This window comes from Alkalihalophilus pseudofirmus, from assembly GCF_029094545.1.
Taxonomy (GTDB): Bacteria; Bacillota; Bacilli; order Bacillales; family Bacillaceae_D; genus Alkalihalophilus; species Alkalihalophilus pseudofirmus.
In genome coordinates, this window is the sequence record NZ_CP117835.1 from 1,152,813 (window position 1) to 1,210,483 (window position 57,671).

A 57,671-nucleotide genomic window follows, 5' to 3' on the forward strand; every position below is an offset into this window, starting at 1 on the left:
CGGTGATGCTAAGTCTATCTGCTGTTTTTGGCGTGATTTCAGCTATTGTAGGAATATATTTCTCCGTTATTTATGATGTAGCCAGTGGTGCATCGATTGTATTAGCTGCTTCTGTTTTGTTTGGATTAGCCTTTTTCTTTGCTCCAAAGCAAGGGATTGTAACGAAGTATATTAAACAGAGAAGGTATAAAGAAGCAAGTCGAGCTTCGTAATAAGTCGAGCTTCATATTAAATCGAACTTCATATTTAAATGAGCTTCATACATGTAGACTCCTAATCATTGATTACACTTCATTAATGATTAGGAGTCTTTATTATGCAATGCTTACCAATTGATCTGAAATCATTTCCTGTGCTTCTAAATATCTTCCTGCAAAAAAGTTGAGAAATCAAGCATGAGTGAAGAAATGGACTCAAACTATATGGGAATAACGTCGCTGTATCAGGAGAAGCGGTTTAAGACAGGCATTTCTCAAATTAACCTCTTTTATCAAAGTTGTCTTAGAAGCTATAATTCTGTAGGATTAAAAGCACTGCAGAGCAAGCAGGACAAATGCAGGATGAAGATTTTAGTAAATTTATTTAATTAAAACATAGAGGAGATACAGGATGAAAAAACAATATTTTTGGTTACTTGCTGTACTAACTCTTGCTATAGGTGTAGGGTACTATTTTTATCAAACGATTCAGCTGCAAGAAGCTGTAGAAAAATCTGAAGAAAAAATTGAAGAGCTTCAAACAGCTGTTGAAGTGAAAGAAATGGAACTATACTATGCCGGAGAAGGTAGTAAGCTAGAGAAGGACACTGGTTATGATTCATGGATGAGGTCTGTGCAGTTAGCAGAAGATCTATATGAAGATAGTGAAGGGCGATTCAAGAAAGAATGGGGAATTTTCTTAGGAGAAATAGCTGAACAGCATGATATAGACCCTCTTATTGTCTATGAAATGTTACGCACCGAAACGGGTGGTAAGTTTGATCCGACTTTAGTTGGTCCAGAAACACGTTATGGACATGCTTACGGTATGGCGCAGTTTATGAAAAATACGGCTCCTTGGATTGCTGAAAAAGCTGGGCTTGAATATTCTGATGAACTTTTATATGATCCCATTTATTCCATTGAGCTGGCTATTGAGTATTTAGGCTTTTTGTACGATCGCTATGAAGACTGGGATCACGCTTTAACAGCTTATCATCGCGGGATGTATGGCCTTGAGAAATACATTGATGAAAACGGACATGCTGCAAGCTGGTATGCAGTAGAAATTCAAGAAAATGCTGAGTCGCTTGAAGGCTTTGCATATTTAAATCAGAGGTAACACTAAAGGCAGTCATCTCATAAAGACGTGGTTGCTACAAAAATAAGAGGAACACTCGCACATGAGTGTTCCTTTTTTTTATTCATCGAAGGTTTCTGCATGTTTAAGAGCTTCTTCATAGAACGTAAGCTGTGATTGAATAAATGCTTCATCTTCTTTCTTTTTAACGTAATGATAGGTTCCTTTTTTCGTTTGCTCGCGGGCTTTTGTATTATCGAGCAAGGTGAGATTCAGGATCTCTTTGATTCGCTTTTTTATCGGCGGTGATAGAATTGGAAAAAGGATCTCAATTCGCTTTTCCATATTTCTAGTCATCCAATCAGCAGAGGAAAGGTATACTTTATTTTCGCCATTATGGTGGAAATAAAAAATTCTGCTATGTTCTAAAAAGCGATCCACGATACTTCTAACTCTAATGTTTTCGCTCACATTTTTAATTCCAGGCCGTAAACAGCATATTCCTCGAACGATTAAATCAATTTTCACTCCGGCATTTGACGCCTCATACAGCTTCAAAATAATCGGTTTATCTGTAAGAGAATTCATCTTCGCAATGATACGACCGTTTCCAAACTTCTTCTGGCAGGTTATTTCTTGATCAATCAAACGGAGAAACGAATCACGAATTTCAAACGGGGCAGTAGATAGATGGTGCCATTCAGGCTTTTCACGATAGCCGCTTAAATAATTAAAAAAATTTGTCGCGTCTATCCCCGTTTTTTCATTCGCTGTTAAAAGACCCATATCTGTATAAAGCTTGGCAGTTGAATCATTATAATTGCCTGTTCCTAAATGAACGAAGCGCTGAATTTCATTTTTCTCGTGCCTTACGACTAGAGTTATTTTACTGTGTGTCTTTAAGGATGTAATTCCATAGATCACATGGACGCCGGCTTTCTCTAACTTTTTAGCCCATTGTATATTGTTCTCTTCATCGAATCGCGCTTTTAATTCAACAAGAACGGTTACCTGCTTACCGTTCTCAGCTGCTCTTTCTAAAGCTTGAATAATAGGTGAATCTCCGCTGACGCGATAAAGCGTTTGTTTAATGGCAAGTACATTTGGATCATCTGCAGCTTGAGCAATAAAGTCAATTACCGGTTGAAATGATTCGTATGGATGATGGAGAAAAATATCCCTCTTTCTGATTGCCTCAAATATATTTTCTTCTCCTATTAAGTCAGCTGGAGGCTGCGGGATCAGTGTTTCATTAGCCAAATGTTCATGTTCGTGAGCTAGTTGTTTATAGAACTTAAATAAAAACGCAAGATCAAGAGGCCCCTTAAATGAGTACACGTCCCCTTTGTGTACTTCAAGAACATCTAGTAATAGATTTAAAATCGTTGGGTGCATCGTTCCATCTTGGATCTCAAGGCGAACCGCTGCTCCCCATTTACGTTTTTTAAGTTCTTTTTCAATTTCACGGAGTAAATCCCGGGCTCCTTCTTCGTGAATAGTCATATCCGCATTACGAGTAATGCGAAATGGTGAAACGGAGACAACCTCATAACCAAGAAATAACTCTCCGATAAAATAGCTGATGACATCTTCAAGCATAATAAAAGTTTCTTTTTTGGTAGAAGAAGGGAGGCTGATCACTCGATTTAAGACAGATGGTACTTGAACGATTGCGAGCTGGTTGGTCTTTGACTCCTCATTTTTTAATAGGACAGCTAAATTTAAGGATTTGTTTAATAGCATCGGAAATGGTCTGTACGCATCAATAGCCATAGGCGTAAGAACAGGATAAATATAATGTTGAAATCGTTTGTTCAGATAATCGAGCTGACTCGCGTCTAATTCACTTACATTTAGAAACTGAAATCCCTCGTGATAAAGCATAGGAACAAGAGTCTCAGTAAACACACTATCTTGAAGCTTCACCAGCCGATGATTCACAGCAGAGATTTCTTTTAATTGCTGCTTTGGTGTGAGCCCTGCTTTATTTTCAGGACGGTTAAATCCAGCTTTCACTTGATCTTTTAGGCCTGCTACACGAACCATAAAAAATTCATCTAAGTTAGAACTAAAGATGGCCAGGAATTTAAGGCGCTCGAGTAATGGATTTCGTTCGTCGATCGCCTCTTCAAGAACACGCTCGTTAAAAGCGAGCCAGCTTAATTCACGGTTATTATAGTAATTAGGATTATTTAAATTAATCTCTTTACGAGGGGTCAACTCTTTTGGCATAAGCGTCACCCTTTCTGTGAATAGGATGTTGGATCGTTCTGCACTGTCCTCTTACAGTTTATCAGCTGAATGTAAATAGTATGTTAAGATTAGCCGTGTCTAAAGCTCAAAGGGTACAAATTCGAGCTTAATATTCTCATTAATTACACGTTCAAGATGTTTCTTATGCTTAAGGGCATATTCCTGCTCAAATGAACAATCATGTTTGTAATAAATGGTCAACTCATAAGACGAGCTGTCTTTTTTCAGCTCACCTAATTCACATATTAAGTGACGGCCTGTTTTGTTTAGACTGTATGCCAGCTTCATTAATGACCCTAAAAACTCATAGCTCTTTAATTGTTTTTTTGTTACAAGTTTTTTGTATGGATGAGTGTACCGTGTGAGTGCTGACTTAGATTTAAAAGAGGAAATACAGGCAGTTGCCAAACGCTCTTTGTGGCTTAACCCGTCAACCGTCATATTCGTCAACAAATAAAAGGTATTCTGGCTGCTAGCTTCCTTATTAATAAACTCCCCAATATATAATACCTTCGCACTGTATTTCAATAATGTAAGTGCTTCTGATTCTTCAAGATCAACTGGGCAAAAGTCTTTAAAAAGATGATATAGTTTGGATGCTAAAGTAGTGATATACGTAACATGAAATAAATTAATGTCATAATCGTGGCTTAATTGATGAAAGCTCTCCTCTACAACAATTGGAAATCGGTCAGTTTCCATCGGACGAAGCATTTCTTCATACAGCAGTCCATCTCGTAAACCGCGCCGGCTCATTACAAAGGTTTCTGCCTCTGTATACTCTAAAAAAGTAGTAATCGCAATGGCTGCAGGGACGATAATGTCTGCGCGGTCTTTTGACAGGCCATCAAGAGATTGACGCTCGCTAAGAGACAGATGTGATAGGAGTGCTTCGGTATCTTGTAATTCTTCGGCACTCATCTCGTATTGATGTAAGCCGCCAAGAGGGTATTCATGCTGATGTTGATGGACAAGTGATACGTTTCTTGCGCTGCCCCCTATCCCAATCACATGCTGACTTTTGCAATCCTTTAGCCAAGGGAGCTCTCTAAACTGTCCAAGAACATATTCTTTAATTGATTCAAGCTCGTCTTTTGAGGCTTCTTCACCTTTAATAAATTCAGATTGAAGAGTGATCGCTCCAAAAGGAAAACTGTGGTAATGCTTCAACTCTCTGTTTTCAAAGTAAGTCACTTCCGTACTGCCTCCGCCGATATCAATGGTGAATCCAGTTTCAATCGCGGTTGAATTGACAACGGCTAAATAACCATAATACGCTTCTTCATATTCAGACAAGATGCGGATATCTATACCGAGCATATCAGATATTAATTCGACAATTGCCTGCTGATTTTCAGCTTGACGTAAGGCTTGTGTACCTACCGTAGCTATTTGAGCAACCTCGTGAAAATTCATCATTTCCTTAAAGCTTAACAAGATTTCAATTAGACGATTTATACCGGTCTCAGTCAGTTCATCAGCCTCATTAAGGTGAGTGCTTAACCTTGCTACTTTCTTTACATTATGTAACTCTTTAAAGCGGCCTTGCGAATCTAATTCTGTTATAACAAGCCGGATGGAGTTAGAACCAATATCGATAATGGCAAAACGTTTCATATTCATGTATCTCATCCTTTCAGATAGTGACATTAAACACCAAATGCCATTGAATAAGTAAAATTCCTTTAATAAAAACAGAGGATAAAATTGGATTATTTCTATTATATCAGATCGAATCCATACGGACGTCTATCTCTAATCAAGTACACCCGCAGGCAAAAGGGTAGACAGATCTTTATTTTGCTTTATAATGAGAAAAGATTGCTTATAAATCGGAACGGTTCTGACTATTTAATGAACCGATTATGGATAAACTGGTAATAGTACTTTTAAAGTGGGAGGGAGAACAATGCCTGCAACGACACTTACAAAATCAGAGACACAAGTTCAGACGATCGTTGAAATTAAGGATGTGTCTTTCCGTTATGGTAACCGAGTGGTCTTAGAAAATATTACACTTCCTATAAAAAAGGGAGCATTTTTAGGGTTGGTTGGTCCAAATGGTTCCGGAAAATCAACCTTAATTAAAACGATATTAGGGCTGAAAAAACCTCAAAGCGGAGAAGTGTATTTATTTGGGGAGCGTGTAGATAAGTTTAAGAAATGGGATAAGATCGGCTTTGTATCTCAGAAAGCAAACAGTTTTAATTCAGGTTTCCCCGCAACCGTATTTGAAGTTGTTTCTATGGGGTTATACGGAAAAGTAGGCTTATTCCGTTTTCTAAATCGTAATCATAAAGAAAAAGTTCGTCAAGCGATTGAAAGTGTAGGGATGACTGAATATTTGAACCAAAATATAGGAGAGTTGTCAGGTGGGCAGCAGCAGCGCGTATTTATTGCACGTGCACTTGTAAGTGATCCAGAACTTCTCATTCTTGATGAGCCTACAGTCGGGGTAGATGCGAAAAGCGTCAAATCTTTTTATGATATGTTGAGTCATTTAAATCGTGAAAAAGGGATCACCCTTTTAATGGTTACTCATGATATTGGTGCAATGACAGATCATGTTACAAATGTAGCTTGCTTAAATAAAAACTTGCATTTTCATGGCGGACCTAAAGAATTTGAAGAAAATCAAGATCTTTCTGCTATCTACGGCCATGATGTTCATTTGTTGACACATAATCATAGTCATGGAGGTCATTAATCAATGCTTGAGGCGTTTTTTCGGTATGAATTTTTACAGAACGCTTTCTTTACTGGAGTGATGATAGGGCTCTTAGCACCCATGCTAGGTGTTTTTTTGGTTGTTAGAAGATTATCACTGATCGCTGATGCCCTGAGCCATATTACTCTTTCCGGTATTGCAGCGAGTTTGTTGCTCGGAAAGCATGTTGTGTTCTTTCAAGGGCTAAACCCTCTTTACATGGGAATGGTTTTCTCAGTTGGGGGAGCTTTGTTAATCGAGCAATTAAGAAGCGTTTATCAATATTATAAAGAAATTGCTATTCCTATTATTTTATCTGGAGGGATTGGGTTAGGGGTAGTGTTTATTTCGCTTGCAGATGGGTTTAATAATGATTTATTTAATTACCTGTTTGGGAGTGTTATTGCTGTTACTCGTTCTGATTTGTGGACGATTTTAGGTGTGACTATTGTTGTTTTAGTTGTGTTAACACTATTTTATAAGGAATTATTTTTCTTGTCCTTTGATGAAGAACAAGCTGTCGTATCTGGTTTGAACCGGAAGCTGGTTCATTTTATTTTTATTGTCATGGTTGCACTTGTGATCGCTGCATCTATGAGAATTGTTGGAATTTTGCTTGTCTCCTCCTTAATGACTCTTCCGGTGGCCGCTGCTATGCGTTTTGCCAAAGGGTTTAAGCAGATGTTCGTTTATTCGATTTTATTTGGGCAAATCTCTGTCATTGGCGGCTTAATTTTAGCTTATCAGCTAGACTTAGCGCCAGGCGGTACGATCGTTATATTAGCTGTCCTGATTTTAATCGGCTCAATAGCAGTTGATAAGATGATGGGAGGACGCCAGATTAATTGGAAGCGAGCGTATGGGAAGAAATAAAGCTGGGTTATAGCTTCTTTCAGAAATGTAGTGGAATGATGTAGTAATAAATTCAAAACTAAACTCTTCAAACATGGGGTATAGCGGATTCGTCGCTTCTGAACTATACTACGCTTTCCGTGTGGAGCTGGTGAGCTTCTTCGGGCTTGGGCCCTGTGGGATCTCACTCCTGCTCTAGTCCACACAGGAGTCTCCGTATAATTCATCCGCTAGGTTATTTGCTTTATGGATATATTTAGTGGAATGATTTAATTTGGAGTCACTTCATTCATAAATATCATTACTTTTACCTCTGTTTCATTTGAAAAGGTTCCTAATAAGCCATTCTCAATGAGAGGAACCACTTATTAATCTACTCGCTCCGTTGATTGGAGTGGAAAGCGAGTACCTGCAGCAGAAATCAACAAATTCTTTAAGTGGAGACTTTTTCAGTGGTGTTGCAGGGCATTCGATAAAGGTAGGAGATGCATCATGCAGGAATTATTAATGAATTTAACATTTATAGAACGCGGAGTACTGGCAGGAGTTTTGATTGCTCTTATTTGTCCGATTGTGGGTGCTTTTTTGATGGTCAGAAGAGTTTCGATCATTTCTGAATCACTATCTCATATCACCCTAACAGGAATCTCTGCTGGAGTTTTATTAGGATCGACAACGATGATTTTTAGTGATTTAAACCCTATGTATGCAGGACTTATCTTCGCTGTTGCCGGCTCTTTGCTTATTGAAAAGCTGCGTGATCTTTATAAACACTTTCAAGAGCTTGCTATTCCTATTATTTTATCTGCTGGTGTAGGGTTAAGTGCTATTTTTATGAGCCTGTCTCAATCAGGGTATAATGAATGGTATGCGTATTTATTTGGAAGTATTGTTAGTGTAAGCCGCGAAGATTTACAATTTATTATTTATACAGCACTCATTGTGATTGGTATCGTTATTTTATTTTATAAAGAGTTTATTTCCATTTCTTTTGATCAAGAATATGCTACGGTCTCAGGGATCTCAGTTCGTTTTATGAATCAAGTATTCGCGATACTCGTCGCGTTTATTATTGCAATGTCAATGAAGGTTGTAGGGATTTTACTTGTAGGTGCGATGATTGTATTGCCTGTGGCTACAAGCATTCATCTCTCTAAAAGCTTTAAACAAGTGATTGGGTTTGGAATCCTATTTGCTCAGATTGCCATGTTATCTGGAGTCTATTTTTCTTATCAATTTAATATTGCCACTGGCGGGATGATTGTTGTAATGGGTATGTTACAGCTTGTGATCGTAATGGGTGTTAAAAAGATCATCAATGAGTGGCAAAGGAGGGCTAAACGTGAATATTGATCAAGCAATGACGGTATTAAAAAATAAAGGATATAAGCATACAGATAAGCGGGCGGATATGCTGAAGCTTTTTGCAGACCAAAAAAGGTACTTATCGGCAAAAGATGTATTAGAAAGTCTTCAAGATGAGTATCCTGGTTTAAGCTTTGATACCATTTACCGTAACCTTTCGTTGTTTAGTGACTTAAATATATTAGAAGCTACGGAACTTGAAGGAGAAAAACGCTTCCGCTTTAGCTGTGCCACAAGTGAACATCATCATCACCTTATTTGTCTTGATTGTGGTAAAACAAAGCACATTCATAGCTGTCCGATGGATTCACTTGATACAATGTATCCTGATTTTGAAGTGACCGGTCATAAATTTGAGATCTATGGAAAATGTGAGGAGTGCAGATCGTAGCATTGGAATTAAATATAATGAAACACAATGAAGCCCTCGCTTTAAGCGGGGTTTTTTTCATGGGAAGAGCCCCATCAACTTACAGGTTTCTTTATTTGGTTTGTGAAACATGCTAGTAGCAGGAGGGATGCTTAATGGCAAATCCAATTGTAAAATGCAATGTAGCAAACTGTGCGTTTTGGGGAGAAGGGAATCGGTGTCAGGCAGAATCAATCCTAGTGGAGATCGACAGCCATGCAGATAGGAATTATCACATGGAAGCTAGTGATGAGCCTTATGCGGATGCACTGCATCGAGATGCAGCAGATAAAAGCGCTGAAACCTGCTGTCATACATTCCGTCCGAAAAAGTAAGACAAAAAGACGAAACGATGCGTTTCGTCTTTTTGTCATGGAGTTCTTATTAGTTTTCTGCAGTCTCAAGCATCCATTGATCAACCCAATCCTTTGCTTCCTGCCAAGTGTGGGCGCGAATCACATTTTTAGGAGCGCTTAATCGGTTATATGGGGTATCCATTAAAATAACAGGAATATTAAATTCTTCTGCAATCATGACCGCATTATCATGCTTGTCTTCAAAGAAAATATCTAATTTATGTTCTCTGACTGCATCTAATTTATCGTGTTTCCCGACAAGTTCAATGTGATCGAAGGGAACTTGATTAGAGACAAACCAATCCTTTGTAATTTCATCAAGGTGTTGTCTTCTTGCAGTGATATAAATCAAATCATGCTGTCTAGACCAATTATGAAGAATATTTTCAGCATAAGGTGCAAGCTTTGCTTCACTATAAATGGTTCCTTCATGTTTAGTCATCCAGTCCCAAAATTCTTTTTCCGAGATCTTAAGAATAGATGTTAAATCGTATTGTGTAAGGTCGTCTAAAGTGAGTGACTGCTTAAAATGTTTATTTAAGTGTGGAACAAACGTATTAGGATCTGTGACTGTTCCATCTATATCCAATCCAAATCTCTTCTTAGTTGTCATTTGGTTCACCTCATAGCTCAGTATTCGTAAAGATTTATTCAAACTTCTTTATTCTATACCTACCTTACACGAAAGAGGGGAGGGAAGTCTAGATCATTTCCTGCACTTGTAAAGATTAACTCCGATAATTTTACGTGCTGGCGTCATACTATTACTGCTCCCACAAAATTTGAAAGTGAGGGATTCGTATGGCAGATGATAAGCATCCAAAAGATGAACCCATTCGCTTGTTGGATGAGGATGATCGTTCTTTAACTTTGGTAAATAACCATGTTGAAGGACGAGATGATGACCGTGACCTTTCACTAGCGTTATCAGAAGAAGAACGAGAGGCAGAAAATCATGCTGAGGTAGAAGAGGAACCTGTTAACTCAGAATATCCACTTCAACCGAGCTTCCAAGAAGAAAGCGCAGCTGAGTATGCAGCGGTAAATGGAATGGCTGGTGCGCGTCCTTTTGACGAAGACCAAACGGTTGAGTCAGCAGAACGCAGAGATACAGCTTACAGCAATGAAGATGATGTCACGGCTGGCCGTGGTGTTGGAACCTTTGCGATTGTTCTTTCCATCTTATCGTTATTCTTCTTACCAGTATTGCTTGGAGCAGCTGGGATTGTTATTGGTTTTGTATCACGTCGTATCGGCTCTACCTCGCTCGGTAACTGGGCTATTGGTATCGGGGCTGTGTCGATTTTAATGACCGTCTTTTTCTCGCCGTTTTTTTAGCGGTAGGAGATGTGGGAGCAGGAGTATAACTAATTATCACTCCATAATGAAAAAGCATAAGCCTGGTGGCTTATGCTTTTTCTAATTGACGTTGTGCTTCAAAATATTCTTCAGCAATTTTATCAATTTCACGCTTTAATTCCTCGACCATAGTTTCTTCCGGTACTTTACGCACGATTTCACCTTTCATAAACAGCAGTCCTTCACCACGTGCCCCTGCAATGCCGATGTCGGCTTCACGGGCTTCCCCAGGACCATTTACAGCACATCCAAGAACGGCCACTTTAATCGGTGCTTTAATCGTTGAAATATAGTCTTCAACCTCATTTGCAATACTGATAAGGTCAATCTCAATTCGTCCGCAAGTAGGACAAGAGATAAGAGTGGCTGCATTTGACGCTAGTCCAAACGACTTTAACAGCTCTCTGGCAACTTTTACTTCTTCTACAGGGTCTGCACTTAATGAAATACGCACAGTGTTACCAATGCCCATGTTTAAGATGGCTCCGAGGCCAGCAGCACTTTTAATTGTACCAGCAAACAATGTACCTGATTCGGTAATACCTAAGTGAAGCGGGTAGTCAAAAGCTTTCGCTGCTTTTTCATATGCTTCAATAGCAAGATTCACATCAGAGGCTTTCATTGAAACGATGATGTCATGGAAATCCAGGTCTTCTAAAATTTTAATATGATGAAGAGCACTTTCAACCATCCCATCAGCCGTTGGGTAACCGTATTTTTCTAGGATGCGCTTTTCAAGCGATCCAGCATTTACACCGATACGAATCGGAATACCTTTTTCTTTAGCAGCCTTAACAACAGCTTCAACTTTCTCGCGGCGGCCGATATTACCCGGGTTAATACGGATTTTATCTGCTCCGCCTTCAATAGCTTTTAAAGCTAATTTGTAATCAAAATGAATATCAACTACTAGTGGAATAGAGATTTGTGCTTTAATGTCAGCGATAGCTTCCGCTGCACGCATGTCTGGACAAGCGACACGAACAACCTGACAGCCCGCTTCTTCTAATCGTTTAATTTCTGCAACAGTTGCTTCAACGTCATGTGTTTTGGTCGTAGTCATACTTTGAACAACTACTTCATTGTTTCCACCAATCGTCAAATTACCGACCTTAACTGGACGAGTTTTTGTACGATGTGTTAATTCGGTCATTGACCAATCGCTCCTTTTATAACAAAAATGGTTTCAGCCATTTTTGCCTAGTCACTCATGAGATACGTATTCATTCTATCAATGAGCGTTTCGATTTGGCAAGAAGAAAGTCATTGATTGCCGTAATAAGGAAACTTATACGTTTCTCCTATTTGAATGTTTTCAGGCTCAATCCCTTGATTCAAGTGTTTGAAATCAAAAATGACTTCTTGAATGGAGGCAGGGAAGGGAACAATTCCTTCATGTAAATGTTCAACAATTGAGAGAACGGTATACCCAGGTTCAACGACCACTTCAACAAATGGTTCTGTAATCACTGGTTCTTCGCTTACTTCATTGGTCATGACAGACTCCGCTTCTTCAATTTCAACCGTTTCCTCAGGTGCTGCTGTAAGGCCATTGGGTAAAGTGCCAATCGTTAGATCATAATAAACACTATAAAGGATGATCAGGATAATAAGTCCGAATCCAATCCGTTTCATGCTTGTCCCTCCCTCAGGATCTCCTGCCATTTAGATGAAATATCACACGACAGACAATCGTTCTTTCTATAAGTGTATGTTGATCTTGGAAAAGTATGACAAGCTATTTAAAAATGAATGGACATAAAAAAAGGCGTGGTGAATACATTGAAACAAACAGAGAATGCTCGTCCGTTGTTAGTGCTTACTATAATTGGACTTCTGCCTATTGTGATGGTTCTTGGCAACTCCATGTTCATACCGGTCCTCCCATTTATGCAAGCTGAACTTGGGGTATCGACCGCGCAAGCTGGATTAATCTTAACGATCTTTTCTGTTCCTTCTGCACTGTTTATTCCTGTTAGCGGCCTATTGAGTGATCGTTATGGCAGACGAAATATAGTGATGGTTTCATTGCTGATTGTCATGTTAGGATGCATCATTTCTGGGGCTGGCTCTGTTTTTCAATCGTTTGAAGCGATTCTTGCCGGAAGATTCATTCAAGGGATTGGAGCAGGAGGAGTGACGCCGATTGCGATGGTGCTTGCAGCGGAATTGTTTCAAGGAGATAAACGGAATCAAGCGCTAGCATCAATTGAAAGTTTTAATGGGGTTGGAAAAGTGATCAGTCCTGTCATAGGAGGAGCGGTATTACTTGGAGTATGGTATTACAGTTTTGTTGTGTATTTAGCGGCAGCCCTTTTAGCATTTATGGGCTTTTATTTAGTTATTCCGAAAAATGAAGCTGTGCGCCAAGAAAAAGGCAAGGGGATGATCAGAGAAGCAATTCAGTTTATTAAAAGTGAAAGAAATGTTCTGATGCCTATTTTTTTAGCAAGCGGTGCCGGAATGTTTTTGTTGTTCGGATTTCTCTTTTTACTTTCTTATGAATGGGAAGGAATGTATTCTTCTAATGGGTTAATCAAAGGTCTTGTATTAGCGGTACCATTACTTCTTTTAACAGTTTGTTCCCTTTTGACAGGTAAGTATGCTTTGAAAAATGCAGATCAAATTAAAAGGTGTATTTTGACAGGTTTATTGCTTTTCATTTTGGTGGCATTGGTTTTTATTTTTACAAGCGGCTTCTTAAGTGATTTACTGCTAACCAGCCTTCTTTCAATCGGACTTGGCTTTCTGTTGCCGGGATGCAGTGCGGCTGTGGCTGCTGTTGTCAATCAGCAGATAAAAGGAATGATCTTTTCCATTTATTCTATGGTCCGTTTTCTTGGCGTTGCTTTTGGACCGTACTTTTTTGGTGTATGGTTAGATGACCGTATGCAAATGAGCTTTAACATCCTACTTTTAGCAGGTGTGACATGTGTGGTTTTAGTATGGAATTGGACGTGTCTGCCAATTGGGAAAACATGTGAAACCCATCAAACTTCATGAGAATGAATAAAAGATAGATCTAAAGTCCCTTTTCTTTTTTCTGTAAAAACTGTTTCCTAATGAGTAGAGCATTCGTTATATAGTTGCTAATAGTTGGTAAATGATGAATGCCGTATGGCCGGTAAGTGGTCAGAATAAAGGAGAGATTAATTTGAAACACTCATGGAAGAAACTGCTGTCGCTTGTTCTCGTGTTTACGTTATTGTATCCAATGCTCTTGCCAGCAGCTGCTTTAGCAGACGCTGCACCTGGAGACGTGATTGTCACATTGGGGGAAAATCTATCACCAGCTGATCGAGAAAAGATTTTAGCTGAAATGAATGAGACTGAAGAGACAGAGATTATTACAGTCAGTAACCAAGAAGAAAGAGAATACTTGGGTGATTATATTAGCTCCTCACAAATTGGTACGCGTGCCTTATCTTCTACAAAGATCACTTTGGCGGAGCAAGGGGCTGGAATCAATGTAGAAACGAATAATATTACATGGGTATCTGAAGGCATGTATGCGAACGCATTAGTAACTGCAGGTGTGGAAGATGCTGAAATTTATGTCACAGCTCCATTCCCTGTTTCAGGGACAGCTGCTTTAACAGGTCTGATTAAAGCGTATGAAATTGCAGCTGAAATTGAGATTCCTGAAGAGCAAAAGCAAGTAGCGAACGAAGAAATGGTCCGTACGGCAGAGCTTGCCGAGTCGATCGGGGTAGAAGAAGCTACTGAACTTATGAACCGAATTAAAGAAGAAATTGCAAATAATCCGGTAGAATCTGAAGAGGATCTTAGAGAACTTATCAGACGGATTGCAGCAGAACTTGGGATTGAACTGACAGAGCAAGAACTTGATGGACTGGTTTCATTATTCATGCGAATGAAGGACTTAAATATTAACTGGGATCAGGTACAAGATCAAATCTCTAAAGTCCGCGATAACTTAGGTGAATTTTTAGCACGTGAAGACACGCAGAACTTTATTAGTCGTTTTCTAGAAGTGATCGCTCAGTTAATTGAAGCACTTAAAGGACTATTTACATCTGAGGCATAAGAGAGGGAGAGGGTTCCCTCTCTTTTTCTTTTACACAGAACGATAAGGTGTAGTACGATGTATGTATGCAGGGACTGTCTTTTCGAAGGGTTTGACTGACTGTTTTTTCGCTTTTTCAATCATCTTTTTTCCTGCTTTTTTCATTTCAATACCTCCTGAATTGATCTGTATTATCATGTAGTTGTATGATTATCTTGACCAAGGGAACGATTTAACTATTCATCGTTATATATAACCAAAAAATTGAAACAATTTTTATTTCTTTTCGTATATACATAAAAAGAGGAGGGACGTTTATATGGAATGGCTAGATTCCGCAACAATCGGCTTTTTTGTAGTCTTTTTAGGCACATTATTCTTATTTGGTGAACTTCTTGTTAGAATGAGAGGGATTTTCGCGATACTCGGTGTGGCCATTATGGCTATGTATTTCTCTTATCACCTAGCGGGTGACGTAGGATTTTGGGTCGTCATTCTTTATGTCGTTGGTTTAGCACTGATTATTGTAGATGGTAAAGTAATTACTGATGGGACAGTCGCCTTATTAGGTGTGCTTCTTATGATTACAGGTCTAGCTTTGCCTGCACCAGATTTAATTTATGGTATTTTAGTATCAATGGGCTTTTTAGTAGGTGGATTTAGTTCTGGTTTATTTTTGAAAGTATTTCCATCTCGTGATCTCTGGGCTCGTCTTACGTTAAAAGACCGTTTGACAGGAGATATGGGATATAACTCTTTAAGAGAAGATTACCGAGAGCTGGTAGGTAAAGAAGGTAGAACCCTTAGTGCGTTCAGGCCTACGGGAACGGTCGAAATTGAAGATAAACATTATAGTGCAACAAGCGGGGGACAATGGCTTGAGGCAAATATGACGGTGAAAGTCACAGATGTTGATGGGACACGAATTGTGGTAAAGAAGATTAACGAAGAAAAACCAAGCGATGAGGCCTGATCAGGCTCATCACTTGGTTTTTTGTTTTGGTTTTGGAATAGCGCTTAGCGCATAGACAATCATACAAAGTACAGCCAAAACTAAGAAGTATCCAGGGATGCCTCCTATAAAAACGTCTGCCCAAGCAAATAAGATCACAGGAAGGGTCATCGCATAAGCTGTAATTAACCACATATGACGATACTGAATGTTTTTTCTGGTACCTCTAAATAATAAAGCAACAAAGGCCAAGATTGTTATCCCGAGAAAAGCAAGTCCTAATACGCCGCTGTACATAAGCAATGATATGATAGCGAGCAATAACGGGAGGAATCCTTTAATATCAGTTAGCCGCTCGTTAAGCTCTGTGTCACTGACCTCTTGGAGCCCTATTAAAGAATAATTAACAGAATGTGTTGAACCATATCTGAATAGGAGCGCTTCATTCTGTTGAAAAATAATTCCTTCGCCAAGCTGTTCAAGGTCTTGGGTAGTTAATTGATTATTTGGGTCAAGGACAAAGACACCTTCAGACAGGGATTCATTTACATAGGGTTCATCCACCTCTGCTTGCAGCTCGCCGTCCCTTAGTGAAAAGGCTGGCATGTCGTTTTCAAGGCTCTCTTCTAGCTGGTTTATGCTGGATACATACGTCATTATTAAAGAGACAATAAAAGGTATACATGCAATAAACACAACCATCAAAACATGCAGCAGTGCTTTTGTGATAGGCTGAAACCGGCTGTATGCTATTACTTTTTTATCAAATAGGCTTTTATAGAAAAATTGGAAAGCGTTCATTTTATTCTCCTCTCATATCAACACATATTCTATCTGAAGCCGTTAAAATCAACAAGTTTCAAATACGTGAACAAGCATTATTTGGCGAATGTTCAAGATGCTTTAAAATTTTTTAAAAAATCATATTTACAAAATGTTTATAAATGCTTAATAATAGATGGGGTGTCATTGTTGAGGTTTGTCGAAAGTCGAAAAATTAAATAGGAATGACTTTCTAAAATGAGGGGATGAGATTAAGTGGATTTACAGACACTTTTGTTCATGTTTTTTGGAGGTCTCGGAATATTCCTTTTTGGGATCAAATTCATGGGGGACGGCCTTCAAAAAGTAGCAGGGGAGAGACTGCGTGACTTATTGGACAAGTTTACGACGAACCCTGTTATGGGGGTTTTTGCCGGGATATTTGTTACTGTATTGCTTCAAACAAGTACCGGTACAACGGTTTTAACGATTGGGCTTGTTAATGCTGGTTTTATGACATTGAAGCAAGCGATCGGTGTAATAATGGGTGCTAATATTGGAACGACGGTAACAGCGTTCATTATCGGTATTAAAATCTCAGCCTACTCACTGCCAATCATTGCTGTAGGGGCGGCCTTGATCTTCTTTATTAAACAGAAGAAAGTGAATAATTACGGCCAAGTTATCTTTGGATTTGGTGCATTATTCTACGGGTTAGACCTTATGGGAGAAGGGTTAAAGCCATTGCGAGAACTGCAAGCATTTGCTGATTTAACGGTTCAAATGGCAGATAATCCGCTGCTTGGTGTGTTGATCGGTACTATTTTTACAGTTGCCGTACAAAGTTCCAGCGCATCAATTGGACTCTTGCAGCAGCTATACGATCAAGGGGCGATGACCTTAGATGCTGTGCTTCCGGTATTGTTTGGAGATAATATCGGGACAACGATTACAGCTATTTTAGCTGCGATTGGCGCATCTGTTGCGGCAAAACGTGCAGCATTAACACATGTAATTTTTAATTTGATCGGTACAGTTATTGTTTTAATTGTATTTCCGCTGTTCTACAACTTAGTAAGTTTCTTAGCGGTAGAACTAGGGTTGAACCGTCCGATGACAATTGCTTTTGCACATGGGATATTCAACGTATCAAACACGCTGATTCAGCTTCCGTTTGTAGCCTTGTTGGCTGTTATTGTGACAAAGCTTGTGCCTGGTGATGAGTACAACATTGAATATAAAGCGAAGCACTTAGATCCTCGCTTTATCGGAAGATCACCTGCTATTGCATTAGGACAAGCCAAGCAAGAGGTTATTCGAATGGCCGATTTCTCTGAGAAAGGACTTATTGAAGTAAGTCAATACTTAGAGAATGGACAGAAACGTCATGCCGAAATGGCGACACAGTTTGAAAGTGCGATCAATAACTTAGACCGTAAAATCACAGAATACCTTATTCAAATTTCATCACGTTCGTTATCTGATCAAGATTCTAAGATGCATTCCATGCTTATGGATACTGTCCGTGATATTGAACGTATTGGTGATCACATAGAAAATATTGTAGAGCTAAAGGATTATCAAAAGACTCATAAAGTAGTCATGTCAGATACAGCGATTAGTGACTTACGTGAGATGTTTGATTTGACGATCTCTACTTTGCAAGAAGCTATCTCCTCCCTAGATAACGGAGATACTGATCAAGCCCGTTCTGTTCTTGAGAAGGAAGATCTTATTGATAAGATGGAGCGCAAACTCCGTAAACAGCATATTGCCCGCGTCAATGAAGGAAGATGTTCAGGCGCAGCAGGCATTGTGTTTGTAGATATTGTTAGTAACTTAGAACGTATTGGTGACCACTCAGTGAATATTGCTGAAGCAGTGATTGGAGAAGTTCGCTAACATTTGGAGCTGTCCTAGCGGGGCAGCTTCTTTTTTTTGTGTGATAGGAATTGGTTAACAGGATTGATTTAAAGCAGCCAATTCATTAATGGAATGTGAGTGGAACTGGAACTTTTTAAAGGTGAGTTATGCTATAATGAACAAGCGTCTAATAAGTGTTGTACCTCTTTGAAATATAAGCGTACAAAAATAAAAAAACATATTGACTTTATCTCCGTTGGTTGGTATTATAATTCTTGTCTTCAACAAAAGACGGATGATACATAACATATTCCACAGTAGCTCAGTGGTAGAGCAATCGGCTGTTAACCGATCGGTCGTAGGTTCGAGTCCTACCTGTGGAGCCATTATGGCGGTGTAGCTCAGCTGGCTAGAGCGTACGGTTCATACCCGTGAGGTCGGGGGTTCGATCCCCTCCGCCGCTATCCTTATTACTTATCATAAACAAATGGCGATTGTGGCGAAGTGGTTAACGCACCGGATTGTGGTTCCGGCATTCGTGGGTTCGATTCCCATCAGTCGCCCCATACGAGGACCCTTAGCTCAGTTGGTTAGAGCAGTCGGCTCATAACCGATCGGTCGTAGGTTCGAGTCCTACAGGGTCCACCATAGTTTTATATTGCGGAGGAATACCCAAGTCCGGCTGAAGGGATCGGTCTTGAAAACCGACAGGCGGGTTAAACCGCGCGGGGGTTCGAATCCCTCTTCCTCCGCCATACATAATGATAATTGATTTACATAGAAAAAGAGCTGCCCCCTCGGGCAGCTCTTTTGTGTTGAATAACTATATTAGGCGAGGGCAAATGGAAGCGATTCAGCTCTGAAACGATACAATTTGGTGTAAGAGTGACGCAATTGGAGTTTGAACCGCCGCAATAAAAGCAGAGTGACGCAATTAAGCGATCAATCGATTCAATTCTGTGATCCACCCGCGCAATCACTTCTCTAATTAGCGCATAAACTGATTGAAAACATACAATTAAATTTCCGGCCGCTGGGTGACATAACCATGCCCGCTTTATTCACGTGCGGCTCTGAATTATGACGATTTCTTAATGTTTAGGTTAAGAATATCCAAGTGATAAGACCAAGTGAAATACAGTACACGGCGAAATAACTTAATTTTGCTTTTTGAACCATGGCAATCAACCACTTAATACTAATTATGGCAAACAAAAAGGAAGAAATAAAGGCTAGCCATAATTCAAGGCCCACACCGTCTGTAAATTGCCCGATAATCTCAGGAAGTTTTAAAAGGGTGATTCCAGATATAATCGGAATGGAGAGTAAAAAGGAGTAGCGAAGAGCTGTCTCTTTGTTCAAACCGCACCACAGGGCCACAACGAGAGTACTTCCCGCACGTGATATGCCTGGTATGACTGCTAATGCCTGCCCGAGCCCGATTAATACCGCATGCCCCCATGTTATTTCCTTTGGTCCCCTCAATCCCTCATTTACACCATGTTCAATTAAGATTAAAAAGATCCCGGTGATAATCAGAGCAGCGCCGATCGTCGCTGTATTGGTGATGGAGTCTCCAAACCAACCTTCCATCAGCTTACCGACAATCATTGTAATAAGAGTAGAGGCGGCCATTAAAGCAGTAAATCTGAAATCGCCTTCGCTTCGTTGGTCTTTCTTAAAAAGATATTGATAAGAACCCTGTAAAAGCTTCAACACATCTTTTCTAAAATACAATAAAACGGCAAGCAAAGATGCTAAATGCAGAAACACTTCAAATGTTAAGGGGCTATCACTCATATTTATCTTAAGCAGTTTTTCAAAAATGAGGAGATGAGCACTGCTTGAGATGGGAAGAAATTCTGAAATTCCTTGTATAAACCCTATGAATAAAGCTTCAATCCACGACATTAGATCCTCCTTTAAAGCTAAGTTATTACATTCTTATGGGACAAGAAATGAATTTATGATCCATCTTGTTTAAAGGGGTTAGGTAGTGGGAAATGTATAAAGGTGTGCGAAATCGAAAGAATAGTGCATTATCGTTGCAACAAAGAGAAGATTTTGGTAATGTAGAAGCGGAAAGACTTAAGAAACATAACTGTTGATTAAGTCATTTGCCTTTTGGGAAAAGACGTCCCAAGTTACACATGTATTCATTATAAGGAGGAGATTTTGAAATGGCTTACGAATTACCACAATTACCTTACGCAGCAAACGCTCTAGAACCTCATATTGATGAGCAAACAATGAATATTCACCACGGGAAGCATCACAACACTTACATCACTAAATTAAATGCAGCACTTGAAGGACATGATGATCTTCAAAGCAAAAGCATTGAAGAGCTTGTAAGTAACCTTGATGCAGTACCTGAGAACATTCGTGGTGCAGTACGTAACAATGGTGGCGGACATGCTAACCACACATTCTTCTGGCAAATCCTTAGCCCGAATGGTGGCGGTGCACCAACTGGCGAATTAGCAGATGCAATTAATTCTGAATTTGGCAGCTTTGAAGCATTCAAAGAAAAATTTGCTGATGCAGGAGCTAACCGTTTCGGTTCTGGTTGGGCATGGCTAATTGTTGATGGCGGAAAGCTTGCTGTTACAAGCACTCCAAACCAAGATACGCCTCTTATGGAAGGTAAAACACCAATCCTAGGATTAGATGTTTGGGAGCATGCTTACTACTTAAACTACCAAAACCGTCGTCCCGACTACATCAACGCATTCTGGAATGTAGTTAACTGGGAAGAGGTTTCAAAACGTTACGCAGAAGCTAAATAATAAGCAAAAGCTAAATGATAATAGGAAAAGCAAAGTCCAAGCGGGCTTTGCTTTTTTTTTATTGGCAAAGCTAAACATCCCTTTCCGCTATTATTTTGTCCAGCTTCAAGGGCTATTCGCTCGAGGTTCCTTCTTACCGTTAAACGAGGTAAAAAAAGCGACCTCTTATTACCGGCCGTCCAGGACTTGTCGCTCATAAACAAGCCCTTTCCGCTTTTATTTATCCAGCTTCAATGGGCAGCGGCTCGAGGTCTTTTCATTCAAAAACTGTTTGGCAATGGCGGCCAAGCCAGTTTCTGCCTGAAAAGCTTGACGCCGCAAAACGCCCCTTTCCGCTTTTATTTTGTATAACGGGTTTTTGTTAAGACACACTACTGAGTAAGGGTGGTGGAGTCGGTGAAGAAGTCTGTTATTCAAAAATTGCTTGGAGATGTAGAGGTAACGAGAGATTTAGTGCTTCTCCTAACGATTGGGGGGTTATATGCCCTAAGTATTGCGCTTTCTAATACGTTTGTTAACGTTTATTTGTGGAAGCAGTCAGGGGAGTTTATTGATTTAGCCTTATATAATTTAACGGCTGTTATCTTTCAGCCATTAACATTTATATTAGCCGGAAGGTGGGCGAAGAAAATTGACCGTGTGATTGTGCTTAGGTTAGGGGTCATTTTCCTAGCTGGATTTTATACGACAGTGCTTTTATTAGGTGATGTTGCGAATCATTATTTAGTGATATTAGGTGCGCTGCTCGGTATAGGGTTTGGATTTTACTGGCTTGCCTTTAATGTACTCACATTTGAGATCACTGAACCGGAAACGCGTGATTTCTTTAATGGATTTTTAGGCTTGCTTACGTCCTTTGCAGGCATGATTGGACCGATTGTTTCAGGATATATTATTACAAGGATGGAGCAGTTTACAGGGTATTCCGTCATATTTGGAATATCACTAACTCTTTTTGTAGTAGCTGTATTAATGAGTTTTCTTTTAAAGAGAAGAGCTGCAGAGGGCAAATTCTTTTTTAGACAAATTCTAGCGGAACGAAAAAATAATGCAAATTGGCGTCATATCCTCCATGCTCACTTTTTTCAAGGGCTTAGAGAAGGGACTTTTATCTTTGTCATTGTTGTTTGGGTATACATTGCAACAGGCAGTGAGTTGGCAATCGGTACGTATGGGCTTGTTGCTTCTGCTGTTCAATTTATAGCCTATTATACTGTTACCAGGTTGATGAAGCCGAGTTTTCGGAAGAAGTCCATTTTAATTGGCGGATCCATTCTCTATGCTGCGATTTACCTGATTGTCTTTGATTTATCCTTTGCGAAATTAATCATGTATGGAATCGTCATTTCTATTGCGTACCCAATGTTATTAGTACCATATATTTCGCTTACTTATGATGTAATCGGTAAAGGGTGGAAGGCTGCCGAAATGAGGATCGAGTATATTGTCGTCAGGGAAGTGTTTTTAAATAGCGGCCGTATTGTATCTGTGCTGACGTTTATAGGTGCCATACTTTTATTCCCTGAAGAGAAAAGTATTCCTGTTGTACTAGCTATTCTTGGAATCGGTCACTTTATCATTTATTTCTTTGTAAGACATGTTCGCTTTTCAAAGCCTGGAGGGGGAGAAAGCTACAGTTTTGCAAGACAGAAAAACGGCGACGGGGGAAGTACAGGAGGCACGAGTGTATAATGTTGCTAATTTGTGAAAGCTTCTATAGTGGCAGTGAATTCCTTTGACAATAAGTAGGGATATGCTATAATAAATTTACAAATTAAACAGCTTTGCCTGCCGTGTTAGTGAGCTTCTTCTTGTTTCGAACCTTGCGTTTTAAAAGGGAGTTCTACATCGAGCTAATGCCAGCAAGCCAGTTTATGCTGGACGCTGAAATTAGTTCTGCGAACACCCACCTACTTGAGTAGGTTCATGAAACAACTGAAGCAACGGCATTCGCGGGTATATACTTTAGAATGAATTTTAGACACCTTGCTTTAGGTGTCTATTGTCATGTATACAGATAATTGTGTTTTTATTATATAGATTAATGAGGGGACTTGCGGATGGGGAAAAATAAACCAAGAAAAAAAGGACATGTGCCAGCAAGACTGAATATGCTGTTCTTTGCTGTATTTATTCTTTTTTCAGCATTAATATTACGGTTAGGTATGGTTCAAATCGTTCAAGGTGAAGATTTTGAAAGAGTATTAGATCGTACGAGTAACACGACAGCAAGAATTGATGCTCCTCGCGGTCTTATGTTAGATCGCTACGGTACACCGGTTGTAGAAAATCAGCTTGAATTATCCGTTACATATACAAACCCTTCAAGACAGACCTCATCTGAGGCGATCTTAGAGGTGGCGCGTGATCTTGAAAAATTAATTGAAGTGGATACAAGCCGGATTACTGAGCGTGACCGTAAAGACTTTTGGCTGCTAATAAACAGTGACAGGCGTTTTGAGCTTGTAACAAAAGAAGAAAGAGCAGAGCTTGAGGGTCCGACAGAAGAATATCAATTAGAACTTGATCGTCTAACGGAGGAACACTTAGCTGAATTAACAGCGGAAGACGAAAGAGTGATGGCGATCTTTCGTGAGATGTCACGAGGGTATGCGAATACACCTCAACGTATAAAACGAGGCATAACCGAGGAAGAGGCAAATATTATCAGCGAAAACCTCGATCAGCTTCCGGGGGTAGATATTCTGCGTGACTCACGTCGTAATTACGTTTTCGGTGAGGCATTTAGAACGATTTTTGGCTCAACGGGATCTATTCCGCGTGAGAAGTTAGACTATTATTTATCACGAGGCTATGACCGCTCTGACATCGTTGGGACGAGTTATTTAGAGTTAGAATATGAAGATGTTCTTCGCGGTCAAAAGGCTGTGGTAGAAAGTATTACGACGTCAACTGGTGGTGAAATTGAGCGCTCGGTTAATGAAAAGCCGGGACAGCGCGGCAATGACCTAGTGTTGACACTTGATATGGAAATGCAGCAAAAGCTTGATGATATTATTTCACAAGAGATTAACAGCAAGGGTGGATCATTCATCAGTCAGCGGACAGCCTATGCCGTGATGATGGACCCAAAAACGGGCGACATTTTAGCAATGTCCGGCTACAGTAACGGTGAGCCGAATGACCAAATTGGAAATGTGACGAAAGCATTTGAAATGGGGTCTTCCGTGAAAGGTGCTTCGGTCTTGGCCGGCTATCAAACAGGTGCTATCAGCCACGGCCAAACGCTTTATGACCGACCGATTGATTTGCCAGGAACACCGCTCAAGCGTTCCTATGTGAATATGGGGTATGTCAATGACATTAAGGCATTAGAGCGTTCATCAAACGTATATATGTTTGAAATTGCGATGCGGATGATGGGTTATAATTATGGCAGCAGCAGAAGCTTTGATACACAAAGAGTAGCAGAAGCATATGATGAAACACGCTATATTTTCAGCCAGTTTGGTCTTGGTGCTGATACAGGCATTGACTTGCCTGGAAGCTCCCGAGGATTAACTGGTCAGAATCGAAACCCTGGTAACCTGCTCGATTTAATGATCGGCCAGTATGATACGTATACGCCGCTACAGCTTGTACAATATGTTGCAACGATTGCAAACGATGGATACCGTGTGAAACCACGTCTTGTATCAGAAATCCGCGAGCCAAGCTTATCACCGGATGAACCAGGGGCGATCCTGCATAAATTTGAACCGCAGATCTTAAATCGTGTTGATGTATCGGATGCCGATTTAAATCGTGTTCAGCAAGGGTTTTATGCAGTAATGAATGGTTCACAAGGTACTGGTGCAGGCATGTTCAGAAGTGCTTCGTATAACCCAGCAGGAAAAACGGGAACAGCGCAGGTTTCTGTACGAGTCGGAGAAGGTCAAAACCGTCGTTCGATCAGCGGTAATAACCAAGTACTTGTGGGGTATGCACCTTATGATAATCCTGAAGTCGCCTTTGCGATTATTGTACCTTACACCGTGCGAGATAATAGTGCAAACTTTGCTCAATCGATTGGAAAGAAAATGCTTGATGAATACTTTGATTTAAAAGAAGAACGCAATGGTCCGACTAAAGCGGATGTGCCGATTCTTGAAGAAGTAGAAGATTAATAAAATGTAAAAAAAGCTTGCTACGTTATTCGTAGCAAGCTTTTTTATGTAATGCGGTTTGCAATGTCTTGATAACTCATTGCACTGTTGACGTCAAAATCACCAGCGCGAACTTTTTCAGCTAAGTTATTGCGCTCCAAATAACGTAAAAATTCGCTGGCGCTGTCAATAATTTTTGCTTGTTCTAATTGATTAGCTACATCATGAGAGCTAGTCCCAGATGTAATGGATAAAGTCATAGAATAGACATTGACAGTTTCTACAGTGACCGATTCCGGCAAGTTTTCGTCAATCAATGCTTCTTCTTCCGCTGCTGAGTCTTCTTCGGTTGGAGAGTCCATTTCTTCCGTTTGTGGTTCCTCTACAACAGGTTCCTCTGGAGGAGCTTCTGCTGAAACATAATATCCTGCTTCTTGTAAGGCTGTCATCATTTCTGAGATTTCAAGCTCTTCTTGTTCAACGATTGTGACAGGCTCTGCAGTTGCTTCTGGTGAGAGTGCATATGTAACCCAAATAACACCTGCACAAAGAGCAATTCCACCTGCCATGCCGCGTAATGCATGAGGAGACATATTATTACCCCCTTACTGCTGGTTCTTCTCTCGAAGCTACTAATCGTTCTACTTCAAGAGGTGTTAAACCAGTTTTTTCTGCAATGATTTCAAGCGTGAAGCCTTTATCGTGTAATGATTCTACTTCAGCCTGCAATTTTTGAGCGGAGGTTGAACGTGCTTTAGGAACATCTTGTCCGTTCACTAGAAGTTCTTCCTCAAGAATGCGGATCTTTTTCTTTAATTGGTAAATCTCTTGCATGAGCGTAATCGAAAAGTTCTCCATCTGCCGTTCCACTTCTGTTGCCTTGTCTTTTCGAAAGAAAGATAACACAAAAAGGAGGATGGCGATTACTAAGAGAATCATAATTGTCCACTCGATCATCTTACAACCCTTCCCTCTATAAACTAATCTATCATTCTACTCTATTATACACATAGGTAGCTCTTAGGAAAAAGTGGTTTTCGTCCTACTTAATCGACAATTTATGAAAGAAGCGTTTACATTTCAGTGTTTATGCGCTCACCTCCCAAATCTCGACAAAAATTATCGACAAAGTCAGCTAGCGAAATAAGGCGAAAAATTTTTTTGTGGATCGATACGATAGGTGGGGCAGGCTCATGACAAAATCAGACAAATTACCCCTGCTTGTCCCGTAATGTCACGCTCGGTATGATTAATATAACAAGATATGCAACGTATGAAGGGTGATGCATACTATTTTTCTACATCATTGGAGGTGTTTTAGTGATAAAAGATATTTTAGCTTTAAGAGAGAAAGGCTTCTCGTTTCGCAAGATTGCAAAGGAGCTTGAAACAACGGTAGGAAAAGTACAGTATTGCTTCAAGAAATATCAAGAAGAACTTCAACAGGAAGGTTCAGAGGATACTAATCAGATGGATGACGCAGCGTTGATACCAGAGATTGATGAAAAAGCAATCGAAGAGGAAGAAGGCAAAAAGATTGAAACCGAAAAGCCTGTTGAAGTGATAAAAGATGTGCCGGTTCATCCATTACCAGCTGCTTATGAACGCGATGAAGTCATGCTGATGCCTAGAACTCCTAATAGTTTGTATGTGTATTGGGAAACACGTGAGTCGACTAGGCGTATGATTGAACATCAATTTAGAGCCCCGTGGCATGAATTAAAAAAGGCAATAAGACTCTATGATGTTACAGCTTTACTTTTTAATGGTCATAATGCTCATCGTTTTATCGATTATGATCTGCCGGAGATGACAAACAACTGGTATTTTCATGGTCTGACTGAAAATAGGACGTTTATTGTTGATCTCGGGATTAAAACAAAAGCAGGCACTTTTTTCAGTATTCTGCGCTCTAATCCAATAGATACCCCTAGAGTGAAAGAAGGCATGGAAGGACAGTATGTAGACGCTGTTCATAAGTGGCAAACGGGGCAGTCCCAGGATCCTGAGTGGCTTGAGCATTTTAGTACGTATTCCTATTATGAATCGACAAAATAAGGAGGAGAGTTGTGTTGAATAATGGTTACTTTTCATTTGTTTTACATGCCCATTTACCATACGTAAGACATGAGGAAGAAAATCGTTTAGAAGAGAGATGGTTATTTGAGGCGATGACTGAAACATACATCCCCTTACTTTGGTCGATTGAGTCCGCCGAAGTAAAAGATGGGCTGACAATTTCCTTTACACCACCACTTATGGAGATGCTCGCAGATCCTCTCATGCAAGATAGGTACGTACACTATTTATTAAAAACGGAGGAGTTACTACGAAAAGAAGCAACGTATATAGAAGATCATTCATCGCTTAACCCGTCCTTTAAGTCGATCATTCCATTTTATAAAAAGAGATATCAGAAGATTCGCGAAACTTTTCTGAAATGGGACAAAAATGTGTTGAAAGCATACAAACATTTCTATGAAAAAGGATTCATTACATTAATGACATCCGCTGCTACCCATGCTTTTCTTCCTTATGTAAAAACGGAAGCTGCACTTCGTTCCCAAATAAGGGAAGGGGTTCAGGCGTTTAGCCGTCATTTTGGTTTTAATCCTCGTGGCTTTTGGCTCCCTGAGTGCGCATATGCCCCTGGGATTGACCGGGTGCTGATGGAAGAAGGAATTCGCTACACATTTGTCGATGAACATACTATTTTAAGTGCTGATCCAAAGCCTGAAAAAGGCTCTGGTGCACCAGTCTATTCGCCGCATGGATTAGTTTTATTCCCAAGACATACAGAGCTTTCTAGTAAAGTGTGGAGCTCTACACTAGGATATCCGGGTGACCCAGACTATCGTGAATTTTATCGTGATATAGGTTATGAAAGAGATTGGGACTACATCGAAGACTATGTACATGAAGATGGCATACGTGTCGATACAGGGCTTAAATACTACCGAGTAACAGGTGAAACCGAACATAAGGATGCTTACAACAGAGAGTGGGCTGAAGCAAAGATTAACACTCACGCAAAGCACTATCTAAGCTCTATTAATCAATTTAGAGAACAACACGCGGATCAAGCCTATCCTCCGTATGTAATGGTCGCTCCTTTTGATGCGGAGTTATTTGGACATTGGTGGTTTGAAGGTACGGAATGGATTGGACAAGTATTGATGGGAGCGAATGAAGAGACGACGTTTATTAGTCCAGAAACGTATCTCGACCGTCACTTTCAAGACTTGGAAACGAACCATATCTCGTATGCCACCTGGGGCCGAGATGGATATGGGGACGTCTGGTTGAACCCTAAAAATGATTATATGTACAAACATCTTCACCGAATAGAGCAAGATCTAGCAGCTATTGTCGCTCTTCACAGTCAGCCGACTGAGCTTGAAAAACGAGTGATTAAGCAGATGATTCGAGAGTGGATGCTTGCTGTAAGCAGTGATTGGGCTTTTATTGTTGATGGAGATAGTGCAGTAGATTACGCGAAAGAGAGGTTTCATTTACATGTTGATCGGTTTGACCGATTAAAGAATCAAATGTTCACTAAACAATTAACGGATGCTTGGGTGGAAAAGCAAGAAAGCGCATTCCCGTTTCTTTCTTCGATAGACGAGAATGTATTTCTTTCTCCTCATGATTCTTATGTTCAGACAAAGTCACAAGAAGGGACAGCGAATGAGGAAAATAAGAAAGGCCGTACGATTTTAATGTTGAGCTGGGAATTCCCGCCAATGATGGTAGGCGGTCTATCAAGACATGTATTTGATCTTTCTCGTGCATTGGTGCAGGACGGACACACGGTTCATGTCCTAACGTCTTCTGTAAACGGCTACCCGCAGTATGAAGTCAATCAAGGAGTTCATGTGCATCGATTAAATGGATTGCAGCCTGAAGCGGATTCTTTCTTTGATTGGGTTGGAAGCTTAAATGTAGCGATGACATTGTATGCTGAAAAGCTCAGCCGTACAGAGAAATTTGATGTGATTCATGCTCATGATTGGCTTGTTGGAGTGGGAGCGAAAGCGTTAAAAGCATCACTCGGTGTACCATTGCTCGCAACCATCCATGCAACCGAACATGGACGAAATAACGGCATTCATACCGAGCTTCAGTATGAAATTAACCAAAAAGAATGGGAGCTTACGTATGAAGCAGACCGAGTAGTCGTATGCAGCGATTACATGAAAGAAGAACTGATGACGATCTTCTCGCTTCCAGAAGAAAAATTAAGCGTGATTCCTAACGGGGTCGATCTTGATCTAGTAAGATCATTGCGAGATTCAACGGTGGAACTAGAGTCAAATGAAATGTTTACCGTTTTTTCAGTAGGACGAATGGTAAAAGAAAAAGGATTTCAGACGATTATTGATGCAGCTGAAGACCTGAAGCATAAAGGAGCTCCGATCCGCTTTGTATTAGCGGGGAAAGGTCCAATGCTAAGAGAATTTCAAGAACAGGTCCAAAGGCGTCAATTAGATCACCACGTTGTATTTCTAGGGTTCATCACAGATGAAGAAAGAAATGACTGGTTTACAAAAGCTGATGCCGCTATTTTTCCAAGTCTTTACGAACCGTTTGGCATTGTGGCATTAGAAGGAATGGCCGCAGGAAAGCCGACAATTGTTTCCGATGTAGGGGGCTTATCTTCCATTGTTCAGCACGGAGAAAACGGCTTGAAGATGATTCCTGGAGATAAAGACAGCTTAGCGGCTCAAGTCATGTATTTATATAATCACCCGATTTTAAGAGAAGGGATCGCTACTCAAGGACTGCGAGATGTGAAAACAAAATTTGATTGGGGCGCGATTGCCAAACAAACAGAGAGAGAATTTGAAATGTGTTTAGCCAGTACGCTTGTAGTGGCCAATTAAAAGGAGGCGGAGTTAAGTGAAAGGTGTCATTATGGCAGGAGGAAAGGGAACGAGATTACGTCCACTAACATGTCAATTACCAAAACCAATGGTTCCACTTTTACAGAAACCGGTTATGCAGTACAGCATTGAGCTTTTAAAGCAACATGGAATAACAGATATTGCTGTGACCGTGCACTATTTGCCAGACGAGATTCGCGACTATTTCGGCGACGGTCAAGAATTTGGTGTTCACTTAACGTACTTTGAAGAAACAGAACCGCTAGGAACAGCAGGCAGTGTAAAGCAGGCCGAGGCATTTCTTGATGAGCCTTTTGTGGTTGTGTCAGGAGATGCGCTAACTGACTTTGACCTTGAAGCTGGCATAAACTTTCATAAAGCAAAAGATGCTCTCGTTTCCATCTTCATGAAGCAAGTGCCGTCTCCTTTAGAGTTCGGTGTCATTATGACAAATCAACAGCATGAAATTATCCGTTTTCTTGAAAAGCCGAGTGTAAGCGAAGTGTTCAGTGATACGGTTAATACAGGGATCTATGTGATGGACCCTAGTATCTTTAACTATATTGAATCTGATAAACCTGTAGACTTTAGTAAAGATGTATTCCCTAGAATTCTAGAAGATCGTGCAGGAATCTATGGTTATGCAGCTGAGGGGTATTGGTCAGATATCGGAAATCTCGAACAATACCGTCAAGCTCATATGGATCTTCTTAACCGGGATGTTAAAGCAGAAATCAGCGGCATTGAAGTTGAGCCGGGAATCTGGATGAATGAGCATGTAACGATTGAAGAAGGGGTCAAATTGGAAGCACCTGTATTTGTGGGAGCTCATTCTACGGTTCGATCAAATGCTAAGCTTGGTGCATTTTCCATTGTTGGAAAAGACTCCATTGTTTCTGAAGATGCGACGATTAAGCGCTCTGTCTTATGGGACGGGGTATATGTCGGTCAGCAAGCAGAGCTGCGCGGGGTGACAATTTGCGGCGGAGTCCAGTTGGGATCTAAATCTACCATTTATGAACAAGCGGTGCTAGGTTCTAATTGTCAGATTGAGGATGATGTGTGCATACAGCCTGGAATGAAAATTTGGCCTCATAAACGCATTCAGGCAGGATCAGTGATTTCTCAATCTGTTATTTGGAACGATCAGGATGCAACGGTTCCTGTCCTTAAATCACACCGTGCAAGCGGTATTGCTAATGTCGAAATGACTCCTGAACACGTGAGCCGTCTCGGTGCAGGATTTGCAAGTGCAATGCCTGTTGGGAGCACTTTTTTAATCTCAGGAGATGATCAATCTTTTACCCGGCTTTTAAAGCTATCTCTTGCTCAAGGCGTCCAAGCAACGGGAGTGAATGTGACAGATTTAGAAGAAGCTGCTGTTCCAAGTTTTCGGAAGATCATTTCAGCTCATCGTTTTCAAGGGGGCGCACACCTTAGAGTAAGTGAAGGCAATCGCATTGTCATTGAATTATTTGACCAAGAAGGATTGCCGATAGCTACATCTGTGCAAAAAGAAATTGATAAGATCGTTACATTTAATTCTTACCGCCGTGTCGCTTTTGACCGTGTTGGAGAATACGAGGTTCAATCAAATTTATTACAAGAGTATACAGATACATTAAAGGACGGGATCGACTCTGTGTTAATTGAGAGTCAAGGATGGAGGGTATCTGTCCACGGAACAGATCAAGTAACAGTACAACAGTTCTCTCACGTATTACAATCAATTGGATGTGTGGTTGAAACCTCGATTGGTAATATAAATATGGGAGACATCTCAGTAGGAATGACCCTTTCAGACTCTGAAATTGGCTTTGTTCTAGGAGAAACGGGTGAATTTTTAACGGTTCTAACAAGAGAAGGTCATATCGTAACAGATGAAGAGAAACTAGCTATGTTTGTCGATATGCATCTTCACTACAGTAAAAAAGGGCGTGTAGCTCTGCCGTTATATGCCGGTGCATCTTTAGAAGAGTATATTAGAAGTTTTCAAAAAGAAGTGATTAGAACAAAAGCCTCAGCACGAGAGATGATGATCGCAGAAGAGAACGTACAGTTATACTGCTTTGATGCAGCCTATGCAGCCGTCCATTTAATTCAGACATTAAGCACAAGAGATGAGGAACTGCAGCAATATTTATCTTCCCTGCCTGTTGAATCAATGTTTAAACAAGAAGTCCCGTGCCAGACAGACCAAAAGGGAATGGTTATGCGTGCATTGATGGAAGCACTTAAGGAAGAAGAAGTAGAGTTAATCGAAGGGATGAAAGTTAGACATCCAGAAGGAGGTTGGACTTACATTGTTCCAGACCAGAACGAACCAATCTTTACGATCTACGCGCAAGCCGATGAACCAGAGGTGGCAAGAGTTCATGCAAATTACTACATTGAACAAATCCATGAGCTTCTCGCAAGAAACACAGCCGTTCACACATCATAATCATTCGCTAAATCAGCCTAACAACAACCTCCGTTCTGAGATTGGCATTTGGAAAGAGGGACGGACGAGCTGGCTGAGAGAAGACGTGTGGAGATTCGCGCCGCTGTATCGAAGGGCAGGAGGGATTAAATTACTTACTGCGTATCACCCTAAACTGCACCTCCATCTAACGATCATTGAACGTGACATTACAAATCGATGCGGCTATCATAGACAGGTATTTATCCGAAATGAAGAAGCAAACAGCCAGCAAATTGTATTAGTTCTGCATCAGAAACCTTTTCTCGGCAATACAAAGCGAGCAATGAGCTTTTATGCTCCTGAATCAAAAGCGTTAGTTCACTACAGCCATCCTCACTATACGACTACGTTTGTTAAAGGGATGAAAGCAAGTGCAGTTGAATATGCTGTTGGCGGAATCGATTCAGTATGGCAAGAGGACAATGGACATACAATAGTTAGGCCATTGTGTGCCGAATCGCATGAGAGTGTAATGGCTGTAAAGTTGAATTTAAGCAGTCATGAAGAAACGAGGGTTGATCAATGGATGGATGTCAGCCGATCAATGGTGGGCAGTGAAACATTCATTAATGAATTTCTTCAGAAATAAAACTAAATAAAAGAGAAGAATTTCCGCTGTAAAGAAAAAACACTTGATCCCTCTCTGTAGATTTGCTATCATATTCAAGTATGAAGTAAGCTATAGCTAAGTTTGGAGGGATAACGGATGCGTGTACAAGTCACTCTTGCTTGCACTGAGACAGGCGATCGTAACTACATTACAACAAAAAACAAACGCGAAAATCCTGAGCGTATTGAACTTAAAAAATACAGCCCACGATTAAAGCGTCACACTCTTCACCGTGAGACAAAATAAGCAGCTGGATTCTTCCACTGCTTATTTTTTTGTTGCATCTTTTGTTTAAATGAAGAAAGAGATAGGCTTTCGCTTAGATGCGAAGGCCTGTTTTTAAAGATCCCATCTATTTTTATACATAAAATTTATTTAAAATGAAACATAGGGTAGAATTTATTCGTAGATAAAGTACCTTTATAAATAAAATACATGAGTGAATTGCGTATGGTTTTGACGATATAGGGAGTGAGGGTGACATGAAATCAAAAGCTGATTATAGGCAATTGTTTAAACGAAACATGGAAGAGCTCTCAGATTCAACAGCAAAAGAAGAATCAAACAATCTTTGCGATCTTATGAAAAGACAGAGCTACTATCAGAAGGCTGAATTAATCGGTCTCTTTATTTCTAAAGGCAGAGAATTAGATACAACTTCATTAATTGAAGCATCTTGGTACGCGGGAAAACGTATAGCCGTACCAAAAGTAATTAAAGGGACAAGAGAGATGACTTTCTACAGCATCATTTCATTCAAAGACTTAGAACCTACTTTTTTTGGCTTATCTGAACCTAAGCCAGATCAATGTCATAAAGTAGATTCAAGTCAAATTGATCTTATGATCGTTCCTGGGTTAGGTTTTGATAAGGCTGGATACCGTATTGGTTATGGCGGCGGCTACTATGATACATATTTAAAAAGCTACGACGGGGTGACAGCTGCACTCGCATATTTTTGTCAGCTTGTTGATAAATTGCCAACAGAAGCTCATGACCAAAAAGTGGACCACCTGCTCGCACCTAATGGAGTATTGCTGTAATGGCAGGGTTATATATCGGCGTCGTTCTATTGGCAGCTGCAGCTTACTATCTTAAAAAGTTGACAGTATCAGGGGCTTTGGCAGCTGTAGTGGTTGGGTGGTGCATTGCATTTGGACTAGGGTTTTATGGACTGATGGTGCTTGCTATTTTCTTTATTACTTCGAGTATGTGGAGCTCATTGTGGAGAGGGAGAAAGGCGAGTGATGTTATTGAAAAAGGGGATAGGCGAGATGCGTGGCAAGTTGCGGCGAACGGGGGAGTAGCTGCCTTAATGGCGCTTTTTTATGGATTCAACCCTTCACCCATCTGGATTTTTGCTTTTGTCTCAAGTCTTGCTGCAGCCAATGCAGATACGTGGGCTTCTGAGATTGGAACATTAAGCAGGCAGCGCCCTTTGCATATTCTCACTTGGAAGCGAGTAGAACCTGGTACATCAGGGGCGATAACAGCTTTAGGATCAGCTGCTGCCTTTGCTGGCAGCTTTCTCATATCTGTATTTGCTATCTTAGGATGGTGGAGTGCTTACCATAACAGTCATGTCCTATTAATTGCATTAACGGTTGTAGGCTTTTTAGGAAATATTATAGATACATTAGTTGGTGCATCTTTTCAAGTTCTGTATAAATGCAGGGAATGCGGCATTGAGACAGAAGCCACTGAGCATTGCGGGAGTCAAACAGAGTATATGTCAGGGCTTAAATGGCTTAATAATGATGTTGTAAATATAGCATGTACAGCTTCAGGCGCCCTTTTAGGTATAGGAGTAGCCTGGCTTTTGTTGTAAGGAGGAAAGGGAATGGAAAACACCTATGAACGTTATTCTAGACAGATGCTGTTTCAGCCGATCGGTGAGAGCGGTCAGAAGAAATTAAGTGATCAAAAAGTGCTGGTGATTGGGGTCGGTGCATTAGGGACGGTTCTTAGTAACCATCTTGTTCGTGCAGGTGTCGGCATGGTTAGAATTGTAGATCGTGATTATGTTGAACAAAGCAACCTGCAAAGACAAATGCTTTTTGATGAAGAAGATGTAGCGAAGCATCTTCCAAAAGCCATTGCTGCCAAAGAAAAACTAAAACGAATTAATTCTGATGTAGAAGTTGATGCGATTGTCTGTGATGCATCGATTGAGAATATCGACTCGTTAATGGACGGGGTAGATCTTGTATTAGATGGTACAGATAATTTTAAAACGCGCTTCTTATTAAATGATGCATGCTTTAAAAAAGGAATTCCCTTTGCTTATGGAGGTGCTGTAAGTGCGCGCGGGATGTCGGCTCTATTTATTCCGGGTGAAACACCATGTCTTCGATGCTTTATTGACCACGGAGAAACACAAGGCCAGACATGTGATACGATTGGCGTAATCAGCCCAGTTGTTGACATCGTAGCTTCTTATCAGGTGGTAGAAGCAATGAAATATTTAGTTGGTGATAAAAAGGCATTACGTAACACGTTACGTACCTTTGATCTTTGGGGCAACCATCAATATGATATGAAGATGACCAAAGCAAAAGAAGGCTGTCCAACATGTCAGAAAAAAGAGTATCCGGCCTTACATGCAAGTGGAGACCTTATTACAACCTTATGCGGACGTGAAACGGTACAAATCCAGCGCGAGCATAAAATAGATTTAAATGAGTGGTCAGAGAGGCTGGAACGAGTGGCAGAAGTGAAGAAGACGCCGTTTCTTCTCCGTGTCCAGTTAACTGAAGGGGAAAAGTTCGTACTCTTCCCAGATGGCCGTGTGTTAATTCAAGGAACAGAAGATATAGCCCGGGCAAAAAGCTTATACAGCAAATATATAGGCGATTAATTGCGAAAAGACAGAGGTGGTTGTGCCTCTGTCTTTTTTGTGATTGATTAAAGGAGTGATAAACAGAGGACAGCGGCGATACAAAGTCATTCTTTAATAGGCGCAACTAGATCAATCTCAAGTACGCGCAATAATTGTAAAAGTAGAGACATAATATAAGTATCTAGACGCGATTACAGGCTGAACTAACGCAATAAAAGTAGAGTGACGCAATAAGTGGTCACACAGGAGCAATTACGGTGGGTACCCGCGCAATTCATTTTTTAACCGACGCAATAAGTCGTCCAATGGGCGCAATTTGATGAGTCCTTATCTGACTTCTTATTGCTTCCCCTAAGTTTTCGAATGCCAGAACAGCCAATTCAGCCTTTCTTCCTGTCTAGCTCCGGCTCCTTGTCCTGCGGGAAATAACGGTGCATCGAATGAAGACAAAAAGCGTCTTCATATCGCTGCCCCTCATATTTCCGCATACCAGCCCAGTCACCTCCGCTTTTCTTATTGTCTAGCTTCATTGGCTAGGTCGTCGTCGGCTTCACTTTGCCAAATGAAGCAAAAAGCGCTTCTAATTGTCAAAGTTCCACCCTCCTTTGACCTGAACAGCCAATTCAGCTTTTCTTCCTGTCTAGCTCCGGCTCCTTGTCCTGCGGGAAATACCGGTGCATCGAATGAAGTCAAAAAGCGACTTCATATCGCTGCCCCTAGTATTTCCGCATGCCAGCCCAGTCGCCTCCGCTTTTCTTATATACTATTTCAAAAAAGTTATTGACGGGTGTTGTGGTTTGGTCTACGATATGTTTATTGAACACTTAACTGCGTAAAAGCATAAAAGCGTAAAAGTACGAAAGTATTGTGATAGAAATAGAGTAGGGGAGAAGAAGGATGGAGAAAAAAGCTACCGTTGGATTTACGTTGCTATTATTAGGGGTCATGATGGCCATTATTATTACGAGTATGTTTGTGTTAAAGGTTGAACCGCATATTCCGCTAGTTGTATGTCTTCTTATTGCTGCGGTCTTTGGACGTTATTTAAAGGTTAAGTGGAATGACCTTGAGAGTGCAATGATTGATGGATTAAAAATAGGGATCAAGCCTATTTTTATTTTGGCGCTTGTTGGGATTGTCATTGCTGTATGGATGATGAGCGGAACCGTTCCTACCCTTTTATTTTACGGGTTATCCATCATTTCGCCTGAGTGGTTCGCTGTTAGTACTTTATTCATTTGCATGATTGTTTCAAGCTTTACAGGAAGCTCATTTACGACAGTTGGTACGATTGGAGTGGCAATGATGGGAATTGGTACCGCACTTGGTATTGATCCTGCTATTGCAGCTGGTGCTGTCGTTTGCGGGGCTTGTTTTGGCGATAAAATGTCTCCATTATCTGATACTACAAACTTTGCTCCGGGTATTGTCGGAGTAGACTTATTTGATCATATTCGCCACTTGCTTTGGACAACCGTTCCTAGCTTCGTCATTACGGTCATTCTTTTTCTCATGATAGGGAGAAGTCAAACAACGAGCACGACACAAGATATCCAAGCGATGCTTACAGCGCTCGATTCTCAATTTACCCTTAGCATCCTCACGCTTTTATCACCTCTTCTAGTTGTGATTTTAGCAATGAGACGTTTTCCGACAATACCTGTATTAGTAGTCGGGATATTGACTGGTATTATAACAGCTGCTTTTGTCCAAGGGAATGCTGATGTTGCTAGATGGTTTACTATTATCCAAAATGGTTTCTCGATGGAAACAGGGAATGAAGTCATTGACGGCATCGTGAATCGCGGTGGATTGCAGTCAATGATGTGGTCAATTTCACTTGTTATGATTGCTCTTACGCTTGGCGGAGTGATTCAACGGATAGGTGTTATTGATACACTCCTTCAATCGCTAACAAGAAAATTATCTTCACGCGGACATTTGATTGCAGCGACTGCAACATCGTCTATCGGAGTTAATGTAGTAACAGGAGAGCAGTACTTGTCAATATTATTGCCTGGGAAAACGTTTGAGTCATTTTATACAAAGCTTAACGTAGCAAAAAAGAATCTCTCAAGAACACTTGAGGATGCAGGGACATTAGTGAACCCCCTTATCCCTTGGGGAGTAAGCGGCGCTTTCTTTGCGAGTACATTAGGGGTAGATGTGATTGATTACCTACCGTTTGCTTTCTTCTTATTTTTGTCTCCATTTATGACCATTTTATTTGGCTACCTAGGAATTGGGGTAGGGAAAGAGCAGTCTCTTGCAAATAAACGTGGATAAAGCAAGTGGATTTGATGCAAAGTAAGGATAAGGAGGGATGACCATGTTTAGCCGTCTTATCTCAATTGTTAGTTTAATCTTGTCTTTTTACTTTGCTTACAAATATCGCTACCGTGTTATTAATGCAGTGCTCGGACGCCGTTGGCTACGGAAAGTAATTATCGGTTTTGCGATGCAGATCCCGATGATCAGAGACCGTATGCTAGGATCCGTTCTGCAGTCTAATCGACCTCAAAATGTGTAACAAACAAGAAAGTCTGATGTTCACTTTAATGAAAGTTAAAGTATGGCATCAGACTTTTTCGTATATATACATACTATAAGGCTTATTAATGTCCTAACCTTTAGAGCCCTTGTTATACTATAAGGGATAGGAGGATTGTATCTTGAAAGTGAAGTGGAGTACGATATGTTTTGATTTAGATAATACGTTATATAACCATGAGTATGCTTTTAAGCGTGCGATTAAACAATGTTACTATACAAAACTTCATCAATGGAAGATATCCGTTGATCAAGCTCCTCCATTTGAAGCATGGTTTACTACATTTAAATATTATTGCGATCATTTTTGGCCCGACCTTGAACATAAGAGGATGAGCAGGCTTGATTACAGAAGGGCTCGATATGCTGAAGCGATGAGAGAACACCACCTTCCTGTAAAAATGGAAGAAGCAGATGACTTTCATAACGAGTATTACGAGATTGTCCATCAATTTGCAAAGCCTGACCCGATGATGGGGCCATTATTAAAATGGTTGTCGGATATTGGGGTAAAGGTTGGGATTTTGACGAACGGCCCTTCTATTACCCAGCGAAATAAGATAGAAGCTCTAGGGCTTAATCAATTTGTAGAAGAACAGCATCTCCTTATTTCTAGTGAAGCAGGGTTAGAAAAGCCTGATCCGCGTTTTTTTCATCTGATGGAACAGACATTTCAGATGGGGAGGCATAGTCTTTTAAACACTGATACATTCTTATTTATAGGGGATTCATGGGAACAAGATGTAGAGGGCGCCGTGGCTGCCGGGTGGGATGCTGTATATTTGAATACAAGAGAGATAGAGCCTTCGAGCCATGTGAATGTAGTTACTAATGTACATTCTTTAAGCGACTTATATGTATGGCTTCAAACATATGGGAGAGGGGGCAGGTAGATGTCCGTGTGGAAGCAGGATTTATATTTTTGGCAGCTTGTTCATCATTATGTAACAGAACGAGGCTTCCGCTTGTTATATGAAAAAAATAAAGAAGTGTGGCTTGAGGATGAGAACTCTAAGCCAAAACGGATCATTCGAATAGCTAGAAGAGATTTTGATTGGCAAAATCAATTAAGAAAAGATGTCACCGAAACAGTTAAGAGAGCAGAGCTCCTTAGAAAACAATTAAAGCAAAAGAAAATAGCTGGTGAGAATATCTATATTTCGATGTACCCTCCTGTGGATTCTTGGGATGATCTTACACGTCCTTTTTACTTGGGAAAAAAACAACAAACGATGATGAAAATGGTGTTGATTCCTAGTGGCCTAGAAGAGAAGAGAAGCGTAACGAGCGGTGAGTTGTCAAAAGATCTTATCCTCGCATTCCCTATTTATGAAGATATAGACATGGCAGAAGTCGTAATCGGCCGATTGAAGCGAGAGGTTAGACAACATACTAAGAAAAAAGAAGAGGAAGAGCGCTCTTTTTTCTTATACGGAAAACCAATTGCAACGTATGTGCTTTTAATCATGATTGCGGTCATGTTTTATATCATAGAGCAAAATGGCGGAAGTACTCATGTACTGACTTTAATTGAGTTCGGAGCTAAGTATAATCCAGCTATTCTTGATGGGGAATGGTGGAGGTTTTTTAGCTCGATGTTTCTCCATATCGGGTTTATCCACTTATTCATGAATTCTTTAGCGCTCTTTTATTTAGGCGGAGCGGTTGAAAGAATGTATGGCACGAGCCGCTTTATTCTTATTTATTTTATTGCTGGATTAATTGGGTCGATCTCTAGTTTTGCTTTTAATGAGCAAGTAGCGGCAGGTGCTTCAGGGGCGATCTTTGGCCTCTTTGGTGCCCTTTTATACTTTGGTACAGCACAGCCTAAACTGTTTTTTAGAACGATGGGAATGAATGTCCTTGTCATTTTAGGAATTAATTTAGTTTTTGGCTTCGTGATGCCGATGATTGATAACGGTGCCCATATTGGTGGTCTTGTTGGCGGTTTTCTAGCAGCCGCGCTCGTTCAGCTGCCGAAAGAAAAAGGGCGGCCGAGGCAGATTTTTTACCTCTTAGGCACCATTATTCTTGCTCTCAGCCTTTTTTGGTTAGGTCACATAAAAGAAGACCAACAAATGTCCTCTTTATTATCATTACAGCTTGCCCAAGAGTATATGCAGGAAGGCCGGTTTGATGAAGCCTACCCATTGATTGAGACTGTTCTAGAAGAGGAGAATGATAATCCTGAGGCTTATTTCTTGATGGCTTATTTAGAGTATGAATTCGGGCAGTATGAAAAGGCGAGAGAATCGCTCTTAAAAACCGTTGAATTAAGACCTTCTTTCCATGAGGCCCACTACAATCTAGCCCTGACTCACTCAAGGTTAGGTAATACAGAGGAAGCAATAGCCTCATTAGAAGAAGCCATTGCCCTCGCTCCGGAAGAAGAAGATTATCAAGCATTATATGATGATATAATGACTGACTAACTAATAACTATTCGGCTGCAGGAATTGATTGCATTAACTGAATAGGTGTATCGTCAGCTGTTCTAAATAAAATAAATACATGATCTGGATTTTCTTTTGGAATAACGATTAACGGCACGGTGCTGCCTATCGGGCTTACTGCTGTGCCGTTAAGGTCGATTCCTAATACATAGTTTTTATATAATCCTTCCCAAAGCCCCCCTAGAAATTTAGTTGTCTCCTCCATCGTTAAACCAGGAATAGACTCTGATTGATACGTATCTATTTTCGTAAGCGGGATCCGTCGGTATTGTGATGATGGAATTTGATAGTATTCAAACAGATCATCCCAGTCATACGTTTGCTGCTGCTCTAAAATATAGTCAAGTATTCGTTTACTCTCTTTATCCTCAGCTGTTTCTGGAATCTTAAAAGCATGAAGCGGACTTAGCGGCGAGTCAATCACATAAAGCTGATCAAAGCTGATAGCTTGGGCGCTTCTAAATTCGTTATTCGGTCTTCTAAGCTCAGCATGATGGAATGTGATCACTTCATAGTGGCCGCTATCCTCTGCTGATACTTCTTTTTGCTGTGCTAAAAGCTCCGTATTTTCTTCCCACTTAGACATCGTATCTTTTAATACCCCATCTTCAAATAAAAGAGAAACATCTTGTCTAATTGCCGCTTCTTCATTAAGTACGGACAACGTATCCCATCTTAGCTTATATTCATCTTCATCCGTCGACTGCAGAAATTCTAAGTTTGAGCTTGCTTCGGTATAGGTTGCATTAGGATCGATCGGAAAGGTTATTAACGTTTCACGCAGGTAATTTGGCTTTCCGTAAATAGATAAAAATAAGCCGACGACAAGAGCTGCCGCACATACTGTTAGTAAGATCGTTCGTTTTCTCATAATAAGCCCCTCCATTTGGACAAACGGTTGCCTCATGTATATGAAGGTACTTATGCAATTATGAGCTAGATGCATGGTATGACCAACTTTTGCAAATAATGAGGAAGACATTGGAGGTGGTTATATGGGTGATACAGAAGTCAAACATCGAGTTTCAAATGAGTATACGAAAAATATATCTTTTTTGAAAAAAGAACTAGCAGTAGACGATAGTTTTGACATTATCTACTTGGAGCTTGAACATGCCGGCAGGCAGATGGGACTCTTTTTAGTTGATGGCTTTGCAAAAGATTCAGCTTTAACGCAAATTCAGCGTGAGCTATCAATGACCACAGAAAGCATGCTTAATGAAAAGCCGCTCGATAAATTAATAAAAAGCCGAATTCCTTACGTGGAGATCGAAACGACTGATGATTTAGATAATGTAGTAGACCAAGTACTAGCAGGACCAGCAGCATTAGTAGTTGAAGGATGCGACTACGTTATCTTGCTCGATACAAGAGAGTATCCTGTACGTGGACCTGAAGAACCAGATACAGAGCAAGTCATACGAGGCTCGAAAGATGGATTTGTCGAAACGCTCGTTATGAATGCGGCACTTATCAGAAGACGTATTCGCGATCGAACAATGCGGGTTGAATATGTGCAGGTAGGAAGACGCTCAAAAACGGATTTAGCGATTACCTATATAGCGGATATTGCTGATGACAAGTATGTAAAAGAAATTAAATCAGCATTAGAAAAAATTGATACCGACGGCCTGCCGATGGGAGACAAAACAATTGAGGAGTTTATTTTTGGGCATCATTATAACCCTTATCCACTTGTGCGTTATACCGAGCGTCCGGATGTAGCTGCCACCCATCTTTTTGAGGGGCATATTATTATCATGGTGGACGGCTCTCCTAGTGTGATGATCAGTCCGACAACATTCTGGCATCATATGCAGCATGCAGAGGAGTACAGACAGAAGCCTTTGATTGGTCTCGGCTTGCGTTTAGTACGTTTCATTGCGGTCTGGGCTTCGATTTTCCTGCTTCCTCTATGGTACTTGCTTGCGACAAATGACAATTTCGGACCACAAGCGCTCACGTACATTGGTTCAGAGGAAGTTGGCAGCGTGCCATTATTTGCTCAATTTTTGATCGCGGAAATAGGAATTGAAATGTTGAGGATGGCGGCCATACATACCCCTAATGCCTTAGCTACAGCACTAGGGTTAGTGTCTGCTCTATTAATAGGTGAAGTGGCAATCAATGTAGGATTATTTTCACCGGAAGTCGTTCTTTATCTAGCGGTTGCTGCTGTAGGTTCATTTGCGACACCTAGTTATGAAATGAGTCTTGCTAACCGGTTTATTAGAGTAGCTCTTTTAATAAGTGCAGCTGCCTTCCACTTAGGCGGCTACTTAGTAGGAGTTACGTTATGGATCCTGCTGCTTGTCCGAACGAGAGTGCTTGATATGCCTTATCTATGGCCGTTTATCCCATTTAACGTAAGAGCGATGCGCGATGTTTTATTTAGAGCGCCCATGCCGCTTAAAAATAGACGACCGGTTTCTCTGCATCCACAGGACCCCGATCGGTAAAAGGAATCAGAAAAAAATCTCAGGAAAAAGCCTCAGTCTGTCAAATAACAAGACTGAGGCTTTTTTTATAGTTCGTTCATATCTTGCTTGTACCAGTCATCCTCGATGACAAAAGACGTTTTGCTGATGGCAGTTGCAGCATCAGCAAGAACAAGTCCAAATGGTGTTTCTGATGTTGGAGTAACAATTGTAAAAGGGACTGATTGTTGATTTGCTTCTTTAATGTAATTCGAATAAATGCTATAAGATAAATTTCCATTTAAGAAAAGTTTGAGGTTTTGTTTCGTTTTCATCAGCTGAATGACTTCTGCGTATGTACCAGTTTTCATCACTTGGCTTTTTGTTAGGGCAATATGAATTCTTTCAGCGAAATTGGAGAGGAACAATGCTTTCTCTTCAGGTTTTAATTCAGGTGTTCCGTAAATAGCGTGATCGAGTACTTCCTTCATTTTTTTGTCCATGATGGATCCCTCTTTCCTAGTTCTGACTTCCCTTTTGATGATTTCTTGTCCTTAATTTGGACAATGGACATATCATAGCATAGAGAGGTTTACTACGTATACGAAATAAGCTTGACGTAGGTTTCATTTTCCATGCTTAGGATCATGAAATACCTTAATAAGCATTTTACATGCAGTTAATATACATTCCTTAAATAAACGAGGGGAGAGGTTGGAATGTGGTTTGGAATAATGATGTTATTTTTTGTCTTTGCTTTAGGGTTCACGCTAGGCGGTCTTTTAAGTACACCTAAACAGCCGCCACAGTTAATGCACGTTATTTTATTTAGTTTTGTCTTTGGCGTATTAACTTATTTAGGCATGCTAAGCGGAATGTTTGTCACAAGCTGGTTTGCTTTTGGCTTTATTGAGATCATTATAGTTATCCTAACTTTCCTTTTCATTATTGCCTCTGTCACAAATTTTCATCCTACATTTGGTTTTTTTGGGCACGGAAGACCGATTGTGCTTATCTTATTATCTTCGTTGTTTTTTGTGATGGGTTTTGAATGGGGAATTGTAGAACTTAGAACTTTTTTTACAGTAAGTGCGGCAATCTTATTTTTTTGTGCCATATGTCTCGGATTGTTTATTCAGCAGCAAATTCAAGCGTTGTTATGGCGTTATTCGTACATTGTTTACTTACCGCTCATTTGGCTTCTTTTCGTAACCATCATAAAGCTGTTATAATGAGTCCGAGGTGAGCGTCATGAACACATTATTTGACGTGATGCAGCTGCTTAAAAAATATGGAATTTTTATTTATACGGGAGAGCGGGCTGTTGACTTAGAGTTGATGGAAGAAGAAGTTCGTGAACTGTATGAAATGAAAATGATTGAAGCAGAAAAATTTCAAAAGGCATTGCTGCTTATTAGACGTGAAAAAACTTAAGCATGAAAAAACAGAATAGTAAAGGTGGAGTATAACGATTGAGTACAACGACGAAAAAATGGTATGTAGGTGTTGACCTAGGCGGGACAACAATTAAGATGGCGTTCATTACTTCATACGGTGAAATTGTATCAAAATGGGAAATTCCAACAAATACCGAGGATGGCGGAATTCATATCACGATGGATATTGCAAAATCCATTGATCATAAATTGAACGAGCTAAACCAAGAAAAAGAACATTTAGCAGCGATCGGCATGGGGGCTCCTGGCTTTATTGAAATGGAAACAGGATTTATCTATCAAGCTGTTAACATTGGGTGGAAAGACTTCCCTCTTAAAGACCGGCTTGAAGTGGAAACAGGCCTTCCTGTGACAGTTGATAATGATGCAAATATCGCAGCATTAGGAGAGATGTGGCGCGGTGCTGGTGATGGTGCCAAAAATCTTCTTTGCGTTACGCTTGGGACAGGTGTTGGTGGCGGTATTATCGCTAATGGACAAATCCTTCACGGTGCTAGCGGGATGGCTGGAGAGATCGGCCATATTACATCTGTTACAAAGGGCGGTGCTCCGTGTAATTGCGGGAAAACAGGCTGCTTAGAAACGATTGCTTCTGCAACAGGTATTGCCCGGCTTGCTACTGAGGCAGTTGCCGTATCAAATGAACCTAGTTTATTAAAGGAACAGTTTGATACATTAGGTTCTTTAACTTCAAAAGATGTATTTGAAGCACTTGCTAAAGGCGATCATTTAGCAGAACGAGTATTGGATGAAACGGCTTCTTATCTTGGCGTAGCAATCGCGAACCTTTCAAATGCACTAAATCCAGAGAAAATTGTCATTGGCGGCGGAGTATCAAAAGCTGGCGATGCATTACTTGAGCCACTAAGAACCTATTTTAATCAGTATGCATTAGAACGTGTGGCGAGCAGTGCCGAGTTTAAAATTGCGACTTTAGGTAATGATGCAGGTGTAATCGGCGGTGCTTGGCTGGCTAAACAAAAGCTGAATCAGACACATTATTAAGAGCTGCTACATACTATAAAATAGGACAACTCATATACATGACCACCGTTTTGTTGGTCATGCTAAGACTAATAAGACTACAGGAAGATTATAAAAAAATAAAAAGATATGAACGGACAGAGAGGACGAATAACAACAATGACTGACTATCGAACGGAACGCGATTTATTAGGTGAAAAAGAAGTGCCAAAGGATGCTTATTACGGTATTCAAACGATGAGGGCACGTGAGAACTTTCCTATCACAGGATATCCTCCGCACCCTGAATTAATTCGCGCTTTTGGTTATGTGAAAAAAGCTGCAGCTATGGCCAATCGTGATGTTGGAGTGCTGCAAACAAATATTGCCGATGCAATCATTACTGCAGCTGAAGATGTCATTGAAGGGAAATTAAATGATCAATTTATCGTCGATTCGATTCAAGGCGGTGCCGGTACTTCATTCAATATGAATGCAAACGAAGTCATTGCTAATCGTGCGATTGAAATTTTAGGCGGGGAAAAAGGCGAGTATATGAAAGTAAGTCCAAACACACATGTGAATATGGCGCAATCGACAAATGATGCTTTCCCAACGGCTATTCACATTGCAAGCTTAAACTTAGCTAAAGGGCTTACGGATTCATTAAATGAGTTAATCGAAGCGATGCATGAAAAAGAGAAAGAATTTGATGACGTCTTAAAAATGGGACGAACTCATCTGCAAGACGCGGTGCCTATTCGCTTAGGACAGGAATTTGGTGCTTATAGACGAGTTCTTACAAGAGACCTAGGCCGCTTAACTCGCTCAGTCGAGCACCTGTATGAAATTAATTTAGGAGCAACTGCTGTAGGAACGGGACTTAATGCAAAAGTTGAATATATTGATAAAGTTTCTAAGTATTTAGCTGATATTACAGATCACCCATTTGAAACTGCAGAAGATTTAGTTGATGCGACTCAGAACACCGATGCGTATACAGAATTATCAAGTGCGATGAAAATTATGGCGATTAACTTATCAAAGATTGCAAATGACCTTCGCCTAATGAGCTCTGGACCGCGGACAGGCTTGAATGAAATTAATTTGCCGCCAAGACAGCCAGGTTCATCTATTATGCCAGGAAAAGTGAATCCGGTGATGTGTGAAGTAATGAACCAGGTGTCATTCCAAGTGATAGGAAACGATCAAACGATCAGCCTTGCTTCAGAAGCAGGTCAGCTTGAGCTAAATGTCATGGAGCCGGTGCTTGTATTCAACCTTCTACAATCGCTGTCGATTTTACAAAATGGAATGAAAGTATTCCGTGAATATGCGATTGAAGGAATTACAGCAAACATTGAGCATTGTCGTGAGATGGTTGAGCGCAGTGTAGGGATTATTACAGCGATTAATCCGCATGTAGGATATGAAGTGGCGACACGTATTGCAAAAGAAGCCATTCAAACGGATCGTCCTGTTCGTGAAATTTGTCTGGAAAGAGGCATTTTAACAGAAGAAGAACTAAATGAAATTCTCGATCCTAAAGAAATGACGAATCCAGGAATTGCAGGAGCAAGGTTTATTTACGGCTAAATCTAAAAAACACATTATCCCTTTTTAGGTGGTAATGTGTTTTTTTTATTTCGTTAATGCGTTTTGTGAAACTTTTTACTTGAATAAACGTCTAATTAAGTAGAGGTTAGAATTTAATTGGATAGAAAATGAAAAAAATTCCTACATAAATCACAAAATAATGCTCTAAGATTATTGTTGTTCCATCAATCCCATGCGATAATGTGAAAATACTAGAAAGAAAGGAGGGGGAATATGCGGCGTTTGATTATTATTTTGTTGTTTGTAGTTCTTTTGGCTGGTTGTTCCCGTGAAAGTCAGCCCCTGCCCGAATCCACTGTTAATTTAACACCAAAGCCCGCTGCGTCCTCCTCTTATTTTCAGAGTGATACGATAAAACCCATCCAAGAATCAAACGGTATAGCAATGATTAGTGAGTGGTTTGATGAAGATACAATTTTATATGTTGAGGAGAAAGACCAATTATCTACCTTGAAAAAATATCATCTTTATTCTGGCCTTGAGGAACCTTTCTTTGAAACGGAAGAGTGGATTACAGAGGTGGAAGGGAACGAGGACCTTACGTTATTTTCAATTGTTACGTATGATGAATTTGACCAATCCTCAATGTATGTGATTGATGCAGAAGGAAATAGACAGCTAGAGCTTCAACACTTTGGGGATAGTTATACAGTATATTGGAATCCTTACAAGCCTAGTGAGATGATGCTCATTACGTATTTGCCTGATTGGAATTTTGACGTGTTTCATGTCAATGTCGATGAACAGACAGTGACCGCAATAGAAATCCCGCAAACGTATTTCCAATGGGTAAATGAAACTCAAATTGCCTACTTAAATTGGGACGCTGCAGCACCTAATTATGAGGCACCGCTTGTTTTATATGATCTAGGTACAGGTGAGGCTGAAGAAATGGAAAAGCCGCTTATTACTTTTATGTCTTATAGTGATCACACTCAGCTCGAGGTTTCAGTTGACTCCATGTATGAACTGTATACAACGTATACATTTAAATCAGAAGGTGCAGAAGAAATAAGTGAACTTGAGATGCCGATTTTAAATACGTATTCTGATTTGTGGTGGATTCCCTTTCATATGTACGACTCGGATGAAGGGGACTTTTATTATTTACGACCAAAGTACAGCGGAGACTATTTCAGTTACGAAGATGGCTACAATTTATTGAAATACAATCCAAGAACGAATGCTGAGGTAAGCATTACCGAGCTTGAAGATCATTTGCCAATTAAGCTCTCCCCAAATGGAGGGAAAATGCTGATTGGTAATAGGCTCGAGGAAGTGATGGAGCTTAAAAATAAGGAGAAGGTAACCCTATTTTAAGAAAGCTCCCGTTAAATCATTGCAATTTTTATGCACTCTGTCATAATAGGGGTGTAATCAACTAAATAAAAAGCTGTAGAAGGCTAGGGGTGCCCGCTTAAGCAGGCTGAGAAAAAGGTAGTTTCCTTTTACCCTTGTACCTGATCTGGTTCGTACCAGCGTAGGGAAGTCGACTGCAAATGAGTGAATCATATGTAGCCGTGTCCCATGCGTTTTTGGGATACGGCTTTTTATATGCTGAAATCATATAGGGGTGAATAGAATGAAAGATTTTAAACTATACGCGATTACCGGAGAAGAATTTCATCAGGGACGTGACTTAATTGAAGTAATGGAAGAAGCTATTTTAGGCGGAGTCGATATTATTCAATTAAGAGATAAAAAAAGTAAAAAAATTGATGTGCTTAAAAAAGCTCAAGCATTACGTGAATTAACAAAGAAACACGATGTAACATTTATCGTAAATGACCATATAGATGTAGCGCTTGCTGTAGATGCAGACGGTATTCATGTAGGACAAGACGATCTTCCCCTGGCTGAAGCGAGAAAAGTGATGGGTCCAGACAAAATCATTGGTATTTCTACGCATAAAATCGAAGAAGCCCGTGCGGCTGAAGCAGGTGGAGCAGACTATATTGGAGTCGGTCCAATTTTTGAAACAAAAAGTAAAGAAGATGTAGTAGATCCTGTGACAACCCAATACATTCAACAAGTGGCCAATGAAATCACAATTCCGTTTGTAGCAATCGGCGGGATCAAGCTGCACAATGTCGATCAAGTATTAGCTGCAGGTGCCACGCGTGTCTGTATGATCAGTGAGATTGTCGGAGCAGATGATGTTAAAGGGACGTGCGAAAAATTTATTGAAATCCTCAAGTAATCTTACAGAAAGGAAGGAGGCAGACAGATGGAATTAATCATTAATGGTGAAAAGGAAACGATTCAAGCTGACACGCTGCTTGATGTAGTAACGCATTATCAATTAGAAAAGCATCTGGTCGTAACTGAGGTTAACGGGGAGATCATTGACCGAGACAGTTGGGCCGAGACGAAAGTAGAAGAAGGTATGAAGATTGAATTAGTGCATTTTGTTGGAGGAGGATGATGACAATGAAATCATCAAAGTTAGTCATAGCTGGTAAAGAATTATCATCAAGATTTTTTCTTGGGACGGGGCGTTATCCCAATCCATTTGTTCAAAATGAAGCAATCCGAGTATCAGAAGCGGAAGTATTAACATTTGCGATTCGCCGTGTGAATTTAGATGCTCCGAGTGAGGATGCGATCCTGCAGCATCTAGATCAAGATTCATTTACTTATCTTCCGAACACATCAGGAGCTAGTAATGCAGAAGAAGCAATCCGCATTGCAAGACTAGCGAAGGCATCAGGGATCAGTAACTGGATCAAAGTGGAAATTAGTGCAGATGAAAAAACATTGCTTCCTGATCCTATCGAAACACTAAAGGCGACAGAAACGTTGGCAAATGAGGGTTTTGTTGTGCTTCCTTATACATCAGATGATCCCATTTTATGCCGTAAATTAGAAGAGGCTGGGGCAGCTGCCGTTATGCCTGGAGGTGCGCCGATTGGTACAGGGCTTGGTGTATTAAATCCGTACAATATTGGCTTAATAGCAGAAGACTCTAACGTGCCGATTATTGTAGATGCTGGCTTAGGATCTGCAAAAGATATCGTTGAAGTAATGGAGCTTGGGGTTGATGGTGTCTTAATGAATACGCCCGTAGCAAAAGCGAAGGATCCGGTGAAAATGGCTCATGCAATGAAGCTTGCGATTGAGGCAGGACGTGCATCTTATGAAGCAGGCAGAATTCCAAAGAAGAAGTACGCGACAGCAAGCAGCGGGTATGAGTCCCTCATTTCGCGATAAAAACAAAAGAGGATGTGAAGATCAATGACTCATCGTGTGATCGTCCTCGGAGGCGGTGTGATCGGACTTGCTTCGGCATTAGAACTTTCTAGGAAAGGTCATGACGTGACTGTTCTTGAGAAAGTGCGCTGCGGGGGACAAGCGTCTGGTGCGGCAGCTGGGATGCTTGCTCCTTACTCTGAAATAGGGGAAGACCCTGATGATTTTTTTAGATTATGTCTTGCTAGTTTAAGAGAATATCCAGTTTGGCAAGAAGAAGTCAAAAAGATCAGCGGACACGATTTTGAATATACAAATAGTGGAAGTCTTCATGCTGTGTACCATGAAGCGGATCTATTAGCACTTAAAACAAGGCAGTCTTGGCAAAGGGAATGGGGGGCAGAGGCGGAGCTTGTTGATGCGACTCGGATAAAGAAGCTTGAACCTCATCTTTCTAACTCTATTATAGGAGCGATGCATTATCCGGAAGAAAGCCATGTTTTTGCTCCGGATTATGTACGAGCTCTTGAAGAAGCATGCCGGAAAAATGGTGTAACGATTGCTGAGGAACTTGAAGCAGTAAAGGTTCACAGCTGGAAGGATGAAATTGATTTAGTATCAAAGGACGGTCAGAGGTTTCAGGCTGAACGACTCGTTATCGCCTCAGGTGCTTGGTCAAAGGAACTTGAAGAAACCTTCTCCTTAAATCTCCCTGTTTATCCGATACGCGGACAAATTTGCGCTTATGAACTAGGAGATAAACAAGTGAATCATATTGTTTATACTAGCCAAGGGTATTTGGTTCCTAAGGCAAATGGGACGCTTGTAAACGGGGCTTCTGAAGATATTGCAGGTTTTAAGACGGATGTTACAGAAAAAGGAATAGCCCGTTTAACGAATTGGAACAAAAATATCTTTCCTTTCTTAACAGATCTCAAGCCGTTTCATACATGGGCTGGATTAAGACCAGCAACGCAGGATGGCTACCCTTTTATCGGTCCACACCCGAATGCAAAGCATATTATTTTTGCAACAGGGCATTATCGTAATGGAATACTTCTTAGCCCTATTACCGCTAAAATAGTGGCTGCATTGCTTAGCGATGAAAAGACGCCTGTACCAATCGAAACGTTCGCACCGGATCGTTTTACATACTAAATAATGAATGAGACAAATGTAATAACTGAAACTTAAGGTAAGAAAGAAGGAGAATAGTTATGACGATGGCAAAAGTTTTAACCATAGCAGGCTCAGATTCCGGGGGGGGAGCTGGAATTCAAGCAGACCTAAAAACGTTTCAAGAACTTGATACGTTTGGAATGAGTGCAATCACTGCCCTGACAGCTCAGAACACTTTAGGTGTGCATGGTGTGTTTCCTCAATCACTTGAAGCAATTGAAGCGCAGATTGATGCTGTTCTCTCTGATATCGGAGTAGACGCTGTTAAAACGGGCATGTTATTTTCTGCAGAAATCATTACGCTTGTTGCAAAAAAATGCAAACAGTATCATGTCCAAAATATTGTCGTCGACCCGGTTATGGTTGCTAAAGGCGGAGCGGTGCTGCTTCAGGATGCAGCTACTGAAGCATTAATTAAAGAACTGCTGCCGATCGCTGCAGTTATCACACCAAATCTTCCGGAAGCGGCTAAGCTTCTTCGTACAAAAGAGATGGAGACACTTGAGGAAATGGAGACAGCAGCAAAAGAATTGCACAAACTTGGACCAAGATATGTGGTCTTAAAGGGCGGTCACCTAAAAAATGGGCCGGCAGTGGATCTTTGGTTTGACGGAGAGGAACTTCATTACTTGGAGACAGAGCGGATTGAGACGAAGCATACTCACGGTACCGGCTGCACGTATGCGGCTGCCATTGCAGCGGAACTCGCAAAAGGAAATTCAATTAAAGATTCCGTTCAAACCGCGAAGCTTTTTATTACGGAAGCCATCCGTCATTCTCTTTCAATTGGGGGAGGCATTGGACCTACGAATCATCATGCTTATAAGAATTCTCTATTATGATAGGATATAGTTAAAGTGAAAACTTGTTTAAGTCTACTCATATGATCTAATCATTTGGGTAGACTTTTTGTTTTATTTGTCCATCCTGTATAATATAAACATCCCAGTTCGAAATACGATCAAAATCGTCGAGGAAACCGAGGTGAGTTATGGAGATTATTAAGTGGAGCAATGTAAGCAGTGAACGGCTCAATAAAATTTCATTTACTGTACTGGAAAATCAAATTGTTACATTAATCGGGCCTTCTGGAGCGGGTAAAAGCAGTCTCTTGTATTTGATGAACCGTTTAGATGATAAGAGGTCAGGTTCAATTACATTTAAAGAAAAAGAGATTGAAAGCTACCCTATTGTTGAGCTAAGGCAGCAGATCGGAATGGTGTTTCAATCACCTGCATTATTTGATGGGACAGTTTCAGAAAATGTATCTTATGGGCCGAATCTTCATAATAGAGATTGGTCTGATGAAAAAACCATTGAGCTTTTAGAATCGGTTCACCTTTCTCCTGAATTCATACATAAACCTATAGATGAATTATCAGGCGGAGAGCAGCAGCGCGTTGCTTTCCTGAGAACGCTAGCAAACGAGCCTGAGATTCTATTGCTGGATGAAGTGACAAGCGCACTCGATTTACGCAATGTGGAATTAATTGAAGATTTCATCCGGACATTACAGAAGAGAGGCAAGACTATTTTCATGGTGACGCATGATGTCGAACAGGCAGAGCGCCTAGGAGATCAAACCTTTTATTTGGAAAAAGGCGAACTGATTGAAACCGGTGAATCTAAGGAGTTTTTTAGGTCTCCACAAACAGAGCGTGCAAGGAGATTTTTGTATCGTGACGGGGAAGGGGATGAATAAATATGGCTCCAGAAATTTCAAATGTATCAATGCTATTTCTCATCATTTTTGTATTAATACCCGTTTCATTATCTTATGTCTATTCATTGAATTTAGCAGGGAGCATCACCTGGTCCTCATTTAGAGGAGCAGCTCAATTATTCTTAATAGGGTATTTATTAACGTTTTTATTCGAGCTCCCGCCCTTAATTGGTATACCGATTATGCTGAGTGTTATGATTACAGTGGCTGGTTTTCATGCGGCTAAGAAAGGTCGTGGCATTTCTGGCGTACTGCTTTTGATTTTTGGCATTTTAGTGACTGTTGAGCTTACGGTCCTCTCTATGTGGCTTGGATTTGATATGATTGAGTTTACACCAGAACAAGTTATTCCAATGAGCGGCATGGTGATTGGGAACAGCATGGTAGCCATAGGTCTTGCAATAGAGCGAATGAAAAGTGAATTTAACGAAAATCATAATCGACTCCTTGCAGCTCTCTCACTCGGTGCTACACCTAAAGAAGCCACACAGCCGATTATCAAGCGGATTGTCCGTGCTGCAATGATTCCTAATGTAGATGGGTTAAAAACAATTGGACTTGTACAGCTTCCTGGAATGATGACGGGACTGATACTAGCGGGAGTATCACCTCATATTGCAATTCGTTACCAGATAGTCATTTCTTTAAGTATTTTTGTTGCCGTATCAGTTAGTGCGATGCTTGTTACGGTGTTTACGTACAGAAAGTTTTTCAATCAGAACTTACAATTAAAACGGGTGAATGACGACGGATCAGTGTAGGTAAGCAGATATAAAAGAAGTAGATAAAAAGGGGAAACGACCAACATGTTTAACGGGAATAAACTAGTGTTAATTTTACCGGCTATTTTGATGGCCATTATGTTCTGGGGAGGCTATCATTTCTTAGGTGAAAATGAAACGCTGACACATGAACAACTTAAAGAGGAAACGGGTTTAGTTGCTGAGGCAGATGATACTGGGAATGGATGGTTAGTAAACATTAACTGGGAATGGTCTTCTATGCCGGATGGCGGCCTATATGGTGAAGATTATGTAAGTGTAGCCGTACTAGATGAGGAAGGTCATGCAAGAGAAGACATTACATTTACAGATATGAAGCTTGAATTAGTTTATGGAGACGAAGTGATCTATGAAACCGAAGGCGAAGCCGTCAGTAACGGAGTCATTTTTGCCTATCCTAATGAGATTCAGGAACATCAAAGCCTAGGAAATAATGGACAGGCTGTTGTTCGCTTGAATGGTGATGAGATAAATAAAGAGGATATTTCAATCCGCATGCTCCATACGTGGGTTAACCATAGTCCTTTAACAAAAGAAGATGCATTATTTTCAAATCCTGACTTTAGTGGGGCTGCCAATGTTCCGTTCTGGATAAAAGAAGAGACACCTGCACAGCAATCTAGCCAATAAAGAGAGGGGATAAGCTAGATGATGATTCGGGGATTGTCTTATCAGCGAGGAATTTTCTTTATGGGTAAGACACATATAGCCTGTTCCTATCACGATAAAGGCCGGCTTGTGACATGGATTAAGCCTTATGAGACAAAAACAGTCCTTATAATGGCAAAGCAGATCATTTTGTCAATGCCCTTATGGTTCAAGGCTGTTGTACTAGCATGGATAGCTCTAGTATTCGTCCCTATACTGCCATTGGCAATAGGGTTGAATGAACTTCCGTTTTACACGCTGCTCTATCTAATGTTTGGCACGCATTTCATGTTCCCGAACAGTTTAAGAAAATACCACGGAGCGGAGCATAAGGTGTTTAGTGATCGGGGAGTTAAGCGCCGGGGGAGGTTATACCGAATAAAAAAAGCAGCCATAACAAATCGCTTTTGTTCAACAAATATTGTAGTGATCTACTTTTTAAGTGTGATAAGTTTATGTATCATTTTCCTGGCAGCTGGATTACAGGTAACGGATGCACTTATGTACAGCTCGTATGCAGCGCTTCTTTTCATTCCGCTTCTTCAGTTCGTGATGAGAGGAAAGATAGCAGGGTTTAAATGGCTTCAACAATTCATTTTAACCATCTCTTATTGGCTGCAAGAGAAAATTACCACAGCAGAACCAGAACATAAGCATTTAATATGTGCGATACAGTCTTACAGGACGCTCGCTAAAGAAGAGTTTCCAGAACATCTAGCAGCGCGGAAAGTGATGAAAAAGAAGGAGGAAAAACATATGGCAATTGTTGATGTTACGGTTATACCAATTGGAACGGAGACACCGAGTGTGAGTCAATATGTAGCTGAAATTCAGAACGTGTTATCATCATACGAAGATAAAATCACCTATGAATTAACACCAATGAGTACATTGATTGAAGGAGAGCTGCCAGTCTTATTTGAAGTTATCCAAGCTATTCATGAGGTGCCGTTTAAGCATGGATTAAAGCGTGTAGCAACGAATATTCGTATTGATGACCGCAGGGATAAAGAGTCAACGATGCAAAGCAAACGTGCATCAGTAGAAGCTCGCATGAAACAGCAACCGAATGATTCTATTGAATAACTCAGTCGAATAATTCAATCAAATAATCCAATCAAATAAATCTATAGAGAATAGGCAATAAACTCACAAAAAAAACGAACCGATTGGTTCGTTTTTTTGTAAGAAGTTATAATGTTTTCACCATCGACACATGCGGGATACCCGCATCAAGAAATTCATCCGAAGTGATTTCATAACCTAACTTCGAGTAAAAGGGTTCTGCATGAGTTTGAGCATTCAGCTTTACCTTTGAAACACCAAGATTCAGCGCCTCTTTTTCCATTTCATTCATTAAAAAACGTCCTGCACCAGTGCCGCGTGCATCTTTTGCCACACATATACGTTCAGCTTTAGCGTACCCATCAACCAAGCGTAAGCGTCCTGCACCGATTGGTTTTGAATAGATATCTTCTGAACCAATTGTACGGTCGTTTTCATACATGACAAAATGAATGCTTTGATCTTCTAAATCATCTACTTCTTCCTCTTTAGGTACGTTTTGTTCTTCTACAAATACCTTCGTTCGAATGGAATAAGCATCTTTTAACTGTTGATCATTCATAACTTTAACTACATTCATCTGTTCGTTATTCTCCTAAGCGATAGGTTTCATAAACGGTCCAAGAACCATTTTCTAATTGATACAGCAGCTGCATGCGATCAATCACTTCATGGTGTTCAATTTTTTTCATTTTTAAACGTCCTACAACATCTGCCACTTCGTCATTTGATAGGTCTTGACCAATCGTCACATGAGGAATGAACTTATATTTTGTGTTTTCTTCAAAAGGTTCTTGATGAAGCTTAGCATATAATTCAGAAAGCGTTTCGTGCTCTTTAATTTTAAAGAAAATCGTATTTGATTGTGGAGAAAAAGTATCTACTTTATACACATCAATTTCTACAGGTGATGAGCTTTTAGCAATGTCCCTTAATTTAGATGTAATGTAGGGAAGATTATCATCGCTAATTTCAAAGGGCTCTTTAACTGTAATATGCGGTGGAATTAAAGCATAATGGGAATCATAGCGCATACGGAATGAATTCGCTAAATCTTGCAATTTCTTAGTTGGAAATAATGCAATACCATATTTCATTGACCTCATCCTCCTCAATCTCGTTTTATTTATCATACAGATACTTACTAAAAATGTCTATTGGCTCTTAGTCCTTTTTGTAAAAAACAGCAGTCGCATCAGTTTAATCAATCATAGTTCAATCAATCATACGGAAGGAGAGTAGTGAGGGCGCGCGGTAAATCTTTTTGCCAGTAAGTCCACGTGTGATCTCCTTCAAATTCAAAGTAAGTGTACGGAAATTTCTTCTCTGTTAATAATTCATTTAATTCACGATTTGGAGAGAGGAAATCTAGCACCTTTCCATCGGTGGTTTTGACTTCCGTTTCTTTTGTACCAATGACATGATAGATCGCAATTGATTCAGTTTTAGTACAATTTGAAACGGCATCAAGCACCGTTTTATTAACGTATGGAGAATGCATCATTACTTGTCCAAACAGGCTCGGATATTCGATTGCTGCCATTAAAGAGATCGTAGCTGCAAGTGAATCACCAGCTAATGTTCTGCTTGCTGCAAGTTGATGAGTTGGGAATTTTTCATCGAGATAAGGGACTAATTCATGTGCCAAAAATCGAATATAAGCTTCAGCTTTTTCACCATCAGGGTGATAGCGCTTTCTTCTTTCATCAACGCTTGGATAAGGGACACCGACAATAATGACATCTCGAAGTTCA

General features: G+C 40.4%; 56 protein-coding genes, 5 tRNA genes, 1 other RNA gene, 1 pseudogene and 1 riboswitch (2 of these 64 cut by a window edge). Of the genes and pseudogenes, 49 read left to right on the forward strand and 14 right to left on the reverse strand.

The window, feature by feature from the left end; translation table 11 throughout:
- Together PQ478_RS05935 and PQ478_RS05940 are read left to right on the forward strand one after the other, a co-directional pair.
- On the forward strand, positions 1-212 hold the 3' portion of the coding sequence (locus PQ478_RS05935; protein ID WP_289236144.1) for a metal ABC transporter permease. It extends 667 nt beyond the left edge of the window; 212 of the gene's 879 nt are visible here — the last part of the coding sequence; its start codon lies beyond the left edge, outside the window; the stop codon is at positions 210-212.
- A 397-nt stretch (positions 213-609) separates the two neighbouring features.
- Complete coding sequence (locus tag PQ478_RS05940; protein ID WP_289236145.1) at positions 610-1,320, forward strand: transglycosylase SLT domain-containing protein; 711 nt, start codon at positions 610-612, stop codon at positions 1,318-1,320.
- 78 nt (positions 1,321-1,398) lie between these two features.
- On the opposite strand, the gene PQ478_RS05945 is transcribed toward PQ478_RS05940, so the two are convergent.
- Positions 1,399-3,510 (reverse strand): RNA degradosome polyphosphate kinase, encoded by a 2,112-nt coding sequence (locus tag PQ478_RS05945; RefSeq protein WP_289236146.1) that lies wholly within the window; start codon positions 3,508-3,510, stop codon positions 1,399-1,401.
- A gap of 99 nt (positions 3,511-3,609) precedes the next feature.
- Positions 3,610-5,154, reverse strand: coding sequence for an exopolyphosphatase (ppx, locus tag PQ478_RS05950; RefSeq protein WP_289236147.1), 1,545 nt, complete (start codon positions 5,152-5,154; stop codon positions 3,610-3,612).
- 286 nt (positions 5,155-5,440) lie between these two features.
- Here ppx and PQ478_RS05955 point away from each other — a divergent pair, with 286 nt between their 5' ends.
- The 5 genes from PQ478_RS05955 (at position 5,441) to PQ478_RS05975 (ending at position 9,199) form a co-directional block, all read left to right on the forward strand.
- Positions 5,441-6,238 carry a metal ABC transporter ATP-binding protein gene (locus PQ478_RS05955; RefSeq protein ID WP_289236148.1) on the forward strand — a complete coding sequence of 266 codons (798 nt, stop codon included), beginning with the start codon at positions 5,441-5,443 and terminating at the stop codon, positions 6,236-6,238.
- A 3-nt stretch (positions 6,239-6,241) separates the two neighbouring features.
- Positions 6,242-7,111, forward strand: coding sequence for a metal ABC transporter permease (locus PQ478_RS05960; RefSeq protein ID WP_289236149.1), 870 nt, complete (start codon positions 6,242-6,244; stop codon positions 7,109-7,111).
- Between the two features lie 471 nt (positions 7,112-7,582).
- On the forward strand, positions 7,583-8,443 hold the full coding sequence (locus PQ478_RS05965) for a metal ABC transporter permease (RefSeq protein WP_022626869.1): 861 nt from the start codon (positions 7,583-7,585) through the stop codon (positions 8,441-8,443).
- Positions 8,433-8,846, forward strand: a complete 414-nt coding sequence (locus PQ478_RS05970; protein WP_289236150.1) for a Fur family transcriptional regulator — start codon at positions 8,433-8,435, stop codon at positions 8,844-8,846. Before PQ478_RS05965 ends, PQ478_RS05970 begins: the two co-directional genes overlap by 11 nt.
- A gap of 134 nt (positions 8,847-8,980) precedes the next feature.
- Positions 8,981-9,199: a DUF1540 domain-containing protein gene (locus tag PQ478_RS05975; protein WP_012958180.1), complete on the forward strand. Its 219-nt coding sequence runs from the start codon at positions 8,981-8,983 to the stop codon at positions 9,197-9,199.
- Positions 9,200-9,248: 49 nt separating this feature from the next.
- Here the strand turns inward: PQ478_RS05975 and PQ478_RS05980 are convergent, their stop codons facing one another.
- Positions 9,249-9,833: a 5' nucleotidase, NT5C type gene (locus PQ478_RS05980; RefSeq protein WP_012958181.1), complete on the reverse strand. Its 585-nt coding sequence runs from the start codon at positions 9,831-9,833 to the stop codon at positions 9,249-9,251.
- Between the two features lie 188 nt (positions 9,834-10,021).
- Between PQ478_RS05980 and PQ478_RS05985 the strand changes: the two genes are divergently transcribed.
- Positions 10,022-10,558, forward strand: coding sequence for a DUF4190 domain-containing protein (locus PQ478_RS05985; protein WP_022626871.1), 537 nt, complete (start codon positions 10,022-10,024; stop codon positions 10,556-10,558).
- 70 nt (positions 10,559-10,628) lie between these two features.
- Here PQ478_RS05985 and ispG read toward each other — a convergent pair whose 3' ends face one another.
- Both ispG and PQ478_RS05995 read right to left on the reverse strand, forming a co-directional pair.
- Positions 10,629-11,732 (reverse strand): flavodoxin-dependent (E)-4-hydroxy-3-methylbut-2-enyl-diphosphate synthase, encoded by a 1,104-nt coding sequence (ispG, locus tag PQ478_RS05990; RefSeq protein WP_012958183.1) that lies wholly within the window; start codon positions 11,730-11,732, stop codon positions 10,629-10,631.
- Between the two features lie 110 nt (positions 11,733-11,842).
- Positions 11,843-12,214, reverse strand: a complete 372-nt coding sequence (locus tag PQ478_RS05995; RefSeq protein ID WP_012958184.1) for a hypothetical protein — start codon at positions 12,212-12,214, stop codon at positions 11,843-11,845.
- A 147-nt stretch (positions 12,215-12,361) separates the two neighbouring features.
- On the opposite strand from PQ478_RS05995, the gene PQ478_RS06000 reads away from it, so the two are divergent.
- The 3 genes from PQ478_RS06000 (at position 12,362) to PQ478_RS06010 (ending at position 15,579) form a co-directional block, all read left to right on the forward strand.
- Entirely contained in the window at positions 12,362-13,582 is a 1,221-nt protein-coding gene (locus PQ478_RS06000; protein ID WP_289236151.1) for an MFS transporter, read from the forward strand.
- Between the two features lie 151 nt (positions 13,583-13,733).
- A complete protein-coding gene (locus PQ478_RS06005; protein ID WP_041822279.1) occupies positions 13,734-14,627 on the forward strand; it encodes a DUF1002 domain-containing protein in 894 nt (297 codons plus the stop codon).
- A gap of 298 nt (positions 14,628-14,925) precedes the next feature.
- Positions 14,926-15,579 (forward strand): NfeD family protein, encoded by a 654-nt coding sequence (locus PQ478_RS06010; RefSeq protein ID WP_012958188.1) that lies wholly within the window; start codon positions 14,926-14,928, stop codon positions 15,577-15,579.
- Positions 15,580-15,588: 9 nt separating this feature from the next.
- Here the strand turns inward: PQ478_RS06010 and PQ478_RS06015 are convergent, their stop codons facing one another.
- A complete protein-coding gene (locus PQ478_RS06015; protein ID WP_289236152.1) occupies positions 15,589-16,359 on the reverse strand; it encodes a DUF1189 domain-containing protein in 771 nt (256 codons plus the stop codon).
- A 237-nt stretch (positions 16,360-16,596) separates the two neighbouring features.
- On the opposite strand from PQ478_RS06015, the gene PQ478_RS06020 reads away from it, so the two are divergent.
- The 6 genes from PQ478_RS06020 to PQ478_RS06045 all read left to right on the forward strand — a co-directional run bounded on the left by PQ478_RS06020 (position 16,597) and on the right by PQ478_RS06045 (position 18,938).
- Positions 16,597-18,222, forward strand: coding sequence for a Na/Pi cotransporter family protein (locus PQ478_RS06020; protein ID WP_289236153.1), 1,626 nt, complete (start codon positions 16,597-16,599; stop codon positions 18,220-18,222).
- A gap of 272 nt (positions 18,223-18,494) precedes the next feature.
- Positions 18,495-18,569: transfer RNA gene (locus PQ478_RS06025), tRNA-Asn, on the forward strand.
- Positions 18,570-18,573: 4 nt separating this feature from the next.
- Positions 18,574-18,647: transfer RNA gene (locus PQ478_RS06030), tRNA-Met, on the forward strand.
- A 26-nt stretch (positions 18,648-18,673) separates the two neighbouring features.
- Positions 18,674-18,749: transfer RNA gene (locus PQ478_RS06035), tRNA-His, on the forward strand.
- Positions 18,750-18,754: 5 nt separating this feature from the next.
- A tRNA-Ile gene (locus PQ478_RS06040) sits at positions 18,755-18,831 on the forward strand.
- A 14-nt stretch (positions 18,832-18,845) separates the two neighbouring features.
- Positions 18,846-18,938 (forward strand) — tRNA-Ser (locus PQ478_RS06045).
- 343 nt (positions 18,939-19,281) lie between these two features.
- Here the strand turns inward: PQ478_RS06045 and PQ478_RS06050 are convergent.
- Positions 19,282-20,094, reverse strand: coding sequence for an undecaprenyl-diphosphate phosphatase (locus tag PQ478_RS06050; protein ID WP_289236154.1), 813 nt, complete (start codon positions 20,092-20,094; stop codon positions 19,282-19,284).
- 269 nt (positions 20,095-20,363) lie between these two features.
- Here PQ478_RS06050 and PQ478_RS06055 point away from each other — a divergent pair, with 269 nt between their 5' ends.
- From PQ478_RS06055 to PQ478_RS06070, 4 genes are all read left to right on the forward strand, one after another.
- On the forward strand, positions 20,364-20,972 hold the full coding sequence (locus PQ478_RS06055) for a superoxide dismutase (protein ID WP_012958192.1): 609 nt from the start codon (positions 20,364-20,366) through the stop codon (positions 20,970-20,972).
- A gap of 396 nt (positions 20,973-21,368) precedes the next feature.
- Positions 21,369-22,664: an MFS transporter gene (locus PQ478_RS06060; protein ID WP_289236155.1), complete on the forward strand. Its 1,296-nt coding sequence runs from the start codon at positions 21,369-21,371 to the stop codon at positions 22,662-22,664.
- A gap of 90 nt (positions 22,665-22,754) precedes the next feature.
- A non-coding RNA gene (ssrS, locus tag PQ478_RS06065) (6S RNA) lies at positions 22,755-22,935 on the forward strand.
- A 97-nt stretch (positions 22,936-23,032) separates the two neighbouring features.
- Entirely contained in the window at positions 23,033-25,099 is a 2,067-nt protein-coding gene (locus PQ478_RS06070; protein WP_289236156.1) for a peptidoglycan D,D-transpeptidase FtsI family protein, read from the forward strand.
- Between the two features lie 44 nt (positions 25,100-25,143).
- On the opposite strand, the gene PQ478_RS06075 is transcribed toward PQ478_RS06070, so the two are convergent.
- Positions 25,144-25,671, reverse strand: a complete 528-nt coding sequence (locus tag PQ478_RS06075; protein WP_075684250.1) for an MltG/YceG/YrrL family protein — start codon at positions 25,669-25,671, stop codon at positions 25,144-25,146.
- Positions 25,672-25,675: 4 nt separating this feature from the next.
- Positions 25,676-26,035, reverse strand: a complete 360-nt coding sequence (locus PQ478_RS06080; RefSeq protein WP_012958196.1) for a hypothetical protein — start codon at positions 26,033-26,035, stop codon at positions 25,676-25,678.
- A gap of 363 nt (positions 26,036-26,398) precedes the next feature.
- Here PQ478_RS06080 and PQ478_RS06085 point away from each other — a divergent pair, with 363 nt between their 5' ends.
- The 12 genes from PQ478_RS06085 to PQ478_RS06140 all read left to right on the forward strand — a co-directional run bounded on the left by PQ478_RS06085 (position 26,399) and on the right by PQ478_RS06140 (position 40,856).
- Positions 26,399-27,136: a DUF4912 domain-containing protein gene (locus PQ478_RS06085; RefSeq protein ID WP_289236157.1), complete on the forward strand. Its 738-nt coding sequence runs from the start codon at positions 26,399-26,401 to the stop codon at positions 27,134-27,136.
- Positions 27,137-27,147: 11 nt separating this feature from the next.
- A complete protein-coding gene (locus PQ478_RS06090; RefSeq protein ID WP_289236158.1) occupies positions 27,148-29,961 on the forward strand; it encodes a 1,4-alpha-glucan branching protein domain-containing protein in 2,814 nt (937 codons plus the stop codon).
- Between the two features lie 16 nt (positions 29,962-29,977).
- On the forward strand, positions 29,978-32,404 hold the full coding sequence (locus tag PQ478_RS06095) for a sugar phosphate nucleotidyltransferase (RefSeq protein ID WP_289236159.1): 2,427 nt from the start codon (positions 29,978-29,980) through the stop codon (positions 32,402-32,404).
- Complete coding sequence (locus PQ478_RS06100) at positions 32,337-33,014, forward strand: hypothetical protein (RefSeq protein WP_289236160.1); 678 nt, start codon at positions 32,337-32,339, stop codon at positions 33,012-33,014. The genes PQ478_RS06095 and PQ478_RS06100 overlap by 68 nt, the downstream gene beginning before the upstream one ends.
- A gap of 117 nt (positions 33,015-33,131) precedes the next feature.
- Positions 33,132-33,281, forward strand: coding sequence for a 50S ribosomal protein L33 (gene rpmG / locus PQ478_RS06105; protein WP_012958201.1), 150 nt, complete (start codon positions 33,132-33,134; stop codon positions 33,279-33,281).
- Between the two features lie 236 nt (positions 33,282-33,517).
- The gene (locus PQ478_RS06110; RefSeq protein WP_289236161.1) at positions 33,518-34,078 is read left to right on the forward strand and encodes a 5-formyltetrahydrofolate cyclo-ligase; all 561 of its coding nucleotides are present in this window, start codon (positions 33,518-33,520) and stop codon (positions 34,076-34,078) included.
- Positions 34,078-34,863: a DUF92 domain-containing protein gene (locus tag PQ478_RS06115; RefSeq protein WP_012958203.1), complete on the forward strand. Its 786-nt coding sequence runs from the start codon at positions 34,078-34,080 to the stop codon at positions 34,861-34,863. Before PQ478_RS06110 ends, PQ478_RS06115 begins: the two co-directional genes overlap by 1 nt.
- A gap of 12 nt (positions 34,864-34,875) precedes the next feature.
- Positions 34,876-35,892, forward strand: coding sequence for a thiazole biosynthesis adenylyltransferase ThiF (locus PQ478_RS06120; RefSeq protein ID WP_289236162.1), 1,017 nt, complete (start codon positions 34,876-34,878; stop codon positions 35,890-35,892).
- An 879-nt stretch (positions 35,893-36,771) separates the two neighbouring features.
- Positions 36,772-38,160 carry a Na+/H+ antiporter NhaC gene (gene nhaC, locus PQ478_RS06125; protein WP_289236163.1) on the forward strand — a complete coding sequence of 463 codons (1,389 nt, stop codon included), beginning with the start codon at positions 36,772-36,774 and terminating at the stop codon, positions 38,158-38,160.
- A 43-nt stretch (positions 38,161-38,203) separates the two neighbouring features.
- Positions 38,204-38,404 (forward strand): protein YqgO, encoded by a 201-nt coding sequence (gene yqgO, locus PQ478_RS06130; RefSeq protein WP_012958207.1) that lies wholly within the window; start codon positions 38,204-38,206, stop codon positions 38,402-38,404.
- Between the two features lie 148 nt (positions 38,405-38,552).
- The gene (locus tag PQ478_RS06135; protein ID WP_289236940.1) at positions 38,553-39,317 is read left to right on the forward strand and encodes an HAD family hydrolase; all 765 of its coding nucleotides are present in this window, start codon (positions 38,553-38,555) and stop codon (positions 39,315-39,317) included.
- On the forward strand, positions 39,318-40,856 hold the full coding sequence (locus PQ478_RS06140) for a rhomboid family intramembrane serine protease (RefSeq protein ID WP_289236164.1): 1,539 nt from the start codon (positions 39,318-39,320) through the stop codon (positions 40,854-40,856).
- A 7-nt stretch (positions 40,857-40,863) separates the two neighbouring features.
- Here PQ478_RS06140 and PQ478_RS06145 read toward each other — a convergent pair whose 3' ends face one another.
- Positions 40,864-41,748, reverse strand: coding sequence for a hypothetical protein (locus PQ478_RS06145; RefSeq protein ID WP_012958210.1), 885 nt, complete (start codon positions 41,746-41,748; stop codon positions 40,864-40,866).
- Between the two features lie 124 nt (positions 41,749-41,872).
- On the opposite strand from PQ478_RS06145, the gene PQ478_RS06150 reads away from it, so the two are divergent.
- Positions 41,873-43,336 carry a spore germination protein gene (locus PQ478_RS06150; protein WP_075684261.1) on the forward strand — a complete coding sequence of 488 codons (1,464 nt, stop codon included), beginning with the start codon at positions 41,873-41,875 and terminating at the stop codon, positions 43,334-43,336.
- Between the two features lie 65 nt (positions 43,337-43,401).
- Here PQ478_RS06150 and PQ478_RS06155 read toward each other — a convergent pair whose 3' ends face one another.
- Positions 43,402-43,797 (reverse strand): YueI family protein, encoded by a 396-nt coding sequence (locus tag PQ478_RS06155; protein WP_083633591.1) that lies wholly within the window; start codon positions 43,795-43,797, stop codon positions 43,402-43,404.
- A 216-nt stretch (positions 43,798-44,013) separates the two neighbouring features.
- Here PQ478_RS06155 and PQ478_RS06160 point away from each other — a divergent pair, with 216 nt between their 5' ends.
- From PQ478_RS06160 to PQ478_RS06230, 15 genes and pseudogenes are all read left to right on the forward strand, one after another.
- The gene (locus tag PQ478_RS06160) at positions 44,014-44,526 is read left to right on the forward strand and encodes a hypothetical protein (RefSeq protein ID WP_012958213.1); all 513 of its coding nucleotides are present in this window, start codon (positions 44,014-44,016) and stop codon (positions 44,524-44,526) included.
- Positions 44,527-44,545: 19 nt separating this feature from the next.
- Positions 44,546-44,728: a YqgQ family protein gene (locus PQ478_RS06165; protein ID WP_289236165.1), complete on the forward strand. Its 183-nt coding sequence runs from the start codon at positions 44,546-44,548 to the stop codon at positions 44,726-44,728.
- A 98-nt stretch (positions 44,729-44,826) separates the two neighbouring features.
- Positions 44,827-45,756, forward strand: coding sequence for an ROK family glucokinase (locus tag PQ478_RS06170; protein WP_049779914.1), 930 nt, complete (start codon positions 44,827-44,829; stop codon positions 45,754-45,756).
- A 138-nt stretch (positions 45,757-45,894) separates the two neighbouring features.
- On the forward strand, positions 45,895-47,310 hold the full coding sequence (aspA, locus tag PQ478_RS06175; RefSeq protein WP_012958216.1) for an aspartate ammonia-lyase: 1,416 nt from the start codon (positions 45,895-45,897) through the stop codon (positions 47,308-47,310).
- Between the two features lie 234 nt (positions 47,311-47,544).
- Positions 47,545-48,651: a YqgU-like beta propeller domain-containing protein gene (locus PQ478_RS06180; protein WP_289236166.1), complete on the forward strand. Its 1,107-nt coding sequence runs from the start codon at positions 47,545-47,547 to the stop codon at positions 48,649-48,651.
- Positions 48,652-48,726: 75 nt separating this feature from the next.
- Positions 48,727-48,835, forward strand: a riboswitch (TPP riboswitch).
- A gap of 78 nt (positions 48,836-48,913) precedes the next feature.
- Positions 48,914-49,531, forward strand: coding sequence for a thiamine phosphate synthase (gene thiE / locus PQ478_RS06185; protein ID WP_075684267.1), 618 nt, complete (start codon positions 48,914-48,916; stop codon positions 49,529-49,531).
- 27 nt (positions 49,532-49,558) lie between these two features.
- On the forward strand, positions 49,559-49,756 hold the full coding sequence (gene thiS / locus PQ478_RS06190) for a sulfur carrier protein ThiS (protein ID WP_075684268.1): 198 nt from the start codon (positions 49,559-49,561) through the stop codon (positions 49,754-49,756).
- 5 nt (positions 49,757-49,761) lie between these two features.
- A complete protein-coding gene (locus PQ478_RS06195) occupies positions 49,762-50,541 on the forward strand; it encodes a thiazole synthase (protein WP_031311355.1) in 780 nt (259 codons plus the stop codon).
- Between the two features lie 24 nt (positions 50,542-50,565).
- Positions 50,566-51,678 carry a glycine oxidase ThiO gene (thiO, locus tag PQ478_RS06200; protein WP_289236167.1) on the forward strand — a complete coding sequence of 371 codons (1,113 nt, stop codon included), beginning with the start codon at positions 50,566-50,568 and terminating at the stop codon, positions 51,676-51,678.
- Positions 51,679-51,737: 59 nt separating this feature from the next.
- Entirely contained in the window at positions 51,738-52,541 is an 804-nt protein-coding gene (gene thiD / locus PQ478_RS06205; protein WP_289236168.1) for a bifunctional hydroxymethylpyrimidine kinase/phosphomethylpyrimidine kinase, read from the forward strand.
- 149 nt (positions 52,542-52,690) lie between these two features.
- Positions 52,691-53,401: an ABC transporter ATP-binding protein gene (locus PQ478_RS06210; RefSeq protein ID WP_075684271.1), complete on the forward strand. Its 711-nt coding sequence runs from the start codon at positions 52,691-52,693 to the stop codon at positions 53,399-53,401.
- A 2-nt stretch (positions 53,402-53,403) separates the two neighbouring features.
- On the forward strand, positions 53,404-54,183 hold the full coding sequence (locus tag PQ478_RS06215; RefSeq protein ID WP_289236169.1) for an ABC transporter permease: 780 nt from the start codon (positions 53,404-53,406) through the stop codon (positions 54,181-54,183).
- 45 nt (positions 54,184-54,228) lie between these two features.
- Positions 54,229-54,834 (forward strand): hypothetical protein, encoded by a 606-nt coding sequence (locus PQ478_RS06220; protein WP_289236170.1) that lies wholly within the window; start codon positions 54,229-54,231, stop codon positions 54,832-54,834.
- A gap of 21 nt (positions 54,835-54,855) precedes the next feature.
- A pseudogene (locus tag PQ478_RS06225) lies at positions 54,856-55,533 on the forward strand (DUF1385 domain-containing protein); the annotation flags it as partial.
- Between the two features lie 75 nt (positions 55,534-55,608).
- The gene (locus PQ478_RS06230; RefSeq protein WP_238457449.1) at positions 55,609-55,938 is read left to right on the forward strand and encodes an MTH1187 family thiamine-binding protein; all 330 of its coding nucleotides are present in this window, start codon (positions 55,609-55,611) and stop codon (positions 55,936-55,938) included.
- 106 nt (positions 55,939-56,044) lie between these two features.
- Here PQ478_RS06230 and PQ478_RS06235 read toward each other — a convergent pair whose 3' ends face one another.
- The 3 genes from PQ478_RS06235 to PQ478_RS06245 form a co-directional block, all read right to left on the reverse strand.
- Positions 56,045-56,497: a GNAT family N-acetyltransferase gene (locus PQ478_RS06235; protein WP_075684274.1), complete on the reverse strand. Its 453-nt coding sequence runs from the start codon at positions 56,495-56,497 to the stop codon at positions 56,045-56,047.
- Positions 56,498-56,504: 7 nt separating this feature from the next.
- Positions 56,505-57,014 (reverse strand): YjcG family protein, encoded by a 510-nt coding sequence (locus PQ478_RS06240; protein WP_012958228.1) that lies wholly within the window; start codon positions 57,012-57,014, stop codon positions 56,505-56,507.
- A 122-nt stretch (positions 57,015-57,136) separates the two neighbouring features.
- Positions 57,137-57,671: the 3' portion of an esterase family protein gene (locus tag PQ478_RS06245; protein WP_075684275.1), read on the reverse strand. Its footprint extends 200 nt past the window's final position; only the last 535 of its 735 coding nucleotides appear in the window; its start codon lies off the right edge, out of view; its stop codon occupies positions 57,137-57,139.

What these genes read in the sequence shown, in the direction of transcription:
- PQ478_RS06155 (WP_083633591.1), bottom strand. Translation starts at nt 43,797, where the DNA reads ATGGACAAAAAAATGAAGGAAGTACTCGATCACGCTATTTACGGAACA.
- PQ478_RS06170 (WP_049779914.1), top strand. Translation starts at nt 44,827, where the DNA reads ATGGCGTTCATTACTTCATACGGTGAAATTGTATCAAAATGGGAAATT.
- PQ478_RS06120 (WP_289236162.1), top strand. Translation starts at nt 34,876, where the DNA reads ATGGAAAACACCTATGAACGTTATTCTAGACAGATGCTGTTTCAGCCG.
- PQ478_RS06230 (WP_238457449.1), top strand. Translation starts at nt 55,609, where the DNA reads ATGGCAATTGTTGATGTTACGGTTATACCAATTGGAACGGAGACACCG.
- PQ478_RS06195 (WP_031311355.1), top strand. Translation starts at nt 49,762, where the DNA reads ATGAAATCATCAAAGTTAGTCATAGCTGGTAAAGAATTATCATCAAGA.
- PQ478_RS05940 (WP_289236145.1), top strand. Translation starts at nt 610, where the DNA reads ATGAAAAAACAATATTTTTGGTTACTTGCTGTACTAACTCTTGCTATA.
- PQ478_RS06145 (WP_012958210.1), bottom strand. Translation starts at nt 41,748, where the DNA reads ATGAGAAAACGAACGATCTTACTAACAGTATGTGCGGCAGCTCTTGTC.
- PQ478_RS06100 (WP_289236160.1), top strand. Translation starts at nt 32,337, where the DNA reads ATGCAAATTACTACATTGAACAAATCCATGAGCTTCTCGCAAGAAACA.
- thiO (WP_289236167.1), top strand. Translation starts at nt 50,566, where the DNA reads ATGACTCATCGTGTGATCGTCCTCGGAGGCGGTGTGATCGGACTTGCT.
- PQ478_RS06220 (WP_289236170.1), top strand. Translation starts at nt 54,229, where the DNA reads ATGTTTAACGGGAATAAACTAGTGTTAATTTTACCGGCTATTTTGATG.
- yqgO (WP_012958207.1), top strand. Translation starts at nt 38,204, where the DNA reads ATGTTTAGCCGTCTTATCTCAATTGTTAGTTTAATCTTGTCTTTTTAC.
- PQ478_RS06240 (WP_012958228.1), bottom strand. Translation starts at nt 57,014, where the DNA reads ATGAAATATGGTATTGCATTATTTCCAACTAAGAAATTGCAAGATTTA.
- PQ478_RS06210 (WP_075684271.1), top strand. Translation starts at nt 52,691, where the DNA reads ATGGAGATTATTAAGTGGAGCAATGTAAGCAGTGAACGGCTCAATAAA.
- PQ478_RS05960 (WP_289236149.1), top strand. Translation starts at nt 6,242, where the DNA reads ATGCTTGAGGCGTTTTTTCGGTATGAATTTTTACAGAACGCTTTCTTT.
- nhaC (WP_289236163.1), top strand. Translation starts at nt 36,772, where the DNA reads ATGGAGAAAAAAGCTACCGTTGGATTTACGTTGCTATTATTAGGGGTC.
- PQ478_RS06115 (WP_012958203.1), top strand. Translation starts at nt 34,078, where the DNA reads ATGGCAGGGTTATATATCGGCGTCGTTCTATTGGCAGCTGCAGCTTAC.
- ppx (WP_289236147.1), bottom strand. Translation starts at nt 5,154, where the DNA reads ATGAATATGAAACGTTTTGCCATTATCGATATTGGTTCTAACTCCATC.
- PQ478_RS06075 (WP_075684250.1), bottom strand. Translation starts at nt 25,671, where the DNA reads ATGTCTCCTCATGCATTACGCGGCATGGCAGGTGGAATTGCTCTTTGT.
- PQ478_RS06070 (WP_289236156.1), top strand. Translation starts at nt 23,033, where the DNA reads ATGGGGAAAAATAAACCAAGAAAAAAAGGACATGTGCCAGCAAGACTG.
- ispG (WP_012958183.1), bottom strand. Translation starts at nt 11,732, where the DNA reads ATGACCGAATTAACACATCGTACAAAAACTCGTCCAGTTAAGGTCGGT.
- thiD (WP_289236168.1), top strand. Translation starts at nt 51,738, where the DNA reads ATGACGATGGCAAAAGTTTTAACCATAGCAGGCTCAGATTCCGGGGGG.
- PQ478_RS06015 (WP_289236152.1), bottom strand. Translation starts at nt 16,359, where the DNA reads ATGAACGCTTTCCAATTTTTCTATAAAAGCCTATTTGATAAAAAAGTA.
- thiE (WP_075684267.1), top strand. Translation starts at nt 48,914, where the DNA reads ATGAAAGATTTTAAACTATACGCGATTACCGGAGAAGAATTTCATCAG.
- PQ478_RS06055 (WP_012958192.1), top strand. Translation starts at nt 20,364, where the DNA reads ATGGCTTACGAATTACCACAATTACCTTACGCAGCAAACGCTCTAGAA.
- PQ478_RS05955 (WP_289236148.1), top strand. Translation starts at nt 5,441, where the DNA reads ATGCCTGCAACGACACTTACAAAATCAGAGACACAAGTTCAGACGATC.
- PQ478_RS06180 (WP_289236166.1), top strand. Translation starts at nt 47,545, where the DNA reads ATGCGGCGTTTGATTATTATTTTGTTGTTTGTAGTTCTTTTGGCTGGT.
- rpmG (WP_012958201.1), top strand. Translation starts at nt 33,132, where the DNA reads ATGCGTGTACAAGTCACTCTTGCTTGCACTGAGACAGGCGATCGTAAC.
- PQ478_RS06080 (WP_012958196.1), bottom strand. Translation starts at nt 26,035, where the DNA reads ATGATCGAGTGGACAATTATGATTCTCTTAGTAATCGCCATCCTCCTT.
- PQ478_RS05945 (WP_289236146.1), bottom strand. Translation starts at nt 3,510, where the DNA reads ATGCCAAAAGAGTTGACCCCTCGTAAAGAGATTAATTTAAATAATCCT.
- PQ478_RS06235 (WP_075684274.1), bottom strand. Translation starts at nt 56,497, where the DNA reads ATGAATGTAGTTAAAGTTATGAATGATCAACAGTTAAAAGATGCTTAT.
- PQ478_RS06215 (WP_289236169.1), top strand. Translation starts at nt 53,404, where the DNA reads ATGGCTCCAGAAATTTCAAATGTATCAATGCTATTTCTCATCATTTTT.
- PQ478_RS06160 (WP_012958213.1), top strand. Translation starts at nt 44,014, where the DNA reads ATGTGGTTTGGAATAATGATGTTATTTTTTGTCTTTGCTTTAGGGTTC.
- PQ478_RS06010 (WP_012958188.1), top strand. Translation starts at nt 14,926, where the DNA reads ATGGAATGGCTAGATTCCGCAACAATCGGCTTTTTTGTAGTCTTTTTA.
- PQ478_RS05985 (WP_022626871.1), top strand. Translation starts at nt 10,022, where the DNA reads ATGGCAGATGATAAGCATCCAAAAGATGAACCCATTCGCTTGTTGGAT.
- PQ478_RS06140 (WP_289236164.1), top strand. Translation starts at nt 39,318, where the DNA reads ATGTCCGTGTGGAAGCAGGATTTATATTTTTGGCAGCTTGTTCATCAT.
- PQ478_RS06150 (WP_075684261.1), top strand. Translation starts at nt 41,873, where the DNA reads ATGGGTGATACAGAAGTCAAACATCGAGTTTCAAATGAGTATACGAAA.
- PQ478_RS05995 (WP_012958184.1), bottom strand. Translation starts at nt 12,214, where the DNA reads ATGAAACGGATTGGATTCGGACTTATTATCCTGATCATCCTTTATAGT.
- PQ478_RS05965 (WP_022626869.1), top strand. Translation starts at nt 7,583, where the DNA reads ATGCAGGAATTATTAATGAATTTAACATTTATAGAACGCGGAGTACTG.
- PQ478_RS05975 (WP_012958180.1), top strand. Translation starts at nt 8,981, where the DNA reads ATGGCAAATCCAATTGTAAAATGCAATGTAGCAAACTGTGCGTTTTGG.
- thiS (WP_075684268.1), top strand. Translation starts at nt 49,559, where the DNA reads ATGGAATTAATCATTAATGGTGAAAAGGAAACGATTCAAGCTGACACG.
- PQ478_RS06110 (WP_289236161.1), top strand. Translation starts at nt 33,518, where the DNA reads ATGAAATCAAAAGCTGATTATAGGCAATTGTTTAAACGAAACATGGAA.
- PQ478_RS05980 (WP_012958181.1), bottom strand. Translation starts at nt 9,833, where the DNA reads ATGACAACTAAGAAGAGATTTGGATTGGATATAGATGGAACAGTCACA.
- aspA (WP_012958216.1), top strand. Translation starts at nt 45,895, where the DNA reads ATGACTGACTATCGAACGGAACGCGATTTATTAGGTGAAAAAGAAGTG.
- PQ478_RS06050 (WP_289236154.1), bottom strand. Translation starts at nt 20,094, where the DNA reads ATGTCGTGGATTGAAGCTTTATTCATAGGGTTTATACAAGGAATTTCA.
- PQ478_RS06165 (WP_289236165.1), top strand. Translation starts at nt 44,546, where the DNA reads ATGAACACATTATTTGACGTGATGCAGCTGCTTAAAAAATATGGAATT.